Source organism: Streptomyces antarcticus, from assembly GCF_026627255.1.
GTDB classification, from domain to species: Bacteria; Actinomycetota; Actinomycetes; order Streptomycetales; family Streptomycetaceae; genus Streptomyces; species Streptomyces antarcticus.
In genome coordinates, this window is sequence record NZ_JAPNLM010000012.1 from 170,630 (window position 1) to 227,024 (window position 56,395).

Below are 56,395 nucleotides of genomic sequence, written 5' to 3' on the forward strand. Positions count from 1 at the left end.
AGGGCATCGGCGGACTGTCCACGGTGACCGCCGGAGTGATCCTGCGGGCGCTTACGGCCTTCGAGCAGCAGGGCGCCTCGGAGTTCTTCGGTGAGCCCGAGTTCGACACCGGCGAGTTTCTCCGTACGGCCGCCGACGGGCGCGGGGTGGTCTCCGTACTGGAGCTTCCGGCCGTCCAGGACAAGCCGCAGCTCTTCTCCACCTTCCTGATGTGGCTGCTGGCCGACCTGTTCAACGACCTGCCGGAGGTCGGCGACCTGGAGCAGCCCAAGCTCGTCTTCTTCTTCGACGAGGCCCACCTGCTGTTCAACGGGGCCTCGAAGGCCTTCCTCGACTCCATCACCCAGACCGTCCGCCTGATCCGCTCCAAGGGCGTCGGCGTCTTCTTCGTGACGCAGACCCCCAAGGACGTACCGGCGGACGTGCTCGCCCAGCTCGGCAACCGCGTGCAGCACGCACTGCGGGCCTTCACCCCCGACGACGCGAAGGCGCTGAAGGCGACGGTGAAGACCTTCCCCCACTCCGCGTACGACCTGGAGGAGCTGCTCACCGGACTCGGCACCGGCGAGGCGGTCGTCACCGTGCTCAGCGAGAACGGCGCGCCCACCCCCGTCGCGGCGACCCGGCTGCGCGCCCCGCAGTCGCTGATGGGGCCGATCGACGCGGCGGCCCTGGACGCGGCGGTGAAGGGCTCGCTGCTGTACTCGCGCTACGCGGAGCCGGTCGACCGCGAGTCCGCGTACGAGAAGATCAGCGCCGAGCAGGCCGCTGCAGAGGCGGCGGCGGAGGCGGCTGCGGCCGCCGCGGAGGCCGCAGCGGAGGCCGAGAAACAGGCCAAGGCGGAGGCCAAGGAGGCCAAGGAGGCCGAGAAACAGGCCAAGGCGGAGGCCAAGGAGGCCAAGGAGGCCGAGAAGGCGGCGCGCGGCGCCCCCGAGCCCGACCCCTCGCTCGCCGAACAGGTGGTGGGCAGCGGGCTGTTCCGCTCGCTGGCCCGGTCGATCGGGACGCAGCTGGGCCGGGAGATCTCGCGGTCGATCTTCGGTACGGCGCGCAAGCGCCGGTGACTCCGGCCGCGGGCCCCGGCCCCGCTCCGGGCGGATTCGAGCGAACCTGGTGCCGGCACCGGACCGGTCGCTGACAGACTCGGTCCATGCGGACCGAACTCACCGACACCACGTCCAGCAAGGTCAACCGGGCGCTGCTCGAAGCCCGCAGGGCGATAGGCAGCCCCACGATGGGGCTGGTCCTGACGCTCCTCGTCGTCACCGACGAGGAGAACGCCTACGACGCCGTACGGGCGGCCTCGGAGGCCTCGCACGAGCACCCGTGCCGCATCATCGCGGTGATCAACCGGACCTCCCGGGGGCCCCACAAGCTGCGCGCGACCCGGCTGGACGCCGAGCTGAAGGTCGGAACGGACGCCGGTACGGGCGAGATCGTGATGCTGCGCCTGCACGGCGAGCTGACCGGGCAGGCCGGCTCGGTGGTGCTGCCGCTGCTGCTGCCGGACGCGCCCGTGGTCGCGTGGTGGCCGGCCGGCGCACCCGCCGACCCCGCCCGGGACTCCCTCGGCGCCCTCGCACAGCGCCGGATCACCGACGCCCAGGCCGCCTCCGACCCGGTCGCCGAGCTGGACGTGCGCGCCGCGGCGTACCAGCCCGGGGACACCGACCTGGCCTGGACCCGGCTGACGCCGTGGCGGGCCCTGCTGGCCGCCGCGCTGGACCAGAAGCCGCTGCCGGTGACCGGCGCGCGGGTGGAGAGCGAGCCCGACAACCCCAGCTCCGAGCTGCTGGCGCGGTGGCTGGAGGACCGGCTCGGGGTGCCCGCGGCCCGGGTGGCGAGCGAGGGCCCGGTGATCACCCGGGTGGTGCTGGAGACCGCCGCCGGGGAGATCAGCGTGGACCGGCCCGGGGGCGTACTGGCGACCCTGGCCCTGCCGGGGAGCCCCGACCGCAAGGTGGCCCTGAAGATCCGCAGCGGCGCCGAACTGATGGCGGAGGAGCTGCGCCGTCTGGACGCGGACGAGATCTACGGCGCCGCGCTGCGGCGGCGGCCGCTCCAGACCGGGCTCTGCGCGTAGTGGTTGTCGTACGTCGCTGAGCTGTCCTTGATGTCCTGCACGGTGGCCTCGCCCGCGTGGACCCGGCCGAGGAGCCGGTAGTAGTCGAAGCGGCCCATGCCGGGCGTGAATCCGACGAAGACGGAGGCGGTGTGGCCGGCGGCGGGCGCGAAGGCGTGCTTGACGCCGGGCGGGACCGCGATGAAGTCACCGGCGCCGAGGGTGTGGAGTTCGTCGCCGACGAGCACGTCGAGGCGGCCGGCGGTGACGTGGAAGAACTCGGTGGCCCTGGTGTGGAAGTGCACCGGGGCGCCGGCCGCGCCCTCGTCGAAGGTGGCCGTGTTGCAGGTGAGCTCGGCGGTGTCCGTGAGCAGCGTGATGAGGCTGCCGGGTGCGTCCTGGATGGCTTCGGCGGTGGCGGCGCGGACCGCGATCTCTGTCATGCCCTCCAATCTAGTGACCGGATAGACCGGCCACAGGGGGCAATCAGGAGCCTTCCCGACCGGTCAATCGCGCTCCCCGAAACACCTGATCAGGCCCTCTCCGCCTTCGTGGGCTTGCCGGCCTTCTCCGCCTTCGCCGCGGCCTTCATCTCCTGCTTGTGGGCGCGCACCTTGGCCAGGGACTCCGGGCCCGTGATGTCGGCCGCCGAGCGGTAGACGCCGTCCGGCCCGTACCCGCCCGCGGCCTCCCGCCAGCCCTTCGGCCGTACCCCGAACCGCTTGCCCAGCAGGGCGAGGAAGATCTGGGCCTTCTGCTCGCCGAAGCCGGGCAGCTCCTTGAGCCGCTCCAGCAGCTCCGCGCCCGTCCCGGCGTCGGCCCAGACGGCCGCGGCGTCCCCGCCGTAGTGCTCCACCAGGTACGCGCACAGCTGCTGCACGCGCGTGGCCATCGACCCCGGATAGCGGTGCACGGCCGGCTTCTCCGAGAGGAGGGCGGCGAAGGCCTCCGGGTCGTAGGCGGCGATGGCGTGCGCGTCCAGGTCCTCGGCGCCGAGCCGCCCGGCGATCGTCCAGGGCCCGGAGAACGCCCACTCCATCGGCACCTGCTGGTCGAGCAGCATCCCGACGAGGGCGGCGAGCGGGCTCCGGCCGAGCAGGGCGTCGGCCTCCGGCTGCTGGGCCAGCCGGATGACGGGGGTGTCCTTGTGCTCCATGGCTCCAGCCTGCCCCCGGGCGGCGCTCCCCGCGCGGCCGCCGCACCGCGCGCCTAGCGTGAGAACGGCACGTGCGAGACGTACGGCACGTGCGAGAACGCGCGACGGGCATGGGCACACGACACAGGAGTCGATCGATCATGGCTGAGTTCCCGGAAGGCGCCCCGTGCTGGGCGGACGCGATGTTCACCGACGTGGAGGCCGCCAAGACCTTCTACGCCGACGTGCTGGGCTGGACCTTCGGCGAGTCCAGCAGCGAGTACGGCAACTACACGCAGGCCTACTCCGACGGAAAGGCCGTCGCGGCCGTCGTCCCGCCGATGCCGGGGGCGGACGCCCCGTCGCAGTGGTGCCTGTACCTGGCCTCGCGCGACGCGGCGGCCACCGCCGAAAAGGTGAAGGCGGCCGGCGGCGAGCTGCTGATGGAGCCGATGCAGGTCGGCACCTTCGGCACGATGCTGATCGCGAAGGAGCCGAGCGGGGCGGTGTTCGGCGTCTGGCAGCCGGGCGAGCACAAGGGCTTCGAGAAGACCGGCGAGCCGGGCTCCTACGCCTGGGCGGAGGTCTTCACCCGGGAGCCGGACAAGGCGGACGGGTTCCTGCCGAAGGTCTTCCCGTACGGGGTCCGGCGCATCGAGCCGGGGAAGGACCCGGAGGCGGACGCCATGGACTTCAAGCTGTTCACCCTGGGCGGCTCCGCCCACGAGAACGCGGTACTGGGCCGGATGAGCATGGGCGAGGAGTTCCCGCCCGAGATCCCCTCCTACGTCCAGGTCTACTTCGCGGTCCCGGACTGCGACGAGGCGGTCGCGAAGACCAGGAAGCACGGCGGGACGCTGCACTTCGGGCCGATGGACAGCCCGTTCGGCCGCTTCGCCGCGGTGACGGACCCGCAGGGGGCCGCCTTCGCCGTCATCGACGTGACGACGACCGTCGGGGAGATGCCGGAACTGTCGGACGCGTGACGACGCCCGCCGCGCGCCCGGAGCGGCCCGAACGGTTCCGCTCCGGGCCGCCGCGGCCGCAGGCGCCAGCCGGTCGGGTGGTTCGGGATCGCGGGTGCGACGGGCTGACCACACGTCACGCCGAAGGGGCCTACGGTCGGTTCCGCGCGGCTCTCCCGAACCGTGCGAAACGCAGCGACCCCCTACGGCAAGAGGTCGAACCACCCATGTCCCTGAGCATCCGCAACCAGATCGCAGGCACCGTCGTCGGTGTCGCCATGGGCGGCGCCATGGCCTCCGTCACGGTGGACGTGAACGGCGGCGGGCTGACCGCGGCCATCACCAAGGACGCCGTCGAGACGCTCGGCCTGGCCGCCGGGATCCCCGTCGTCGCCCTGGTCAAGTCGACCGAGGTCTCCCTCCAGGCCCTCTGAGCCCCGCCCCGGCTGCCACCGCCGCCCTTGCCGCTACCGCCGCCGTGCCGCCACCGGCCCGGCCCTCGGCTTCTGACCGGCTCCCGCGCGGCTCACCGCCGCAGCAGGACGATCACCGACCCCCACATGGTCAGCAGCACGTTCCCCAGGGCGTACGGGACCGTCGTCCCCAGGGCGGGGATCTGGCTCCGCGCCCGTTCCGTGAGGGCGCCGAGCGCGGCGGTGGTGGTCTGGGCCCCGGCGAGGGCCCCGAGCAGGATCGGCAGGTGCAGGCGCTGCACGAAGTGCCCGTACAGGAAGCCGGCCAGCAGGGGCAGGGTGGTCACGGCCGTGCCCCACAGCAGCAGCGGCCAGCCGGCCTCCCGCAGGCCGGGGACGAAGGTGGGGCCGGCGTTGAGGCCGGCGTTGAGGCCGACGACGGTGACGAAGACGCAGAGCCCGAGCGTGCCCATGAGCCACTGGGCGGCGGAGGGCAGGTTGCCGTACGTCGGGTACTTGCTCCGGATCCAGCCGAAGACCGGGCCCATCAGCAGGGCCCCGGTCGAGGTGGACAGCGAGAGCGGCGCCCCGGCGGCGTGCAGCGCCGGGATGCCGAGGCAGCCGCCGAGGAACAGCCCGAGGGCGATCCACACCATCTCGGTGGCGAAACTGGTCGGCACCGGCTTGCCCAGGACCGCCGCGGCCGCGTCGACGCGGTGACGGGGCCCGGTCAGCCCGAGGGTGTCGCCGCGCTCGACGGTGCTGTCGAGGCGGACCCGCAGGTCGGCGCCGCGCCGCCAGTGGCCCTCGATGAACACCCCCGGCATGAACTCCTCGTGGCGCAGGGTGCCGATGGTGCGTACGGTCCGGTCCCCGCGCGCGGCGTCCCGGTCCCCGCGCGCGGCGTCCCGCCGCCGGCCCGTGACGACCACGTGCAGGGTCTCGGTGCGGTAGCCGAGCAGCTCGCTGTCATCGGTCTCCACGCCGATGTGGCTGCGGGCGTCGTACGCGACCAGGTCGCCCCGGACCGCGCTGACCGCGAGGGTGTCGCCCAGCTCGATCCGGGTGCCGGGGTCGTGTTCGAGGATCTCCCCCGCGCGGCGCAGCCGGGTGATGTACAGCCGTCGTCCGGCCGCCTTCTGCTCGGCCTCGAAGTCACCGATCGTGCGGCCGGCGAAGCGGGGCACGTCCAAGGGGTACGCGCGCAGCACGTGCTTGTAGTAGCCCTCCCCGGCGTCGGGGTCCTGGTCCACCGCCTCCAGGTCGGCGGCGAGCACGGCGCTCTCCTCCGCGAGGTCCTTGCGCACGAGGCGGGGGAGCACCCCCGCGAGCATCAGCGCGGGCAGGACGCGCTCGTCGTCTGCGTCACCGGGCTCGGCGCCGCCTGGCTGTTCGCCTCCCTCGCCGGCTACGGCCCCGGGCTCTCGGCCGGGCTGCTCGGCGGCGGGCTCACCCAGTCCGCCGTCATCGGCGTCGGCGCCGACGCCATCGCGCACCTGCCCGGGCTGAGCCCCGCCGAGGCCAAGGACGAGTCCCACCTCGTGGCCGTCGCGTACGCCGTCACCTACCCCCTCGGCACGAGGAACACCTGGGGCAGGCCGTCCTTGCGCAGGGCCCGGAAGAACTGCGGGCCGACGTCGTAGCCGAGGGCGAACAGGAACATCGGGAAGAACACGGACTTGATCGGCCCGTCGATCTCCACCTTGGCCTGGGAGCCGATGACCAGCCCGGCGACCAGGCAGCCGGTGACGGCGCCGAGCGCGAGCGACCGGTAGCGGAGCCGGCCGAGGAGGAAGCCGGCGGCGATGGTCAGGAAGATCAGCAGCTCCGGGTACGGCCGGAAGACGTTGTCCCTGAGCCACTCCATCCGCCCTCCCGCCTCCCGCCTCCCGCCGCGCGCCGCCTCGCGAGAACGCTAGGCGCGTTCACGGCGCCCCGCACGCGCGGAAGGGCCGCCCGAGTTGCCCTGGTCACCGGTACGTCCGGACGTCAGGTACGTCCGGTCCGCAGGTCGCGCGTTCCCATCCGGACCGGACGCGGGGCCGCGAAGTACGACGCGTGGCCCTACGTCGGCATGACGCCCTGGACGCGGGAGAGCGCGGAGACACGTTCGGCGTCACGCAGATGGCACCAGGCATCGAGGTACGGCGGGTCGAGTTCGAGGCGGCTGAGGGCCGGTCCGCGGTCGCGTCCAGGAACTCCGTGAGGCGGGCCGAGGGCATGCCGGTGACGAGACCGCGGACCGGGAGACCGGGACCTGGGGAACGCCGAAGGGCCCCGCTGCAAGCAGCGGGGCCCTTCAACGTATTGCCCGGTGAGAGCAATGGCGGAGGATACGAGATTCGAACTCGTGAGGGGTTGCCCCCAACACGCTTTCCAAATGTTCGTACGCCCGTCCGGCTGGGCTCGTACCCGTCCTGACCTGCGTCGGAGTGCTTTCATGGCCTCAGTCCGAACGCGCCCGGACGGAGGCGAATGCAACCAGAACTGCAACCACAGGCCCTACTTGCCGCCCTCCGGGCCGTACCACTGGAGGGGCTGCCCGGTCACTGCGGCGATGCATTCGAAGTCGTGGTCGCGGTGCAGGAGGGTGAGGCCCTGGAGCTCCGCTGTTGCGGCGACCACGAGATCCACCGCGCCGGCACTGCGGTGCTTGCCCTGTTTGGTGAGCGCCTCCTGAACCTGCCAGGCACGGTCGTAGGCGCGGTCATCGACAGGGACCCAGCCGAAGATCAACCGGATGTCCTCGATCCCGCGCGCCCGGTCAGCGGAAGACCGGGCGCTGTAGAAGAATTCCAGCTCCGTGATGGGGCAGGTGGCGATGAGTCCGGCAGCTGCCGCCTGGTCCCAGCCGTACTGTTCCGCGTCTCCCCGCAGGAAGCGGGCGAGGGCGCTGGTGTCGATCAGGAACTGTGCCGCGTTCACCGCCGGTAGTTCCTCTTGTCCTCGAACAGCTCCAGGTCGAAGGCACCCTGATCGGCGGCGGCCCGGAGCCGAGTGAGGGCCAGCGCGCGGCGCCGGTTCTCCAGCACTTCGCGCAGCGCTGTGTTGACCGTTTCCTTCTTGGTGCTGGTCCCCAGGGCTTTCGCCACATCGGCGACCAATTCGTCGTCCAGGTCGATGACGGTCCGGCTCATGTGCACCTCCTGATATCAACTGTGGAGGCAAGTATATCTCACCCTGTGTCGGGCGCGGGTGATCTCGTCCTACGCGGGCAGACGCCGCGGATGCGGGAGAGCGTGAAGACGCGCTCGTCTTCTCGCACGATGGGGCGGTGCGCAGGCGGGCGGCAAGGGCGCCCGGGTCGACGGTGGTCGGTGTCCTCGCGGTGTGGCAGACGCGTTGCGGCGACCGCCCCCCGCGCCGGCCCCGTCGCGGGGTTCGGTACGGGGGCGGCGGCCCTCTGCGGTCGGGTCCTCTCGATGCCCGTCCTCAGCTGCGGCTCGGCTGGATCATCTTCCGGCCGGCGGTGCTTCCGCCGTCCACCGCGACCGAAGCGCCCGTCATGTAGGGGAAGTCGTCGGACGCGAGCCCGAGCACGGCGCGCGCGATCTCCTCGGCCTCGGCCATCCGCTCCAGGCCATCGATGTTGAGCGGGCCGAACGCCTTCTTGTACGCCGCCCAGGCCTCGTCCGGGATGCCGGGCGGGCGGACGAAGGGGGTGTCGGTGGTGCCGGGCAGCAGGGCGTTGACCCTGATGCCCCGGGGTCCGTAGGCGAGCGCGGCGGCCTTCACGATGCCCTGCACCGCCCGCTTGCTCGCGGTGTACGCGGCGCTGGTCGGCCGGGCCTGTTCGGCCGCCGAGGAGGAGGTGCAGACGATGACGCCGTGCCCGGCCTTGAGCATGTACGGGATCTCGTACTTGATGGCGAGGAAGACGCCCCGGGCGTTGGTGGCTTGGACGTCGTCCCACTCCTCGACGCTCAGCTCGTGCGGCAGCTTGCCGCTGCCGATCCCCGCATTGTTGAAGGCCACGTCGATGCCGCTGTACCGGCTCGCGACCCGGTCCGCGAAGTTCTGCATCTGGTCGGCCACCCGCACATCGGCCTGGATGTACGTGGCTTCGCCGCCCGCGTCCCGGATCTCCCGTTCCACCTGACGCCCCAGCTCGGCCCGCCTGCCGCAGAATCCGACGTGGGCGCCGGCCGCCGCGAAGGCCTGGGCGGTGGCCCTGCCGATACCCGAGGTACCGCCCGTGATGAGCACCGACTTCCCCTGGAACCGCCCGTCCTTGGCGCGCGACCCGGCCTGAGCGGCGCTCGCCGTGTGTGCGCCCGCGCCGAGGGCCGAGCCCGCCACTCCGAGGGCGGCCGCGCCACCGAGCAGGGACCGCCGCCCCAGGGGGCCGGCCTTCGCGTTCCCGCTCGCGTTCCCGCTCGCGCTGCCGCTCGTGTTCCCGTTCCCGTTGCCGCTCGTGTTCGTATCCATGGCGGTCACACTCGCAGTCCGGGCCGGGTGTCCGGCTCCGCCCGCGGGCCGGTCATGGCGGCCGGTGGGAGGAGGAGCCCTCCTCCCACGGCAGGACCCGGGGACACCGGCACCCGCCTATCGTGAAGCGCGTGAATCGATCAAGGATTGAACTCGTGTTCGACCAAAGGTTCGCCGCCTTAAGGGCGTTGGTTCTCGTCGGCGTTCTCGTCGGCGATCTCCTGCTGGTGCACCGGCCGTCCGGGGTCCGGGACTGGGGCCTCGCCGCGGCCGGGCTTGCGCTGTGTGCGGTCGCAGGCCGGTGGGCGTTCGGCGCGCTGCTCACACTGTCCGGCCTTCTCGTTGCCGCGCACGCGCTCGGCTCGGACATCGTCCCCGCGTTGAAGGTGCTGGCCGCCGTCACCCTCTTCGAGCTGGCCGTACGGGAGTATGGTCGCCGCCCGGTGGCCGGGGCGACGGTACTGGCGCTCGCCGTCGCCGTGAACCGCCTCGCCGACCTGCCAGGCGAACTCCCCTCGGTGCTGTACAAGATGGGCATCGTGGCCGGCCTGCCGCTGCTCATGGGCGCGTACGTACGGGTCACCCGCGACGCCGCCCGCACCGCACGCGCGCACGCGGAACAGGAGGAGGCCCGCGCCGGTCAGCGGTTGCTGGCCGCCCGCGCTGTGGAACGCACGGCCATCGCACGCGAGTTGCATGACCTGGTGGCCCACCACGTCTCGTCGATGGTGCTGCGCGTCGGTATCGCCCGGCACGTCATCCCCGCCACCGTCGATGCGCGGGTCACCGAGGTCTTCGACGACCTGCACTCCAGCGGCAGCGAGGCCCTGGCCGATCTGCGCCGCCTGGTGTCTGTGCTGCGTGACCCGGACAGCGTCGCGGGAGCCGGGACGGCCTCCGCCCTGGTCACGCCCGGGGCGCTGCCGGTCGCGCTGGAGTCGGTGCTGGAGGGCAGCCGCCGCACTGGTCTGGCCGTCACCGCGGCCGTGGATCCGGCCCTCGCGCGCCTCGACGCGGTGCGCGGCCTCGCCGTGCTCCGTCTGGCCCAGGAGGGCCTGGCGAACGCGGCCAAGCACGCCGGCCCCGGTACACGGGCCGAGTTGACCGTACGGGTGGCCGACGACGACGCCGTGCACCTGACGCTCCAGGACGACGGTGCGGGTCGTCCCAGACCGTCGGCCCCGGGCCCGTCGGGGCACGGGCTGATCGGCATGCGCGAACGCGTGGACCTGTTCGGCGGCCGCCTGGACGCGGGCCCGACGCCCCGGGGCTGGCGGCTCACGGCCGCACTCCCCGCCCCGCCCGCCTCCGTACGACTCCCGGAGCAGACACCGTGATCCGCATTCTCGTGGCCGACGACCAGCAGCTCGTCCGAATGGGCCTGCGCATGCTCTTCGAGCAGGCCCCTGACATCGACATCCTCGGCGAGGCGGAGAACGGCGCAGAGGCGGTGCGGCTGGCCGAGCGCCTCCTTCCGGATGTCGTCCTCATGGACCTGCGGATGCCCGTCATGGACGGCATCACCGCCACCCGCCGCATCCTGGCCGCCTGCCCCGCCACCCGCGTCGTCGCGCTCACCACCTTCGACGACGACGATCATCTCTACCCGGCGCTGGCAGCCGGAGCCTGTGGCTTCCTGGTCAAGGACACCCCACCGGCCGAGCTGATCGACGCCGCACGCCGGGCTGCGGACGGCGAGGCCCCGTTCAGCCGGGACGCTCTCGACCGGCTCGTCAGCCACGCCGTCGACGCCCGCGCCGGGGCGTCTCCCGGCACCCGCGCCCATGTCCCAGTGGCGCCCGCCATCACCCCGCGCGAGCGGGAGGTGCTCGGCCTGATTGGCAGTGGCCTGTCCAACAAGGAGATCGCCGACCGCCTGCACCTGGGGGTGACCACGGTCAAGACGCATGTGGCGAACCTGATGGCGAAGACGGGCCGGGACAACCGCATCCGCCTCGCCGTCCTCGCCGTCGCCACGGGCATCACGGCGGACCAGGAGCCGTCGACCACGCCCTAGTGTCCTGAGGCAACCACGGAATGCCGTGCTTGCGGCTGCCGGACACAGCGGGTGGAGACTCGGCGGATGGGTCCCACCAGAGCTCGGATTCGGGTCGTTTTCGGCCTCCAGGGCCGCCCTGCCTAGGGTGGTCTTCAGGCATGAGTCCGTGGACCACAGCGTGGAGGAGCCGATCATGAGCACTGCCCCGAATCTGCCTCTCCCGCCGCGCAGACCCGAGGAGCCTCATCCACTGAGGACCATCCGGGAGATCCGGGAGTCCCTGCCCGAGCATCAGCTCGGGCACTTCGATGCCGAGCTCGCCGACACCGACATCGATGCCCTGCCCGACATGCTTCACCGCTGGGCGACGCTGGGCAGCGACGGGTTTCTTGAGCGGCTTGCGGGGGCCCCGTTCGAGGGGCTGGAATTCGGGCAGCGGTCCCACGACGACGCGGCGGACGGCGAGTGATCTATCTACTCGACACCAACCTCGTCGCTGAGATCACCACCCGGCCGAAGCCTGCCCCGGCCGTCATGTAGCGAAACGTCCGGTTACGCATCGAATGCATGAGACTCGAACTGAGACCACGGCACGCAGAAGGCCCCGGCCGGTTTCCCGGTCGGGGCCTTCAAGTGCCCGGTGAGAGCAATGGCGGAGGATACGAGATTCGAACTCGTGAGGGGTTGCCCCCAACACGCTTTCCAAGCGTGCGCCCTAGGCCACTAGGCGAATCCTCCGCGGCAAACAATACAAGACGTTGAGGGGTGCTCGCGAACGTGATCGTCCGCGAACGTCCGCGAACGATCGGGCCGGAGTTCCGGCCGGAGTCCGGCTCGATTCCGGGGCCATTCATCCGCTAGGGTGGGGCCAGCCCCTCACGTGGCGCTATCTCACCCAATTCCCCCAGGGCCGGAAGGCAGCAAGGGTAAGTGGGCTCTGGCGGGTGCGTGGGGGGCGCTTTGCGTTCCGGGGCGGGTCCCGTGGCGTCCGGGGCGGGTGCCCGCGGCGTTCGCCGGTGGGTGCCCGGGGCGGGATCCGCGGCGGCTGCGGGCCGCCGTTGTCGGTGCGCCCGGATAACCTCGTAGACGTGTCGTCCCTTGCGCTGTACCGCCGCTATCGCCCCGAGTCGTTCGCCGAGGTCATCGGGCAGGAGCATGTCACTGCACCGCTGATGCAGGCCCTGCGGAACAACCGGGTCAATCACGCGTACCTGTTCAGCGGGCCGCGGGGCTGTGGAAAGACGACCAGCGCGCGCATCCTCGCCCGCTGTCTGAACTGCGAGCAGGGCCCCACCCCGACCCCGTGCGGGGAGTGCCAGTCCTGCCAGGACCTCGCCAGGAACGGGCGGGGCTCCATCGACGTCATCGAGATCGACGCCGCCTCGCACGGTGGCGTGGACGATGCCCGCGACCTGCGCGAGAAGGCCTTCTTCGGGCCGGCCTCCAGCCGCTACAAGATCTACATCATCGACGAGGCCCACATGGTCACCTCGGCGGGCTTCAACGCCCTGCTGAAGGTCGTCGAGGAGCCGCCGGAGCACCTGAAGTTCATCTTCGCCACCACCGAGCCGGAGAAGGTGATCGGGACCATCCGGTCCAGGACGCACCACTACCCGTTCCGGCTGGTGCCGCCCGGCACCCTGCGGGACTACCTGGGCGAGGTCTGCGGGCGCGAGGGCGCCACGATCGAGGACGGCGTGCTGCCGCTCGTCGTGCGCGCCGGCGCCGGATCCGTGCGCGACTCGATGTCCGTCATGGACCAACTGCTCGCCGGCGCCACCGACGCCGGTGTGACGTACGCCATGGCGACCTCGCTGCTCGGCTACACCGAGGCCTCGCTCCTCGACTCCGTCATCGACGCCTTCGCCGCCGGGGACGGGGCCGCCGCCTTCGAGGTCGTGGACCGCGTCGTCGAGGGCGGCAACGACCCGCGCCGCTTCGTCGCCGACCTGCTGGAGCGGCTGCGCGACCTGGTCATCCTGGCCGCCGTGCCCGACGCCGGGGAGAAGGGGCTGATCGACGCCCCCGCCGACGTCGTGGAGCGGATGCAGGCCCAGGCCTCCGTCTTCGGCGCCGCCGAGCTGTCGCGCGCCGCCGACCTGGTCAACACCGGCCTCACCGAGATGCGGGGCGCTAACGCGCCGCGGCTGCAGCTGGAGCTGATCTGCGCCCGCGTGCTGCTCCCCGCCGCCTTCGACGACGAGCGGTCCTTCCAGGCCCGGCTCGACCGGCTGGAGCGCGGCGGGGCCGGTCTGGCGATGGCCGCCGCCGCTGCCGCCGCACCCGCCGTTCCGCAGCCCGCCATGGGGTACGTCCCCGGGCCCGAGGCGCACGCCATGGCCCCCGCCGGACCCGGCGGGGGAGCCGCCGCCGCACGCGCCGCCGCGCGGGCCCCCGAGCCGGAAGCGGCCCCCGTCCCGCCGGTACGGGCTCCCGCGCCGCCGGAGCCGTCCTCCCAGGCCGCCCCCGCCGCTCCCCAGGCCGCCCCCGCCCCCGCGCCGGCCGCCTCCGCCCCGGGGGCCTGGCCCGGTGCGGCGCAGCCCGGCGGCGGCACCCCCGGTGCCTGGCCCGGAGCCGCGGCCCCGGGGGCCGCCGCACCGTCCGCCGCCGCCCAGCCCGCACCCGCCCCGACTGCCCCGTCCGGCTCGTCAGCCCCGGCCGCGGGGGCGTGGCCCAGCGCGGCCGCCCCCGGGCAGGGCATGCCCGCCGCCCAGGCCCAGCCCCCGGCGCCCGCCGCCCAGGCTCCCGCCGGGCCCGCGGCCCCCGCGCCGTCCCCGGGCATGGCCGCCGGCGCCGGGCAGATCCAGGCCATGTGGCCCTCCGTCCTGGAGGCGGTCAAGAACCGCCGCCGCTTCACGTGGATCCTGCTCAGCCAGAACGCCCAGGTCGCGGGCTTCGACGGCGCCGTCCTGCAACTCGGCTTCCCCAACGCCGGAGCCCGCGACAACTTCGCCAGCAGCGGCAGCGAGGAGGTGCTCAAGGCGGTCCTCGCCGAGCAGTTCCAGGTCAACTGGAAGATCGAGGCCGTGGTGGGCGGCGGTGGCCCGGCCCCGGCCGTCTCCTCCTCGTACGCGGCCCCGGCCCCGCCCGCCTACAGCCCGGCCCCGGCCCAGCAGGCCCCCGCCGCCCCGTACCAGCAGCAGCCCCCGCAGTCCCAGCAGCAGTCCCCCTCCCCGCAGCCCCCGGCACGGCAGGCGCCGCCGCCGGTGGCCCCCGAGGACGACGTCCCCGAGGAGGACGATGCCGACCTGGTCGACAGCGCCCTGACGGGTCACGACCTCATCGTGCGGGAGCTCGGAGCCACGGTTGTGGAGGAATACACGAACGAGTAGGCCCCCGCAGTTGGGTGGCCGCACGAATCCGGCCGCGCCGTCCCGGCTAGGCTGAGCAGCGTGAAGGTCCTCGTCATCGGCGGCGGCGCCCGCGAACATGCCCTGTGCCGCTCTCTGTCCCTCGACCCCGACGTCTCCGCCCTGTACTGCGCTCCCGGCAACGCCGGCATCGCCGAGGTGGCCGAACTGCGCCCCGTCGACGCCCTCAACGGCACCGCCGTGGCCCGGCTGGCGGCCGAGCTAGGCGTCGGCCTCGTCGTCGTCGGCCCGGAGGCGCCACTCGTCGCCGGTGTCGCCGACAGCGTCCGCGCCGCCGGCATCCCCTGCTTCGGCCCGACCGCCGCAGCCGCGCAGCTGGAGGGCTCCAAGGCCTTCGCCAAGGACGTGATGGCCGCCGCCGGGGTCCCGACCGCGCGCAGCTACGTGTGCACCACCCCCGAGGAGGTGGATGCGGCGCTCGACGCCTTCGGTGCCCCGTACGTCGTCAAGGACGACGGCCTCGCCGCCGGCAAGGGCGTGGTGGTCACCTCCGACCGGGCCGCCGCCCGGGCCCACGGAGTGGCCTGCGACCGCGTCGTCATCGAGGAGTACCTCGACGGCCCCGAGGTCTCCCTCTTCGCCATCACCGACGGCGTCACCGTGGTGCCCCTGCAGCCCGCGCAGGACTTCAAGCGCGCGCTCGACGGCGACGAGGGCCCCAACACCGGCGGCATGGGCGCGTACTCCCCGCTGCCCTGGGCCGACCCGAAGCTGGTCGACGAGGTCATGGAGCTGGTCCTCCAGCCGACCGTCGACGAGCTGCGCCACCGCGGCACCCCCTTCTCCGGCCTGCTCTACGCGGGTCTCGCGATCACCAGCCGCGGCACCCGGGTCATCGAGTTCAACGCCCGGTTCGGCGACCCAGAGACCCAGGTGGTTCTGGCCAGGCTGCGCACTCCGCTCGCGGGCGTCCTGCTGCACGCCGCCAACGGCACCCTGGACTCCGAGCCCCCGCTCAGCTGGCGCGACGACGCCGCGGTCACGGTGGTCATCGCCTCGCACAACTACCCGGAGACCCCGCGCACCGGGGACCCCGTCGAGGGCCTCGCGGAGGTCGCCGAGCAGGACGCGCCCGACGCGTACGTGCTCCACGCCGGGACCCGGCAGGAGGGCGGCGCCGTCGTCAGCGCGGGCGGCCGCGTGCTGTCGGTGACGGCGACCGGTTCCGATCTGGCGCAGGCCCGCGAGAAGGCGTATAGGGCCGTCGCACGGATCCGGCTGGACGGCTCCCAGCACCGTACGGACATCGCGGCCAAGGCGGCCGAAGGGCGCTGAGCCGCCTCGAGGTGGGACCGCGGGCCCGGTACGCACGAGGTGCGTCCGGGCCCGCGGGCATGTCCCCGGGCGATTGCATCCAGCCGCGTTCGAACGCACCCACCTTTACCCAAAGCCATTCCATCGGGTGATCGTCACCCGGTCTGCCTGACGTTCGGGCGTGCCCCAACTAGGGTGCGGCGCAAGCATTCCGGCACTTGGCCCACCGGCATTGCGATGTCAGGGGCGGGTGTCACAGTGGGGGAGTGAGCAAAGCCGCCGCAGGGCAGAGGGGGTGAGGTCCGGCCGTGTCCGGAACCGTTTCGATCATGGAAGTGGGCGTGCCGTCCGCGCGTTCCCGCGCCCTGGCCGTGCTGCGGGTACGCAGCAGGGCCCTGGCCGTCGGGCTGCTGCCCGCCGCCCTCGCGGTGGTGCTGGTCGCCGCCCGGATGACGGGCCGGCTGGCCGGTGACCCCTGGCCCGCGGTGACCCTGGCCGTCTGCGTGGCCGCCGTGCTGGTCCTGCTCGTCTGGGGGGCCTTCGCCGCGGTGGTGCTGCGGGCGAGCCCCGCCGTGACCCCGACGGTCCCGCTGTCGGAGACCGCCGCTCCCGACCTCTACCGGCTGGTGCGCGACCTGGCCGACCGGATGGACGTACCGGCGCCCTCGGCGATAGCCCTGACTCCGGACTGCGACAGCTGGCTCGAGGACCGCACCCACGCCGCCCACCGCCGCGGCGGCAGGTCCGCCGGGCCGCAATCGCAGCCCGGGGCGGCCCCGGTGCTGGTGATCGGCTCGCCGTTCCTGTGGTGGATGCGGGTCGCGGAGCTCCGGGCCGTCCTCGCCCCGGTCGTCGCCGGTACGGGCCCCTCCGCGCACCCCGACATAGCCGACGCGCGCGGCTTCGTACGCGGGCTGGACGCCGCCGTGGACGTGGGCGGCCGGCCCGGCCTCGGCTGGATCGCCGGGCCCGCGCGGCTGCTGCTGCGGCTGTGCCGGGTGGACGCCGCCGAGATGGAGCGCGGCGTGGCCGCGGCCGCCTCGGACCGTGCACAGGGTGTGGACTACGGGCTGCGCATCGTCGCCCAGGAGCAGGTCGGCCTCGCCTACGCGGGCTGGGACCGGCTGCTGACCCGGGTCGCGCTGCCCGCCTGGCGGATGGGCCGCTGGCCGGCGCACCTCGACGCCGGGGTGGTCTCCGCGCTGACCGAGCTGTCCCGGCGGGACCGGCTGGCCGAGGGGTTCACCTCGCGCCTCGGCGAGCGGCCCGCCTGCGATCTGCTGGACCAGCCCGGGGTGATCGACGAGGCGACGTCCCTGCTGGCCGCGCGCCTCTTCCACGGCGGCCCGGCCGAGCCCGGGCCCGACTGGTCCCCCGTGGACTGGACGGCGTACCCGGAGGAGGTCGTGGACCGCAAGTGGCGCACCGAGGCGGCCCGCCTGCACACGGCCCTGGACATCCTGTCCGCCCCCACGGGCACCGGGGCCCCGGCCGCTTCCGCCCCGGCCGTTCCCGCGGGCGCCCCCGGCAAGACCGCCCCCGGCAATACAGCACCCGGCAAGACCGCCGCACCCAAGACCGCGCCCGGCGAGCCGGCCCCCGGTACGGCCGCCCCCGCGGACACCGCCCCGGCCCCCTCGGACGCCTTCACCGGGCCCACGCTGGAACGGGTGCTCGGCTACCTCACGGATCCCGCCGGCGACGGCGCGCCCGGCGAGGCGCTGGCCGGCCGCCTCAGCGGGGACCTGGCCCGCGAGGAGCGCGCCTCGGGCCCGGCAGACGGGGCCGGGAAGGCCCGCGGCGCGGACGCCGTACCGCTGTTCCCGCTGCAGCCGCCCCGCAGCGGCCGGGACCTGCTGGCCGATCACGTGACCGCGATGGTGTGCTGCGCGGCGGTGGACTCGGCCGGCGCCGCCCCCGGGCTGGACTGGCTCGACGGGCCGGTCCTGCTGGTCGGCGGAGCCCGCCGCTCCGATCTGGCGCCGCGCGTGCTGTCGCTGGTCGAGGAGGGCGACCCGGGGCCGCTGCGGGACTGGCTCGCCGACCTGGGCGTGCGCCCGGAGAAGCCGGTCCGCCTGGTCTGACGCATGACGCCTGACGCATGACGCATGACGCCTGACGCCTGACGCCTGACGCGTACGCCGGATGTCCGACGCCCGAACCGCCCCCGTGCGGTCGACGGCTCGTACAGGCAAACGGACGGGAATGTTCCGGTCACGTCAATTCGCGACGAACGGTGACGGAGTGCGTGCGTTATGTGATGTGCTGGGACCGGTCGCGGCCCGGTGACCGGAAACGGTGACCGGAAACAGTGCCGCGCAACGGCTGGGTGAATGCCCGTTCGGGGGAGCGAGGGAGGGGAGAGGTCATGGGTGCGGACCAGATCCGGCGTTGGGAGTCAGGTGCGCTCGCGCACGCGGTGACCGACCCCTTCGGGCAGGGGCCCCTGCCCTGGTTCCGGGGCAGCGAGCTCTACTTCGACGACACCGGCCAGGTCGTGCCCTGGTACGTGGACCCGGCCACCGCGGCCGCCGGCACCGGCCGGATCCCCCGCGCCCGGAGCAACGGCGGCCCCCGCACGGCCGACGACGTGCACCGCCAGATCAAGGGCTTCGCCTCCACCGGCGCCGTCACCCCTGGCGAGGCCATCGACTTCCACGTCACCGTCGACCCGCCCCAGCAGTTCTCCGTCGACGTCTACCGGATCGGCCACTACGGCGGTGACGGGGCCTCCAAGATCACCACCAGCCCCCGCCTCTCCGGCATCGTCCAGCCGGCCCCCCTCACCGCCGACCGCACCGTCTCCTGCCACCACTGGTGGATGTCCTGGCGCCTCCAGGTACCGAGCTACTGGAGCGTCGGGGCGTACGTGGCCGTCCTGACCACCGTCGACGGCTACCGCTCCCACGTCCCCTTCACGGTCCGCGACGACCACCCCGCCGACCTGCTGCTCCTGCTCCCCGACATCACCTGGCAGGCCTACAACCTCTACCCGGAGGACGGCCGCACCGGCGCCAGCCTCTACCACGCCTGGGACGAGGAGGGGCGGCTGCTCGGCGAGCGGGACGCCGCCATCACCGTCTCCTTCGACCGCCCCTACGCGGGCGCCGGTCTGCCCCTGCACGTCGGCCACGCCTACGACTTCATCCGCTGGGCCGAGCGCTACGGCTACGACCTCGCCTACGCCGACACCCGCGACCTGCACTCCGGCCGCGTCGACCCGACCCGCTACCGGGGACTGGTCTTCCCCGGCCACGACGAGTACTGGTCGGCCCCGATGCGCCGCACCGCCGAGCGCGCCCGCGAGCACGGCACCTCGCTCGTCTTCCTCTCCGCGAACACCATGTACTGGCAGGTGGAACTGGGGCCGTCCCCCTCCGGGGTCGACGACCGGCTCCTCACCTGCCGAAAACGCCGCGGCCCCGGACGCTCCAGCCTCTGGCGCGAGGTCGACCGCCCCGAGCAGCAGCTCCTCGGCATCCAGTACGCGGGGCGGGTCCCCGAGCCCGAGCCCCTCATCGTGCGTAACGCGACGCACTGGATCTGGGACTCCACCGGCGCCGGCGAGAACGACGAACTGCCCGGCCTGGTCGCGGGCGAGGCCGACCGGTACTTCCCGCGCACGCAGCTCCCCGAGCACCTGGACCGCATCCTGCTCGCGCACTCCCCGTACCTCGACGGCGAGGGCCACCGGCGCCACCAGGAGACCTCGCTCTACCGCGCCCCCAGCGGCGCGCTCGTCTTCGCCTCCGGCACCTTCGCCTGGTCCCCGGCGCTCGACCGGCCCGGCCACGTCGACGAGCGGGTCCAGCGGGCCACCGCCAACCTCCTCGACCGGATCTGCAAGCACGACTGACCCCCCGGGCGGTGCGGGGGCCTCCGTGCGGGAGAATGGGGGTGCGCTCGTACAGAACCACAGGGAGACCCCGTGTCCGGATTCGTCGAAAAGCCCGAGCCGGTCCAGGTGCCGGGCCTCGTCCACCTCCACACCGGCAAGGTCCGCGACCTCTACCGCGACGGGGACGGCCACCTCGTCATGGTCGCCAGCGACCGGATGTCCGCCTTCGACTGGGTGCTCCCCACCGAGATCCCGGACAAGGGCCGCGTCCTCACCCAGCTGTCCCTCTGGTGGTTCGACCAGCTGGCCGAGCTGGTCCCCAACCACGTCGTCTCCACCGAACTGCCCGCCGGCGCCCCGGCCGACTGGGCCGGCCGCACGCTGATCTGCCGGAACCTCGACATGGTCCCGGTCGAGTGCGTGGCCCGCGGCTACCTCACCGGCTCCGGCCTCGCCGAGTACGAGAAGACCCGTACGGTCTGCGGACTCGCCCTCCCCGAGGGGCTCGTGGACGGCTCCGAGCTGCCCGCCCCGATCTTCACCCCGGCCGCCAAGGCCGCCGTCGGCGAGCACGACGAGAACGTCTCGTACGAGGAGGTCGCGCGCACCGCCGGCGCCGAGACCGCCGCCCTGCTGCGCCAGGCGACCCTCGCCGTGTACGGCCGTGCCCGGGACATCGCCCGCGAGCGGGGGATCATCCTGGCCGACACCAAGTTCGAGTTCGGCTTCGCGGACGGCACCCTGGTCGCCGCCGACGAGGTGCTGACCCCGGACTCCTCGCGCTTCTGGCCCGCCGACCAGTGGGAGCCGGGCCACAGCCAGCCGTCCTTCGACAAGCAGTACGTCCGCGACTGGCTGGCCTCCCCGGCCTCCGGCTGGGACCCGAAGGGCGAACTCCCGCCGCCCGCGCTGCCGCAGGAGGTCGTCGAGCGGACCCGCGCCAAGTACGTCGAGGCGTACGAGCGGCTCACCGGCCTGTCGTGGACCGCGGCCACCGGGACCTGAGACACGAAGAAGCCCCCGGCCAGTGGCCGGGGGCTTCTTCCGCTGAGCGGACAACGCGACTCGAACGCGCGACATCCACCTTGGCAAGGTGGTGCTCTACCAACTGAGCTATGTCCGCATGCGCCGTAGCGCGGTACCCACTATACCCAACCCCGCTCCCGTGCGAGACGCACCGCCGTGTGCCGGTTCTCGGCCCCCAGCTTCGTCGCCGCCGAGGACAGGTAGTTCCGTACGGTCCCCTGCGTCAGCGAGGCCCGCTCCGCGATCTCCGCGACCGGCGCCCCGTCCGCCGCGAGTTCGAGCACCTCCGCCTCCCGGGCGGTCAGTGGCGAGTCCCCCGCGCTGATCGCGTCGGCCGCCAACTCCGGGTCCACGTACCGCCCTCCGGCGTGCACGGTGCGGATCAGCTCCGCAAGCCGCTGCGCCGAGACGGTCTTGGGGGCGAAGGCCCGCACCCCGGCCGCCAGGGCCCGCTTCAGGTGGCCGGGACGCCCGTGACTCGTCACGATCATGGTCTTGCAGCCGGGGAGTTCGGCCCGCAGCGATGTGGCCACGCTCACACCGTCCGCCCCCGGCATCTGGAGGTCCAGCACCGCCACGTCCGGCCGGTGGGCCCGGGCCATCGCCAGGGCCTCGGGGCCCGACGCGGCCTCGGCGACCACCAACAGGTCGTCCTCCAGCGCGAGCAGGGCGGCCAGCGCCCCGCGGATCAGGTGCTCGTCGTCGGCGAGCAGCACGCGTACGGGGTTCACACCCGCACCTCCTCTTCCTTGTCCTCCACGCCGCCGTTCTCCACGCCGCCGTTCTCCACGCCACCGTCCTGCGCGTCGCCGCGCAGCCGCCGCGCGGGGATCTCGGCCCGGACCCGGAAGCGCCCGCCGGGCGCGGGGCCGGCCTCCAGGGTGCCGTCCAGCGCGGCCAGCCGTTCCCGCAGCCCGGCCAGCCCCGAGCCGGGCTTGCCGTCGCCGGGCGGGGCCACGGCGGGCGCCCCGTCGTTCTCCACGACGAGGACCAGGTCCTCCCCGGCGTCCACCGCCGCGAGCCGGATCACGCAGTGCCGCGGCTCCCCGTGCCGGAGCACGTTCGTGGTGGCCTCGCGCACCACCCAGCCCAGCGCCGACTGCACCGCCGGGGGCAGCGGCCGGCGTTCCCGCAGCTCCACCCGGCAGTCGATCCCGGCGGCGCTCAGCACGCCCCGCGCGCCCTCCAGCTCCACCGCCAGGTCGGCCTCGCGGTAGCCGCGCACGACGTCCCGCACCTCCCGCTGGGAGTCGCGGGCGATCTGCTGCACCTCGATCATCTGGTCCACCGCCTCCGGGCGTTCGCGCCGGGCCAGCTGGACGGCCAGCTCGCTCTTGAGGGCGATCACCGCGAGGTTGCGCCCCATCACGTCGTGCAGGTCCCGGCCGAAGCGCAGCCGCTCCTCGGCGACCGCCAGCTGGGCCTGGAGCTCCCGCGAATGGTCCAGCTCCCGTACGGCCCGCACCAGCCAGGCCGAGAACCCGCAGGCCGCGACGAGGAAGAGGCCGCTCAGCAGGATCCCGACGCCGTACCCGACGGCCTCCCCGGCCGGCAGGCCCATGGCGAGCATCACCAGCGCGGTGCCCGCGGCCATGGCGGGGGCCGTCAGCAGCATGTGGCGGACCTTGCGCATGCACAGCACCACCGAGCCGCAGGTGAAGCAGGCCAGGCCCAGGACCAGCGTCGGAGCCACCTCCGGGGGCCCGGTCAGCCCGGCCCGGCGCATGAGGAGTACGGCCAGGCACGCCGCGGCGGTCACGGCGGCCGTGGCCACGGCGAGCCGCGTCGGCCGCTCGCGCCGCTCCACGTGCCAGTCCAACGCCCTGGAGGAGAGCACCCCGCACAGGACGGAGTGGGCGCAGACGGCCAGGAAGAGCGAGAGCGGCAGCGCCGCCGAGGAGGTGGCGGTCATGGATCCCAGCGCGCCGACGCCGATCGTCGCGATCTCTATGAGCACGAAGAAGTGGAACGACCACCGCGTGTACAGCTCGACCTTCCCCGCGCTGCTGCGGTTCCTCCACCACCCGGTCAGCTTCGACACGGCGCCTCCCCCCGGTTCGTCCTGCGTCCTAGCGGCGCGGTTCCCAGCGGAACCACCGCTGAACAGCAAACACGCTGATCGCCATCCAGGCCAGCGTGGTCAGCGCGGCCGCCGTCAGGTCCCCGTCCCCGGCGTCCCCGGACCAGCCGGCCCGCACCAGGGCCATCACACCGCTGAGCGGCAGCAGTTCGCAGAACGAGGCCAGCGCGTCCGGCAGCACGTCCGTCGGCAGGAACAGTCCCGAGCCGAGCGACGTCAGCAGGAACAGCGGCAGCGTGGTGATGCCCGCGCTCTCCACGTTCCGGGTGACGGCGCTGGTCAGCGCGGACATCCCGGCCAGCAGGACGATTCCGGCGGGGACGGCGGCGGCGATCGGCAGCGGGTCGCGCGGCAGGGGCACGTCGAGCGCGAGGGACCCCGCGACGACGAGGACGGCGATCTGGCCGAGGGCCAGGACGGCGGCGGGCAGCGCGGTCCCGGCCAGGATCTCCAGGTCGCCCGCCTCGCCGGTCCGCAGCCGCTTGAGTACGAGCTCCTCGCGCCGGGCGACGTACGCGGAGACGAGGTTCATGTAGACGACGAGCATCAGCACCATGCCGATCCCGCCGGTCAGGGTGGCCTCCCCGACGGCCGCCGCGCCGTCCAGGCCGGTCACCGACGTGCGCAGGACGAACACCATCACCAGCGGCATCAGCAGCGCCACGCTCAGCGCGGCCCGGTTGCGCACCAGCAGTGTGAGCTCGGAGCGGCCGAGCGCCGCGAGGCGCCCGGGGTTCAGGGTCATCGTGTTCACCGGGTCCCCGCCATCGTGTCCTCGGTACGGCCGCCGGCGCTCCCGCGGTTCCGCGCGATCTCCAGGAAGGCCTCCTCCAGGGAGGCGGAGCGGGCGTCGAGCCCGCCGAGTTCCACGCCGTGGTCGTGGGCCCAGCGCAGCAGCTCGGTGAGGTCGGCCTGGAGCCGTCCGGTACGGACCTCCACGTCCCGGCCGTGCGCGGCCGCGCGCAGCGTCAGCGGCAGCCAGGCCGGAGGCACGTCCGCCGGCAGGGTGAAGCGGATCCGGGCCGGCCGGGTCGCCGTCACCTCGGCCGGTGTGCCGGTCAGGACGAGCTCGCCCTCGTGCAGGATCGCGAGGCGGTCCGCGAGCTCCTCGGCCTCCTCCAGGTAGTGCGTGGTGAGCAGCACCGTGGTGCCCTGCGCCCGCAGTTCCCGTACCAACGCCCAGGTGTCCCGGCGCCCTTCCGGGTCCATGCCGGTGGTCGGCTCGTCCAGGAACAGCACCTCGGGCCGCCCCAGCAGGGCCATCGCCAGGTCCAGGCGCCGCCGTTCGCCGCCGGACAGCTGCTTGACCCGTACGGAGGAGCGCGCGCCCAGTCCCACCAGCTCCAGCGCCTCCCCCGCCGGCCGGGCGCCGGAGGTGACACCGCCCCACATCCGTACGGTCTCGGCGACGGACAGGTCGGAGGGGAATCCGCCCTCCTGGAGCATGACGCCGGTGCGGGGGCGCACCTCGGCCCGCCGCGTGTACGGGTCCAGCCCGAAGACCCGCGCCCGCCCGCCGCTCGGTGCGGCCAGCCCCTCCAGCAGCTCCACGGTGGAGGTCTTTCCGGCGCCGTTGGTGCCGAGCAGGGCGAAGATCTCGCCGCGCCGCACGGAGAAGGAGACGCCCCGGACGGCCTCGAAGCCCCCCGAGTAGCCGCGGCGCAGGCCCTCGACTTCGATCACGGTGTCAGTCATGACTCCAGCCTCGGGGTGCCCGGAGGGGTCGGGCAGTGCGTGCTGTCATGGCCACCGATGACATTTGTCAGGGGCACCGCCGACGGTCGGGTCGGGCGGCCCGTCCCGAAAGGACGGACACACGAAGAAGGCCCCGGTCGCGATGACCGGGGCCTTCTCACTCTGAGCGGACGACGAGACTCGAACTCGCGACATCCACCTTGGCAAGGTGGTGCTCTACCAACTGAGCTACGTCCGCATACATCGCGCGGGACTACGCGCTCGGCAATGCGTGCATCACTCTACCTGATCCACTGTGGTGGCCGGTAAAGCGATGCAGAGCGGGTGACAGGGATCGCACACTGCGCCTTCCCTCTGGAAGAGGGATGTTCTACTACTGAACTACACCCGCACGACCTGGGGGGCTTTGACCTGCGGCCTCGCCCCTCGGCGTGATCCACACACTAGCCGACACAGGGGGGTGGATGGCAAATCGGCTCTCAGTGGGCCGCGTTGTAGGCCTCGTAGATCCGCTTGGGGATGCGGCCACGCGGCGGCACCTCGTGCTGGTTGGACCGGGCCCAGGCCCGGACGACCGCCGGGTCCGGTGCGACGGCCGTGTGCTTGAAGGCCTTCCCGGAGCGGGACTGCCGCCGGCCGGCGGCCACGAAGGGGGCGAGGCCCTTCCGCAGTTTCTTTGCGTTGGCCGGATTGAGGTCGATCTCGTACGACTTACCGTCCAGAGCGAACACGACCGTTTCCGCCGCATCTCCGCCGTCGATGTCGTCGGAGAGCGTGACTACTACGCGCTGCGCCACGGATATCGGTCCCTTCGCGCGACACCGCCGCCTACTGACGTGCGGTGATGTCGCCTGTGTGGATGTTTCGGAGCAATGCATCTTTCCGTCCCCGTTGCGAAGCGGTATAAGTCACTCGCGCCGGGTGATTCCTTTGTACCTTGATTCCCATTGCATTGCGAAGCCCAGTTAATTATCTCCGCGTGTCCCGCCGCAATGCCGAGGGCGTGGTTTTCCGGGGGATTTTGCGAAGCGTTGGTGAAGTCGAATCCCTCCGGTGATCACGGTCGCAGGATATCTACCCGCGTAGAAATTTTCGCCGGGTACGCTGAGGGAACCGCCTTCGCACCAACCACCACACGGGAGTGCCAGTGGCACGCGTCGTAGTCGACGTCATGCTCAAGCCGGAGATCCTCGACCCCCAGGGCCAGGCGGTGCAGCGTGCACTGCCGCGTCTGGGCTTCGACGGGATCGCCGACGTCCGCCAGGGGAAGCGTTTCGAACTGGAGGTGGAGGGACCGGTCGACCAGGCCGCCCTAGACCGCATCCACAAGATGGCCGAAACGTTCCTCGCCAACACCGTCATCGAAGACTTCACCGTGAAGGTCGAGGCCTGACGGTGACCACTCGCATCGGAGTCGTCACGTTCCCCGGAACGCTCGACGACCGTGACTCGCTGCGCGCCATCCGCCTCGCGGGGGCCGAGCCGGTCTCGCTCTGGCACCGCGACAAGGACCTGCACCAGGTCGACGCGGTCGTCCTCGCGGGCGGCTTCTCCTACGGGGACTACCTGCGCGCCGGGGCCATCTCCCGCTTCTCGCCGGTGATGGAGACCATCATCGAGCAGGCCAGGGGCGGCATGCCCGTCCTCGGCATCTGCAACGGCTTCCAGATCCTCACCGAGGCGCACCTGCTGCCGGGGGCGATGCTCCGGAACAACCACCTGCACTTCATCTGCCGCGACCAGAAGCTGCGGGTGGAGAACGCGGAGACCGCGTGGACCGGCGACTACACCGCCGGCCAGGAGATCTCCATCCCGCTCAAGAACGTGGACGGCCGCTACACCGCCGACGAGCGCACGCTCGACGAACTGGAGGCCGAGGGCCGCGTGGCCTTCCGCTACGTCGTCGACGGCGACGCCGCCGACGGAGCGGGCAACCCCAACGGGTCGCTGCGCGACATCGCCGGCATCAGCAACGCCGGGGGCAACATCGTCGGCCTCATGCCGCACCCCGAGCACGCGGTGGAGCCGCTGGTCGGCACCGGCCGCACCGACGGCATCCCGTTCTTCACGTCGGTCCTGAAGAAGCTGGTCAACGCATGAGCCTGGACACGGTCAAGAACGCCGCCGAGACCCCGGACGCGGCCCAGCCCTGGAAGGAACTCGGCCTCAAGGAGGACGAGTACGCCCGCATCCGGGAGATCCTCGGCCGCCGCCCCACGGGCGCCGAGCTCGCCATGTACTCGGTCATGTGGTCCGAGCACTGCTCGTACAAGAGCAGCAAGGTCCACCTGAAGCAGTTCGGCGAGAAGATCCCCGAGAACGACGCGATGCTCGTCGGGATCGGCGAGAACGCCGGCGTCGTCGACGTCGGCCAGGGTTACGCGGTCACCTTCAAGGTCGAGTCGCACAACCACCCCTCGTACATCGAGCCCTACCAGGGCGCGGCCACCGGCATCGGCGGCATCGTCCGCGACATCCTGGCCATGGGCGCCCGCCCGGTCGCCGTCGTCGACCCGCTGCGCTTCGGCGCGGCCGACCACCCCGACACCAAGCGCGTCCTGCCGGGCGTGGTCGCGGGCATCGGCGGCTACGGCAACTGCCTGGGCCTGGCGAACATCGGCGGCGAGGTCGTCTTCGACGCCTGCTACCAGGGCAACCCGCTGGTCAACGCCGGCTGCATCGGCGTGATGAAGCACGAGGACATCCACCTCGCCAAGGCCTCCGGCCCCGGCAACAAGGTCATCCTCTACGGCGCCCGCACCGGCGGCGACGGCATCGGCGGCGTCTCGGTCCTCGCGTCCGAGACCTTCACGGACCCCTCAGCGGCTGACGCCGCGGGCACGAAGCCGACCAAGCGCCCCGCCGTCCAGGTCGGCGACCCCTTCCAGGAGAAACTCCTCATCGAGTGCACCCTGGAGATCTTCAAGGAGAAGCTGGTCGCGGGCATCCAGGACCTCGGCGGCGCCGGGCTCTCCTGCGCCACGAGCGAGCTGGCCTCCGCCGGTTCCGGCGGCATGCGGGTCGAGCTGGACACCGTCCCGCTGCGCGACGCGACGCTCTCGCCCGAGGAGATCCTCATGAGCGAGTCGCAGGAGCGCATGTGCGCGATCGTCGAGCCGCGTCACGTCGACCGGTTCATGGAGATCTGCGAGAAGTGGGACGTCATCGCCACTGTCATCGGTGAGGTGACCGAGGGCGAGCGCCTGGAGATCTTCTGGCACGGCGAGCAGATCGTGGACGTGCCCCCGGGCACCGTCGCCCACGAGGGACCCGTCTACCACCGCCCGTACGCCCGCCCCGAGTGGCAGGACGCGCTCCAGGCGGACGACGCGAACCGGCTTCCGCGCCCGGCCACTTCGGCCGAGCTGCGCGCGCAGGTGCTCGCGCTGGTCTCCTCCCCGAACCAGGCCTCGAAGTCCTGGGTCACCGACCAGTACGACCGCTTCGTGCAGGGCAACACCGTGCTGGCGCAGCCCGAGGACGCGGGCATGATCCGCATCGACGAGGAGACCAACCTCGGCGTCGCCATGGCCACCGACGGCAACGGTCGCTTCGCCAAGCTCGACCCGTACACCGGCGCGCAACTCGCGCTGGCGGAGTCGTACCGCAACGTCGCCGCGACCGGTGCCAAGCCCCTCGCGATCTCGAACTGCCTGAACTTCGGCTCGCCCGAGGACCCGGACGTCATGTGGCAGTTCGCCGAGGCCACCCGCGGTCTCGCGGACGGCTGCCTGGAGCTGGGCACCCCGGTCACCGGCGGCAACGTCTCGCTCTACAACCAGACGGGCGCCACCGCGATCCACCCGACCCCGGTCGTGGCGGTCCTCGGTGTGATCGACGACGTCAACCGCCGGACGCCGATGGCGTTCGCGGAGCCCGGCCAGCTGCTCTACCTGCTGGGTGACACGGCCGAGGAGTTCGGCGGCTCGGCCTGGTCCCAGGTCGTCCACGACCACCTCGGCGGCATGCCGCCGAAGGTGGACCTGGGCCGCGAGAAGCTGCTCGGCGAGATCCTGATCTCCGCCTCCCGCGACGGCATGGTCGACGCCGCGCACGACCTGTCCGACGGCGGCGTGATCCAGGCGCTCACCGAGTCCTGTCTGCGCGGCCGCAACGGTGCGCGGATCGTGGTCCCCGAGGGCCTGGACGCCTTCACCTTCCTGTTCTCCGAGTCCGCGGGCCGGGCCATCGTGGCCGTTCCGCGCAGCGAGGAGCTCCGCTTCACCGACATGTGCGGTGCGCGGGGTCTGCCGGCCGCCCGCATCGGCGTGGTGGACGGCGACGAGATCGAGGTCCAGGGCGAGTTCACGCTCCCGCTGGCCGAGCTCCGCGAGGCCCACGAGGCGACGATCCCGGCACTCCTCGCCTGATCCCGCTCCGTCGCGAGCCCCCGTCCGGACGTGTTCCGGGCGGGGGCTCGTTCGTGTCCGGAGGGCCCGTACCGGCCCTGTGTGCGATTACGTAATGACGTAATCTCGGGTCATGGAGCTCGAGGAACGTGTCGCGGAGCTGGAACGTCGCCTGGCCGCAGTGGAGTCGCAGCGGCAAGCCACCGTCCGGCCGGAGCCCGCCGAGGGGGACTTCTGGGCCCTGGAGGGCTGGAAGGAGCAGCTCGCCGCGCTCGGCGCCGACGAGGGCGGGGTCCTGTTCACGGGCGCCGTCACCCTGCCCACCGGAGAGCGGTACGAGTGGCAGCAAGCCGCGGTCACCGGCTCCCTCCTCGGGGAAGGGGCCCACGACGCCCCCGGGAAGGGAGCGCCCGACGGGCCCGACGGCGCGCGCACCGCCGAGTCGCTGGCCGCCCTCGGCAGCCCCGTACGGCTGCGGCTGCTGCGCGAGATCCTGGCCGGCCGGCGCACCGCCGCCGAGCTGACCGCCCTCGACGGTGTCGGCACGAGCGGGCAGGTCTACCACCACCTGCGCCAGCTGACCGCCGCCGGCTGGCTGCACCCGGTCGGCCGGGGCCGCCACGAGGTCCCCGGCGCGCGCGTGGTCCCGCTCCTCGTCCTGCTGTCCGCCGCGACCCCGTGAGGTGAACCCGCTGTGCCCAAGCCCTTCCACGTCCTCTACCGGATCCTGCTGGTCCTCGCGTTCGCCATGATCGCGGCCGACCTCGCCGTCGGACTGCCCTTCGGCATGCTCTGGTTCCTGCTGTGCGCCGGAGCCGGTGCCCTGCTCCACGCGGCCGTCGGGGCGGGGGCGGCGCGCGGTGCCCGCACCGGCGAGCCGCCGATCGAGGTCGAGCCGCCCGTCTCGGGGCGCTGGTCGGCCCTCAACAGTCCTGCCGACCGGATGCCCAGCCACGGCACCCACCGCTACGGACAGGCCTGCGCCATCGACCTCGTGGCCGAGGGGGAGCCGGGCTCCGGCCGGGAGCGGCCCGCCTTCGCCACCTTCCGGCCGCTGGTCCGCCGCCCCGCCGACTTCCCCGCATTCGGCGCCCCGGTGCTCGCCGTCGCGGATGCCACCGTGGTCCGTACGAGCGACCGGGCGCGCGACCACCTGAGCCGCAACTCCGGACCGGCCGCGCTCTACCAGATGCTCCTCGCCGGCGGTTTCCGCGACCTCGGGGGCGTCGGCCCGGTCCTCGGCAACCACGTGGTCCTGGACCTCGGCGGGGGCAGGTACGCCCTCTACGCCCACCTGCGCCGCGGCTCCCTCACGGTGCGCCCTGGGGACCGCGTCGTGGCGGGCCGGCGCCTCGCCGACTGCGGCAACTCGGGCAACTCCACCGAACCGCACCTGCACTTTCAGCTGATGGACGGCCCGGACCCGGACACGGCCCGCGGACTGCCCTTCACCTGGCGGGGCGTGGGCGTCCCGGCAGCCGGTGTCGCCTTCGACAGCGGCGCCCCGGTGCGGCCGTCCTGGCCGTCATGACGGTCCGGCCCGGTTGGCGGTGTCGCCCGCGTCGTGAGCGCCAGGGGGGATTCCGGGGGTCTTCGCGCCTGTGCTGTTCACGGCCCGCGCCACCGGCACCGCCCGGCGCCGCGGCTGTACCGGCCTGGTGCTGACCGGGCCGGAGAAGGCCGCCGAGTAGGGTCGGGGCATGCCGCCCGCCAGGAAGAAGCAGCGCGCCTACGACCCCGCCAAGGTCCGCGCGGCCGTCACCGCGCAGTTCGGCCACGTCGCGCGCGCCGTACGGGAGTTGACCCCCGGGCAGCTGGCGCGGCCCAGCGGGCTCGGGGACTGGACCGTCGCCGACCTCGCCGCGCACGTCGCGTGGATCGCGGACTCCCTGGCGGCGGGCCTGGACCGGCCGCCGGCCGCCGTCGCCGAGCTGCCGGCCGTCGAGTGGCCCTTCGCCACCGCCTCCCTCGCCGGGAAGATCTCGGAGGCGGCCCGCGAGACCCTGGGCGGCGCCCCGCTGCCCGAGCTGTACGAGCGGGCGGCCGTCCGGCTGGCCGAGGCCCTCGACGCCCACCCCGGCCACCGCGTGCTCGACCTGTGGATCGGGAACATGACCCTCGCCGACTTCATGGTCACCCGGACCGTGGAGCTGGTGGTCCACACCGACGACCTGAACCGGGCCGCCGGGCTGGAGATCCCCGTCGAACGCCAGGCCCTGGCCGCCTGCACCCGGCTGCTCGCGGACGCCCTCGCGGTGCGGGCGCCGGGCGGGTCGGTCGAGGTACGGATCCCCCCGTTCGCGGTGGTCCAGTGCATCGAGGGGCCCCGCCACACCCGCGGTACCCCGCCGAACGTGGTGGAGACCGACCCGCTGACGTGGATCCGGCTCGCGACGGGCCGTACGCGCTGGCCGGACGCGCTCGACGGGGCCCTGGTACGGGCCAGCGGGGAGCGGGCCGACCTGTCGGCGCTGCTCCCGCTGATGAGCTGAGCGGAACCGGGCGGTCCCGCCGACGCGCTGAGCGGAACCGCTCCGGCGGCCGTTCCGTCACAGGGGCATGCGTACTCTCCGCAACCTCACGCCCGGCCTGGCCCTCGTCCTCGCCCTCGCCGCCTGCGGCGGCGGAGCGGGGGAGGAGCCGGCCGATCCGTCGCCCGGCGGCCAGGGCTCCTGGCGCGTCGAGTCCCTGACGACCGGAGGCCGGACGCTCCACGCGCCCGCCGCGGCCCGCCTCGACCTCGCCGAGGACGAGGCCAAGGGCAACTACGGCTGCAACGGCTTCACGGCCAAGGTGGTCCCCGAGGGCGGCGCCGCCCTGACCGTCACCCCCGGCATGTCGACCACCATGGCCTGCGAGAACCAGGCGTTCGAGATCGAGTTCGCCAAGCTGTTCCGGGGCCGGCTCACCCTCGACCGCGGCCCCGACCGGCTCACCCTGAAGACCGCCGACGGGAGCACTCTCGCCATGACCTCCGAACCCGCCGCCCCGGACGCCCCGCTCACCGTCACCGAGTGGACCGTCGAGTCCCTGATCAGCGGCGAGAGCGTGTCGTCCGTCCCGGCCGCGGCGGCCGGCCGGGCCCGCTTCACGCTCGCCGCCGACGGCACGGCGAGCGGCAGCCTCGGCTGCAACCGGTTCAGTTCCAAGGCCACCGTCGACGGGGCCACCGTCGTCTTCGGGCCGCTCACCACGACCCGGATGGCCTGCCAGGGTCCGCAGGGCGAGGTCGAGCGCACGCTGACCGGCCTGCTGGGCAGCGGCCCGCTCACGTGGAAGGTCCAGGGCGGCAGGCTGACCCTGACCGCCCCCGACGGCGCGGGCCTGGGCGCGAAGGCGGGCTCCGCCGCGGAGTGACCCGCCCCGGCGGGCGGCGGGGACACCCGCGCCACGGCCACCGCGCGGGCGACGGGGACCCGCGCGCCGCGGCCAGGGCGCCCCCTGTCCGGGGGCGCCGCCCGCGCACCGCCGCCCGGCTCAGACCGGGTACGGCAGCAGCCCCGCGTCGGTCTTCTCCCAGGCCGCCCGCAGCTCCGCCAGCCGGGCCGGCTCCACGGCCGCCTTGTCGGCCTGCTCGCGGACGTCACCGGCCAGGTTGAACAGCTGGTCCCTGCCCGCCTTGCCGCGGTAGTACTTCCAGTCGCCCCGGCGCAGCGCCCGCTCCCCGCGCACCCGCCAGAACAGGTCCCGCTGGGCGGGATCGTCGCCGCGCAGGAGGTATCCGGCCAGGCTCACGCCGTCCAGCGGGTACGCGCGGTGCGGCCGGGTCCCGGCCACCTCCAGCAGCGTCGCCGTCCAGTCCGGGCTGAACAGCGGGACGTGGCTGACCTGGCCGCCTTCCAGACGGGCGGGCCAGCGGGCGATGTTCGGGACCCGGATGCCGCCCTCCTGGAGGGACGCCTTGTTCCCCGACAGCGGCCAGTTGTACGAGAACCGCTCGCCGCCGTTGTCGCTGGAGAACACCACCAGGGTGTCGTCCTCCTGGCCGGAGCGCTTCAGCGCCTTCAGCACCTCGCCGACCGACCGGTCGAGGTCCTCGACCAGCTGCTTGTACTTCTCGACCGAGCCGCCGTCCTGGTGCCACAGCGCCCGCCCGTCGCCCGCCTTGATCCGGCGGACGATCTCGGCGCTCTCCTTCGTGTCGCCCTCGGCGATCCACGGCCAGTGCGGGGTCGTGTAGTTGAGGTTCAGCAGCCACGGCTTGCCGTGGTGCTCGCGGCCCACGAACTCGCTCGCCCGCTCGGTGATGATCCGCGTGTAGTAGCGCAGGTCCTCGTACTCGGTGTCGCCCTCGTACAGGTCGTACTCGCCGCCCGGGCCGAGCTTGGAGTAGTACTCCAGGGCCCCGCCGAAGTTGCCGAAGAACTCGTCCCAGCCGGACTTCGTCGGGCTGTAGTCGGGCAGGTGGCCCGCGTGCCACTTCCCGATCAGCGCGGTGGAGTACCCCGCCTCCTTCAGCAGCGAGGCCAGCGTCGGGTGTGTGGGCTCCAGGCCCACCGACCTGTCGGCGATCGGCTCGGCGAGACCGCCCTTGGTACGGGCCGGGTAGCGGCCCGTGTACAGGCTGAACCGGGTCGGGGAGCAGGTCGCCGAGCCCGAGTAGGCGTCGGTGAACCGGACGCCCTGGCGGGCCAGCCGGTCCAGGTTCGGGGTCTTGATGTGCGGGGACCCGTACGAGGACAGGTCGGCCCAGCCCAGGTCGTCGCCGAGCATGAACAGGATGTTCGGACGGCGGGACCGGCGGCCCCGCGCGGCGCGGAACTCCCGCTCCCCGTAGGCCGCGTGGCGCTCCTCGGCGGCCTGCGCCGGCGAGGCGCCCAGCCCCACCGCGGCGGCGGCCGCGGTCACGCCGACCGCACCCCCGAAGGCACGCCGGGACAGGGAGGATTCGTTCGAGCTCACGGAGGTACTCCAGGGCACGGCCCGCCGGCCCGCCCGGGGGCGGCGCGCAGCGGCGCACGGCACGGCGGGGCGGGCTCGAACGGGGAGTGGGAAAAAGAAAAGGAAATGCGAAAGGGAAAAGGCGGATGCCTACGCGCAGCGACGACAGATGGCGCTCGCGACACGGACCAGGTCCACGTGCCGGCGCTCGACGAGGGTGACGGTGCGGTCACCGAGAGGCTGCATGGGGCGGAGCTTGTACGAACCGACAGGCACCTGTCAACCGGGGCATTCCGGATTTCGAGACGGTCACCCTCCGCATGGACGGACCGACTGTCCGCACTGTGACTTTTTCCTGGCCGTCCCCAATTCGGACCAGTGGTCGATCTCGCCTACACTCGGTTCTGTGCCTCGTGGTGATGGACGACTCAACCACGACCTGCTCCCCGGAGAGAAAGGCCCCCAGGACGCTTGCGGCGTCTTCGGTGTCTGGGCTCCGGGTGAAGAGGTCGCCAAGCTCACCTACTTCGGACTGTATGCACTACAGCACCGCGGACAAGAGTCCGCGGGAATCGCTGTGAGCAACGGTTCCCAGATCCTCGTCTTCAAGGACATGGGCCTCGTTTCCCAGGTCTTCGACGAAACCTCTCTCGGCTCGCTCCAAGGTCATATCGCGGTCGGTCACGCCCGCTACTCGACCACCGGGGCCTCCGTCTGGGAGAACGCCCAGCCGACCTTCCGCGCGACCGCCCACGGCTCCATTGCCCTGGGTCACAACGGCAACCTGGTGAACACCGCCGAGCTCGCCGAGATGGTCGCCGACCTCCCCCGTCAGGACGGCCGTGCCACCCAGGTGGCCGCCACGAATGACACCGACCTCGTGACCGCCCTCCTCGCCGGACAGACCGACGACGACGGCAAGCCCCTGACCATCGAGGAGTCGGCCACCAAGGTCCTCCCGAAGGTCAAGGGCGCCTTCTCGCTCGTCTTCATGGACGAGGGGACCCTCTACACCGCCCGTGACCCGCAGGGCATCCGCCCGCTGGTCCTCGGCCGCCTGGACCGCGGCTGGGTGGTCGCGAGCGAGACCGCCGCCCTCGACATCTGCGGCGCCAGCTTCGTCCGCGAGGTCGAGCCGGGCGAACTCATCGCGATCGACGAGAACGGGCTGCGCACCTCGCGCTTCGCGGAAGCAAAGCCCAAGGGCTGTGTCTTCGAGTACGTCTACCTGGCGCGCCCGGACACCGACATCGCCGGCCGGAACGTCTACCTCTCGCGCGTCGAGATGGGCCGCCGCCTGGCGAAGGAAGCCCCGGTCGACGCCGACCTGGTGATAGCGACGCCGGAATCCGGCACGCCCGCCGCCGTCGGATACGCCGAGGCCAGCGGGATCCCGTACGGAGTCGGCCTGGTCAAGAACGCCTACGTCGGCCGGACCTTCATCCAGCCCTCGCAGACGATCCGCCAGCTCGGCATCCGGCTGAAGCTCAACCCCCTCAAGGAAGTCATCCGGGGCAAGCGCCTGGTGGTCGTGGACGACTCGATCGTCCGCGGCAACACCCAGCGCGCCCTGGTCAAGATGCTCCGCGAGGCCGGCGCGGCGGAGGTCCACATCCGGATCTCCTCGCCGCCCGTGAAGTGGCCGTGCTTCTTCGGCATCGACTTCGCGACCCGGGCCGAGCTCATCGCCAACGGCATGACGGTCGACGAGATCGCCACCTCCATGGGCGCGGACTCCCTCTCGTACATCTCGCTCGACGCGATGATCGAGGCGACCACCATCCAGAAGCCCAACCTCTGCCGTGCCTGCTTCGACGGCGAGTACCCGATGGAGCTGCCCGACCCGCAGCTCCTGGGCAAGCAGCTCCTGGAGACCGAGCTCGCCGGCGGCACGGACGCCGCCGACGCGCTCCGCCGCCCGTAGGCCGGATTCCCCTCCGGCCCGCTCCACCTGCGCCGGGCCCTGTCTTTGAGGCTTCTCCCAGGGCCCGGCACCACCCGCAGTAACGACACGAAAGCTCTCTCCTGTCATGACAGAGAAGACCACCGGTGCCAGCTACGCAGCCGCAGGCGTGGACATCGAAGCGGGCGACCGCGCCGTCGAGCTGATGAAGGAGTGGGTGAAGAAGACGCAGCGCCCCGAGGTCCTCGGCGGCCTCGGCGGCTTCGCCGGCCTCTTCGACGCCTCCGCCCTCAAGCGCTACGAGCGCCCGCTGCTGGCCTCCGCCACCGACGGCGTCGGCACCAAGGTCGACATCGCCCGCCAGCTCGGCGTGTACGACACCATCGGCCACGACCTGGTCGCGATGGTCATGGACGACATCGTCGTCTGCGGCGCCGAGCCCCTCTTCATGACCGACTACATCTGCGTCGGCAAGGTGCATCCCGAGCGTGTCGCGGCCATCGTCAAGGGCATCGCCGAGGGCTGCGTCCTCGCCGGCTGCGCCCTGGTCGGCGGCGAGACCGCCGAGCACCCGGGCCTGCTGGGCCCGGACGACTTCGACGTCGCGGGCGCCGGCACCGGTGTCGTGGAATACGACCGCCTCCTGGGAGCCGATCGCATCCGTACGGGGGACGCCGTCATCGCGATGGCCTCGTCCGGCCTTCACTCGAACGGGTACTCGCTGGTCCGGCACGTGCTCTTCGACCGGGCCGGAATGTCCCTGGACCAGGAGATCGCCGAGCTCGGCCGCACCCTCGGCGAGGAGCTGCTGGAGCCCACGAAGATCTACTCGCTGGACTGCCTGGCCCTCACCCGTACGGCCGAGGTGCACGCGTACTCGCACATCACCGGCGGCGGCCTCGCCGCCAACCTGGCCCGGGTCATCCCGGACCACCTGCACGCCACGGTCGACCGTACGACCTGGGCCCCCGGCGCGATCTTCGACCTGGTCGGCAAGGCCGGGCAGGTGGAGCAGCTGGAGCTGGAGAAGACGCTGAACATGGGCGTCGGCATGATGGCCGTCGTACCCGCCGAGTCGGTGGACGTGGCGCTGACCGCGCTGTCCGACCGGGGTGTGGACGCCTGGGTCGCGGGCGAGATCCTGGACCGCGGCGACCGTACCGAGGGCGCGACCCTGACCGGTACCTACGCGAGCTGAGCAGCACCGAAACCCGGCCCGGGGCTACGCCCTGGACCGGGTTTCGGTTTTCTGACCTGCTGTGCCGACGCCGTGGGCGTCAAGCGCCGCGGCGGTGTGCCGACGGACCGGACTCTTCGTCCTCGTCGTCGTCATCGCCGTTGTACCGAGCCGCGTACTGCGCGTACGGGTCGTCTTCGTCATCGTCCTGATCGTCATCGACCTCGACCGGCTCGCTGATAGGCAGCGGCTCCGTCGGCGATGCGCCCAGCTCGTTGGCCAGACGCGAGAGATCAGTCCCGCCGCTGTTGTACTTCAGCTGGCGGGCGACCTTTGTCTGCTTGGCCTTGGCCCGGCCGCGCCCCATGGCTCGACCCCCTCGGTGACGGGGCTCGACGGCCCCAGAGTCTGACACGCGTTCATGGTTCGGAGCGGGCTCTCCGTGGAGAGACCGTCCGTAGGGGTTTAACGGTACCTGCTTCCGCGGCCATACGGTACGCCGCCCGCATGACGCGCCCCGGTGCAGAACCAACGGGGCACCCCGTCCTCGCTGGTCAGCTGCGATTTTAACCCTTTCCTGGCGGGCGACCCGCCGAAGCGCAGTGAGTTCCGTCTCGCCGCGCCCCCGGCGGGCGCCCCCAGGGGTCCCCGGAGGGGTCAGACCGCGCGCGCGGCGCGGGCGTCGGACATCCGCTGCTCGGCGATCCGGTCGGCCGCGGCGGCCGGCGGGATACCGTCCGCCTTCGCACGTGCGAATATGGCGAGGGTGGTGTCGAAGATCTTCGTCGCCTGGGCCTTGCAGCGGTCGAAGTCGAAGCCGCGCAGCTCGTCGGCGACCTGGATCACGCCGCCCGCGTTGACCACGTAGTCCGGGGCGTAGAGGATGCCGCGGTCCGAGAGGTCCTTCTCGATGCCCGTGTGCGCGAGCTGGTTGTTCGCCGCACCGCAGACGATCTTCGCGGTCAGCGCCGGTACCGTCTCGTCGCTCAGGGCCCCGCCGAGCGCGCAGGGGGCGTAGACGTCCAGGCCCGGAACGCGGATCAGCGCGTTCGTGTCCAGGACCGCCGTGACCTTCCCGGGGTGCTTCTCCAGGATCCGGTGCACGGACTCTTCCCGTACGTCCGTGATGACGACCTCGGCGCCGTCCTCCAGCAGGTGCTCCACCAGGTAGTGGCCGACCTTGCCCACACCCGCCACGGCGATCTTGCGGCCGCGCAGGGTCGGGTCGCCCCACAGGTGCTGCGCGCTGGCGCGCATGCCCTGGAAGACACCGAAGGCGGTGAGCACGGAGGAGTCGCCCGCGCCGCCGTTCTCGGGGGAGCGGCCGGTCGCCCAGCGGGTCTCGCGGGCCACGACGTCCATGTCGGCCACGTAGGTGCCGACGTCGCAGGCGGTCACGTAGCGGCCGCCGAGGGACTCCACGAACCGGCCGTAGGCCAGCAGCAGTTCCTCGCTCTTGATACCGCCTTGATCCCTGCCGGCCGGGTCACCGATGATCACGGCCTTGCCGCCGCCGAGGTCGAGACCGGCGAGGGCGTTCTTGTACGACATGCCGCGCGAGAGGTTCAGCGCGTCCTGGACGGCTTCCTCGTCGGAGGCGTACGCGTGGAAGCGCGTACCGCCGAGGGCGGGGCCCAGGGCGGTGGAGTGGATCGCGATGACGGCCTTGAGGCCCGTGGCTCGGTCCTGGCACAGCACGACTTGCTCGTGGCCGCCCTGTTCCGTACGGAACAGGGTGTGCAGGACGCCGTCGGTCATTTCGGTCACGGTGGTGACTCCCATGGAAGAGATGCGGCGGAATGACGCCCGCCCTGCGGGTGGGGGAGGGCGTGCTGGGAGCAGCGTAAGACCTGCGGGGCCCGCTGAGGCGACCTGTCCGGGGATCGGAACCCTCCCGTGGTACGGACCCCCGGCGCGGGGGTTCCGGAGGCCCCCGCGCACCCGTCCGCCACGCCACCGGCGCCCGGGAGGTGAACCCGGCCCCCAAAGGGGGGAGGTAGGAGGGCGTGAGTGAATCCCCCGAGCCCCAGCTGCCCGCCGCCCGCACGGCGCCGACCGTCCCTTACGCCTCCTACCTGCGCGTCTACGAGCCCTTGGCCGCCTTCCCCGAGCCGGAGCGCGCGCACTGGGCCGACTACGCCCGGCGCGGGGTGAGCCCGACGGCCCAGGACGAACTGCGCCGGTCGCTGGCCGACTTGGTACGGGTGCCCGTGGTGGGGGTCCCGGCGCAGGAGAGCGCCGACGCCTTCACGGCGGAGGTCGGCGGGGTGCTGCTGGTCTGCCCGTGGCGCACCCGGCTCCGGGGCTGGCTGGCGCTCCAGGAGCTGGTGGAGTGGTTCCCGCTCCCGGTGCTGGACGCGGCGCTCCCGCCGGACGCGCGCCGCCGGGCGACCGACGACTACGAGCGCTGGCGCGAGCGGAACCCGGACGCGCGCCCGTGGATCCGTACGGGGGTGTGGCAGGTACCGCTGCGCTGGTTCGTACTGGTGGCGGACGAGGAGCGGGAGTACGTGCCGGGCGAGCGGCTGCGCTACCGGACGCCGATGGTGCAGGCGCGCCGGCGGCTCGCGCGGGCCCTGCGGGTCCTGCGGGAGGCGGAGGGGTACGGGATGCTCGCCGACGGCCTGGTGGAGGTCGGCAGCTGGCTGGAGGAGTTCCACCCGGGCTCGATGGTCGAGCTGGACTACGGCGGGCTGCTGCACGCGCTGCCCGCGGACCGGCTGGCGGGAGACCGCTCGGCCCGGGACCTGGCGTCGGGCCTCGACGCGCTGCGGACGGGCGACACCGAGGGCGCGGTCGAGAGGTACGAGGAGCTCGCGGAGCGCTGGAGGGCGGTGCGGGAGAGGCTGTTCGCGAATTAGGCCAGAAATCGCCGGAACGGCTGGATACGACCCCTGGAGGAGGTGCACGTACCGCTGTCTATCGGTCGATCGACCATAAGTGCCTGATCAGGGCCCTGATCGTAAGATTTGGGACGTAGTGCCAGGACCTTCGTCCCGATACGGGCCATTGGCCCAAGCGTGACGGACCGCACTATCTACACCCTTGCGCCCTTCCCCTACCCTCGTGCCAAAATAGGACAAGGAGTCCGGGGAGGGTTCCTTCCGTCCAACTAAGGGTGGAATGCTCGGCATTGCGCTCTACGGGGGGTCTGACGACTCCTGATCGCTCTGTGACTGATCGTCACAGTGGGGTGACTGTCCGTTATGGGACGGTCCATCGGCTTCCGCCGCTGATGAACACCTCGGAGGGCAATTCCGTCGGTTTGGCCCTTGGGGCTGGACGGATGGTGTAGTTGTAGTGCCGAGGACAAGCCGTTCGTCCTATAACCGACTCGGCCCGCGTATGTCCATTTCGGGCACCGCGGGCCAAGGTGCAGAATTTAGAGGAAAGAACCGAGATGGTTCGGTTCTCCCGAGGAGGCCGCTCATGACCGCTCGCACCCCTGATGCCGAGCCGCTGCTGACCCCGGCTGAGGTTGCCACGATGTTCCGCGTGGACCCGAAGACGGTCACCCGCTGGGCCAAGGCTGGCAAGCTCACGTCCATCCGCACCCTGGGTGGACACCGCCGTTACCGCGAGGCTGAGGTCCGCGCACTGCTTGCGGGAATTCCGCAGCAGCGCAGCGAGGCCTGAGGTTCCGCAGCACCCCTGTTTTAACGGGTCGTATTCGGGTCCCCCAATCCGATGAAACCCACTTTGCTTCATGCGACCGAACCTGCCCCAACAGGTTCACCGGTCGTTGATCGCGCTGGACTCCGCCGGGTCCAGCGCGATTTTTTCATGCCCAGTTCAGGGCGGTATCGGGCCGGATCGGGAGCCGCGGAGCAGTAGGTGCCATTGCACATATTAAATCGAGAGCGCGTAGGGGTGCGATAAAAGTACACGTCTCAAAAACCCATACGGTGACTCCCGTCACAGATGATCACTCTTGTACATCCGGCAATGCACCCCGTAAGGGGAGGTCCCGCGCGAAGCGCGTCATGCGAACGGGGGATCCTGCGGCCCGGCCCGGCGCCCCCGGGAGCCGGACGGCGGATGCGCCGCGCGGGACGCCCGGTCCGGGTCCCGCTCCCGGCGGAGCGCGTCCAGCCCGCGGCCGACCGGCCAGGCGCGCGCCTGGGCCGTCGGGGCGCGCGTCCGGGGTGTTGTGGCGCCGGCGGCCGCCGGAGGGCCCCAGGCGGCCGCCCAAGGCCTGCCGCCGGGGTTGCCCCCGCCAACGCGTCAGGGCCCGTATCCCCTGGGGGATACGGGCCCTGACGTCTACTGCGAACCTGACGGGACTTGAACCCGCGACCTCCACCTTGACAGGGTGGCGAGCTAACCAACTGCTCCACAGGTCCTTGCTTTGCCGCCGATCACCTGGCTGCGAAACAGACTGTACAGCAGCTCAAGGGGTGCAGTCGAACCCGATCAGGGGGCCGCGGCGTCCACCGCCTTCACGATCCGCTTGTCGGAGATCGGGTACGCCGTCCCGAGAGCGTGGGCGAAGTAGCTGACCCGCAGTTCCTCGATCATCCAGCGGATGTCGGTGACCGCGGCCGGCACCGGACGGCCCTTCGGCAACTGCTCCAGCAGCCAGGCGTACTCGTCCTGCATCTCGTGGACCTTCTGCATCCGCGTGGTGTCCCGCTGGACGCCCGTCGGCATCTGCTGGAGCCGCCGGTCCACCGCCACCAGGTAGCGCATGAGGTCGCCGAGGCGGCGCAGGCCGGTGAGCGTCACGAAACCGGCCGGCATCAGGCCCGCCAGCTGCGTCTTCACGTCCTGCAGGTTCGCCACGAGGGTCAGGCTGTTCGTGGCCTTGAGCCGGCGCTCGCAGGCCTGCCAGGCGGCCAGCACCTGCTGCACCTGCGCGACCGTGCGGACGGTCGTGTCCACCAGGTCGGCCCGGACGGCCTCGTAGAGCTTGCGGAAGGCCGCCTCGTCCCACGCCGGGCCGCCGTGGTCGGCGATGAGCCGGTCGGTCGCCGCGGTCGCGCAGTCGTCGAACAGCGCCTGGATGGAGCCGTGCGGGTTCCGGGACAGGGCCAGCTTCTGCTGGTTGGTCAGGTGGTCCGAGGCGAACTTCGCCGGGTTCACCGGAATGTTCAGCAGGATCAGCCGCCGGGTCCCCCGCCACATCGCCCGCTGCTGCTCCGCCTCGGTGTCGAAGAGCCGTACGGAGACGGATCCGCCCTCGTCCACCAGCGCCGGGTACGCCTTCACCGGCTGGCCCGCGCGCCGGGTCTCGAAGACCTTGGCCAGCGTGCCGATGGTCCAGTCGGTCAGCCCGGAGCGCTCCACCGACTCCCCGCCCGCGCGCTCGGCGGTCGCCGCGGCGACCTGGGAGAGCGCCTGGCGGGCCTTGGGCCTCAGGCGCAGCCGCAGGGCCTCCAGGTCCTTGTCCTCGGCGAGGTTCTTGCGGCGCTCGTCGACGATCCGGAAGGTGATCTTGAGGTGGTCCGGGATGCGGGTCAGGTCGAAGTCCTCGGCCGCGACCGGCACTCCGACCATCCGATGGAGCTCGCGCGCCAGCGTCACGTGCAGGGGCTCCTGCAGGGGCACGGCGGTGGCCAGGAAGCGGCCCGCGAAGTTGGGCGCGGGCACGTAGTGGCGGCGGACCGGCTTCGGCAGCGAGCGGATCAGCTCGGTGACGACCTCCTCGCGCAGCCCGGGGATCTGCCAGTCGAAGCCCGCGTCGGTGACCTGGTTGAGCACGTGGAGCGGCACGTGCACGGTCACGCCGTCCGCGTCCGCCCCCGGCTCGAACTGGTAGGTCACCCGGAACTTCAGCTGCCCCTGGTGCCAGGAGTCCGGGTAGTCGGCCTTGGTGACCCCGGCGGCCTTCTCCGTCAGCAGCATCTCGCGCTCGAAGTCGAGGAGTTCGGGCTCCTCGTGCTTCTTGTGCTTCCACCACGAGTCGAAGTGCGCGCCCGACACCACGTGGTCGGGGATCTTCTGGTCGTAGAAGTCGAAGAGGGTCTCGTCGTCCACGACGATGTCGCGGCGCCGGGCCCGGTTCTCCAGCTCCTCCACCTCGGTGAGGAGGCGGCGGTTGTCGGCGTAGAACTTGTGGTGGGTCTTCCAGTCGCCCTCGACCAGCGCGTTGCGGATGAACAGCTCGCGCGAGACCTCGGGGTCGATCCGGCCGTAGTTGATCTTCCGCTGGGCGACGATCGGCACGCCGTACAGCGTGACCTTCTCGTACGCCATGACGGCCGCCTGGTCCTTCTCCCAGTGCGGTTCGCTGTACGTGCGCTTGACCAGGTGCTGCGCGAGCGGCTCCACCCACTCCGGCTCCACCTTGGCGTTGACCCGGGCCCACAGCCGCGAGGTCTCCACCAGCTCGGCGGACATCAGGAACTTGGGCTGCTTCTTGAACAGCGCCGAACCGGGGAAGATCGCGAACTTCGCCGACCGCGCACCCAGGTACTCGTTCTTGTCCGTGTCCTTCAGGCCGATGTGCGAGAGCAGCCCGGCCAGCAGCGAGACGTGGACGCTGTGCTCGGGGGCATCGGCCTCGTTGACGTGGATGCCCATGGATCTGGCGACCGTGCGCAGCTGCGAGTAGATGTCCTGCCACTCGCGGATCCGCAGGAAGTTCAGGTACTCCTGCTTGCACATCCGGCGGAACGAGGAGGAGCCGCGCTCCTTCTGCTGCTCGCGGACGTAGCGCCACATGTTCAGGAACGCCAGGAAGTCGCTGGTCTCGTCCTTGAAGCGGGCGTGGTTCTGGTCGGCCTGGGTCTGCTTGTCCGAGGGCCGCTCCCGCGGGTCCTGGATGGACAGGGCGGCCGCGATGACCATGACCTCGCGGACGCAGTTGTTCTTGTCGGCCTCCACCACCATGCGGGCCAGGCGCGGGTCCACGGGCAGCTGGGACAGCTGGCGGCCCATCGGCGTGAGCCGCTGCCCCCTCCCGCCTTCTGCGGAGGACTTCTCGCCCTGCTCCAGCGCGCCGAGCTCCTGGAGCAGCTGGACGCCGTCGCGGATGTTGCGGTGGTCCGGCGGGTCGATGAAGGGGAACTTCTCGATCTCGCCGAGGCCGGCCGCGGTCATCTGCAGGATGACGGAGGCCAGGTTGGTCCGCAGGATCTCGGCGTCCGTGAACTCCGGACGGGAGAGGAAGTCGTCCTCGGAGTAGAGCCGGACGCAGATGCCGTCCGAGGTACGGCCGCAGCGGCCCTTGCGCTGGTTGGCACTGGCCTGCGACACCCGCTCGATGGGGAGGCGCTGCACCTTGGTGCGGTGGCTGTAGCGGGAGATCCGGGCGGTGCCCGGGTCGATCACGTACTTGATGCCCGGGACGGTCAGCGAGGTCTCGGCGACGTTCGTGGCCAGAACGATCCTGCGGCCCGTGTGCTGCTGGAACACCCGGTGCTGCTCGGCGTGCGAGAGGCGCGCGTAGAGGGGGAGGACCTCGGTCAGGCGCAGCTTGCGCTTCTCCAGCGCGTCCGCGGTGTCGCGGATCTCCCGCTCGCCGGAGAGGAAGACCAGGACGTCGCCCGGCCCCTCGGCCTGCAGCTCTTCCACGGCCTCGCAGATCGCGGTGATCTGGTCCCGGTCGCTGTCGTCGCCCTCCTCCTCCAGGAGCGGGCGGTAACGGACCTCCACGGGATACGTGCGACCGCTGACCTCCACGACCGGAGCGTCCCCGAAGTGCCGGGAGAACCGCTGCGGGTCGATGGTCGCCGAGGTGATGATCACCTTGAGGTCGGGACGCTTGGGCAGCAGCGTGGCGAGGTAGCCGAGCAGGAAGTCGATGTTCAGCGACCGCTCGTGCGCCTCGTCGATGATGATCGTGTCGTAGGCGCGCAGCTCGCGGTCTGTCTGGATCTCGGCGAGCAGGATGCCGTCCGTCATCAGCTTCACGAAGGTCGCGTCCTGGTCCACCTGGTCGGTGAACCGGACCTTCCAGCCGACCGTCTGGCCGATCTCGGACTTCAGCTCCTCGGCGATGCGCTCCGCGACCGTGCGGGCCGCGATCCGGCGGGGCTGGGTGTGCCCGATCATGCCCCGGACGCCGCGGCCCAGCTCCATGCAGATCTTGGGGATCTGCGTGGTCTTGCCGGAGCCGGTCTCGCCCGCGACGATCACGACCTGGTGGTCGCGTATCGCCTCGGCGATCTCGTCCTTCTTCTGGCTGACGGGCAGGTTCTCGGGATACGTGACCTCCGGCATCCGCGAGGCGCGCCCGGCGAGCCGCTCGGCGGCCTTCGAGGCCTCCGCGGCGATCTCGTCGAGCACGGCCTGCCGGGCCTCGGGCTTGCGGATACGGCGGGCGCCCTCGAGGCGGCGGCCGAGGCGGTGCGCGTCACGGAGGGAGATCTCACCGAGAAGCGTCTGCAGGGCGGCGAAGGAAGTAGACATACCTGGTCGAGGATCTCACCCGGGGCGGCCGGGTGGCGAACGCATTTGTGCCCCTCCCCGTACCATTTCGGGACGAGTACCCCAGTTGTGTGAGTGAGAGGCAGCCCACCTTGTCCCGCCGTCGCCGTGTGTGGTGCCTCGCGGCAGCCGCGCTCGCGATGCTGCTGGGGGTGCTGGCGGGTCCGCCGGCTGCTGCGGCGCCCGGCCCGGGACCGGCTCCGCTCTCCACCGCGGTCCTCGCGGTGGCTCCGGCTTCCGGCGCGGTCCAGGCGGCCTTCGCGGCGGCCCCCGGCGACCGGGGCCCCGTCTGCGATCCGGGGGCGCCCGGCCACGGCGGCGCCCCCGCCGTCCCGGCGCGCGCCGGGGCCGACCACGCGCAGGCCCCGGCGGCCCGGCCGGCGCCCGAGGAGGCCCGGCCGCACGGCACGGCGCCCGTACGGGTCCCCGTACGCGGGCCCGACCGGCCCGCACCCGGCCCGGTGGAGCTCTCCGTACTGCGGGTCTAGGACCGGTCCCACCGGCCCGCCCCACCACCCCACCCGCAGTCCTGGAGCACCCGCATGTCCTCTTCCGCGTCCTCTTCCTCCCGCAAGCCCCTGCTGTACGCCGCCGGGGTCGCGCTCGCCGCGATCACCCTCGGCCTGGTCTCCTGGCAGGCCACCGCCCCCGCGGACAAGCCCTCCGGCGGGCCCGCGGCAGCCGCCTCCTCGGCGCCCGCGGCCGACTCCGCTGCCGACCCCGCCGCCGCACTGAAGGCGCTCGCCCGCCGCGAGTCCGGCGACGGGCTGGCCGTGGGCCGCGCCGACGCGCCCGTCGTCCTGATCGAGTACTCCGACTTCAAGTGCGGCTACTGCGGCAAGTTCGCCCGCGACGTCGAGCCCGCCCTGGTGAAGAAGTACGTCGAAGACGGCACCCTGCGCATCGAGTGGCGCAACTTCCCGATCTTCGGCGCCGAGTCCGAGACGGCCGCCAGGGCCGCCTGGGCGGCCGGACAGCAGGACCGGTTCGCAGCCTTCCACGCCGCCGCGTACGCAGACGGCTCGAAGGAGAAGGGATTCGGCGAGGCCCGCCTCCTGGAGCTGGCCCGCCAGGCCGGCGTCCCGGACCTGGAGCGCTTCGCACGGGACGCGGCCGGCGAGCAGGCCGCGGCCGCCCTGGCCAAGGACCGGGAGGAGGGGTACTCCATCGGAGTCACCTCCACCCCGTCCTTCCTCGTCAACGGGCAGCCGATCGCGGGCGCCCAGCCGCTGGCCGCCTTCGACGCCGCCATCGCCAAGGCCGGGGCGGCGGCCCGCAAGTGACCGGCATCGGATACCTGGCCGCCCTGCTCGGCGGCCTCCTCGCCCTGCTCAGCCCGTGCAGCGCGCTGCTGCTGCCCGCCTTCTTCGCGTACTCGATCGACTCGGCCTCCCGGCTGCTGGCCCGGACGGGGATCTTCTACGCGGGCCTGGCCAGCACCCTCGTACCCCTGGGCGCGGCCGGCTCGTACGCGGGCCGGTTCTTCCACGGCAACCGCGACGCGCTGGTCCTCGCCGGCGGCTGGCTGATCATCGCCCTCGGCCTCGCCCAGATCCTCGGCCTCGGCTTCGCCTCCCGGCGCGTTTCCGAGCTGTCCGGGAGGATCCGGCCGACCACCGCCCTGTCGGTGTACGCGCTCGGCGCGGTGTACGGACTGGCCGGCTTCTGCGCCGGGCCGATCCTCGGCAGCGTCCTGACGGTGGCGGCGGTCAGCGGCAGCCCCGTCTACGGCGGCCTGCTGCTGGCGGTCTACGCCCTGGGGATGGCCGTACCGCTGTTCGTGCTGGCCCTGCTCTGGGAGCGGTTCGACCTCGGCCGGCGGCGCTGGCTGCGCGGGCGGGCCTTCACGGCGGGCCGCTTCGAACTGCACACGTCCTCGCTGCTGTCCGGGCTGTTCTTCATCACCCTGGGCGCGCTGTTCCTCGCCTACGACGGGGCGGGCGCGCTGCCGGGGCTGCTGGACGTCGACGACTCGTTCGCGGTGGAGCAGCGGGTCCGCTCGCTGGCCGGCGCGGTCCCGGACCGGGTGCTGCTCGGGCTGGTCGCGGTCGGGGCGGTCGCCGTGGGCCTGACCCGGTGGCGCCGCCGGGCGCGGCCGGCGGCCGGTACCGCCGGAGCGGTCGGGGCCGCCGAGGGGGAGTAACGGCGAAGGCCCCGTCCGATGGACGGGGCCTTCTTGTGGTGGCTGGGGCCGGGGTCGAACCGGCGACCTATCGCTTTTCAGGCGATCGCTCGTACCAACTGAGCTACCCAGCCACGAAACCGTTTCCGGCTTCAGCGAACCTGACGGGACTTGAACCCGCGACCTCCACCTTGACAGGGTGGCGAGCTAACCAACTGCTCCACAGGTCCTTGCATTGTGCGAGAACAAGTCTCGCACATGGTGTTGCGTACCCCCAACGGGATTCGAACCCGTGCTACCGCCTTGAAAGGGCGGCGTCCTGGGCCACTAGACGATGAGGGCTAAAGGCCCGCCGGGCGCTTCTCAGCGCGTCGGGGACGTGAGAAGCATATGGGATCCGGGGAGCTATCGCCAAAACGGTTTCCTCCGGAGGGACAATGGGCCGGTGCTGGAGATGACGCGCGAGGAGTTCGAAGAGCTCGTCGCAGAGGCCCTGGACCGCATCCCGCCGGAGCTCACGCGGCTGATGGACAACGTGGCGGTGTTCGTCGAGGACGAACCTCCCGCCGACGACCCCGAACTGCTGGGGCTCTACGAGGGGACCCCGCTCACGGACCGCGGCGAGTGGTACGCCGGGGTGCTGCCCGACCGGATCACCATCTACCGCAACCCCACGTTGCGGATGTGCGAGGACCGGGAGAGCGTGGTGGCCGAGACGGAGGTCACCGTGGTGCACGAGATCGCCCACCACTTCGGGATCGACGACGACCGCCTGCACGAGCTGGGCTACGGGTGACCCGGCCGGTCCCCGGCGGTGACGGCGGCCCGGTCGACCCCGACGTCGACCTGCACGTGCCGGCCCAGCGCACCGAGCCGCAGGGCCGGGTCCTCGCGGCCGTGGCGGCGGGCGGGGCGGCCGGGGCGTCGGCGCGGTACGGGATCGGACTGCTGTGGCCGTCCGGGCCCGGGGCCTTCCCGTGGGCGACCTTCTGGGTCAACGCGGCCGGCTGCGCGCTGATCGGCGTACTGATGGTGCTGATCGGCGAGGACCGCGAGGACCGCGAGGACCGCGAGGACGACGAGGGCAGCCGTACGGGGCGCCCGCTGGTGCGGGCCTTCGCCGGGGTCGGGGTGCTCGGCGGCTTCACCACCTTCTCCGCGTACGCCCTGGACTTCTCGCGGCTGCTGGACGAGGGGGAGGCGGGGACCGCGCTGGCGTACGCCGGGCTCACCGTCGTGGCCGCGCTCGGCGCCGTGTGGGGGGCGGCCGCGCTGACCCGGCGCGCGGTCGGGGGGCGCGGGTGAACTGGCTGCTGGTGGTGGCGGGCGCGGTCGTCGGTGCGCCGCTGCGGTACCTGACCGACCGCGCGGTGCAGGCGCGGCACGGCACGCTCTTCCCCTGGGGCACCTTCACGGTCAACGCGGCCGCCTGCCTGGTGCTCGGCGCGCTGGCCGGGGCGGCGTTGGCCGGGGCCTCCTCCTCGCGGCTGGACCTGCTGCTGGGGACCGGGCTGTGCGGGGCGCTGAGCACGTACTCGACGTTCTCGTACGAGACGCTGCGGCTGGCCGAGCGCGGCCGGACCTTCCTGGCCGCGGCGAACGTGGGCGCTTCGGTGCTGGTGGGGCTGGGCGCCGTGCACCTCGGGTCGCAGGTGGCGCGGCAGCTGTTCGCCTGACGGCGCGGCGGTTCGCGCGCAGCGGGTGCGCGCGGGGGCGTGTCCCTCGCGGGTCAAAGGGAGTTGGGCACATTGACCCGCACATGCGGACTGCTCATCACCTCATCACCCATGCTCCGGAGGTGCCCCGTGCGCCAGTTGTCCGCATCCCTCCGCCTGGCCGCCGCCGCGCTCGCGGTCGCGGCCTCGGCGGGCTGCATGAGCGTCGGCGAGGACGCCGCCGAACCCGGTCCCTCCTCCTCGGCCGACCGCGGCGGCGCCGCGTCGGGCGGCTCCTCCGGCACCGGACGCGGTGCGGGGATCCACGGCAACGGGCAGGGCGTCAAGGACGGTACGGGGACCCGCGACGGCAAGGCCAAGGAGGACGGCAAGGCCTCCGGCGCGACCGGGGCCACCCCGAGTCCGGGCGCCCCGAGCGGCCCGCCGGGGGCGCCCTCGCCGTCGGCGGGACCCGGAGGCGGCGCGGGCGGCCAGGGCCCCCAGGAGCCCCCGCCGGGCGGCTCGGGCGGAACCGTCGGCGGCGGCTCGGGCGGCGGCTCGGGCGGCGGCCAGCCGCCGGCCAGCCCGCCGCCGGAGCCCCCGCCGCCGACGCCCCCTGTGACGGAACCCACTCCGTCGCCGCCGCCCCAGCCGACCCCGGAACCGGAGCCCAGCACCCAGCCCCAGCCGCAGGTGTAGTCGGCGCGGACCCCCTGCCGACGTGTCGGCAGGGGGTCCGGGGAGCGGGGATCGTCGCAGGTCAGGGCGGTGTTTGGTGGAGTGACTTGCCAGACCCGGGGGAGGGTGCGTATGGTTATAGATCGTTTGATCCCATTGCCCGGCGCCGACTCCGAAGAGCGCCGTGTGGCGCGTACTCTCCCCAACCGTGGCTGACCGCATTGAGGCGGTCGATTTGCGATTCACGGAGTTTGGGCGCGTGCCGAGACTCCGGAAGGTTTCGCATTTCGTATGTCCATTTCCAGTTCTGACCGTTCCGTCATGCCCGAGAACGACTCCAACGAGATCGTCGACGCCGAGGCCCTCGTGGTCACCGAAGCCATTGAGGCCATCGAGGCGGACGAGATCATCGAGGCCCTCGAGGCCGACGTGAGCAACGCCGACGTCAACACCAACGACGAGTCCGACGAGTCCGACGAGTCCCTCGAGGATTCCGCCGCCGACTTCGACGACGACAGCGACGACGACGCTGACGCCGAGCCCACGCTCACCTTCAGCGACCTCGGTCTGCCGGACGGCATCGTGCGCAAGCTCGCCCAGAACGGCGTCACCGCGCCCTTCCCGATCCAGGTCGCGACCATCCCGGACGCCCTGGCCGGCAAGGACATCCTCGGCCGCGGCCGCACCGGCTCCGGCAAGACCCTCTCCTTCGGTCTGCCGACCCTGGCCTCGCTGGCCGGCGGCCACACCGAGAAGAAGAAGCCCCGCGCGATCATCCTCACGCCGACGCGTGAGCTGGCGATGCAGGTGGCGGACGCCCTCCAGCCGTACGGCGACGTGCTCGGCCTGAAGATGAAGGTCGTCTGCGGCGGTACCTCCATGAGCAACCAGATCTTCGCTCTGGAGCGCGGTGTCGACGTCCTCGTCGCCACCCCGGGCCGTCTGCGCGACATCATCAACCGCGGTGCCTGCTCCCTGGCGAACGTCCAGGTCGCGGTCCTCGACGAGGCCGACCAGATGGCCGACCTGGGCTTCCTGCCCGAGGTCACCGAGCTGCTCGACCAGATCCCCGGCGGCGGCCAGCGCATGCTCTTCTCCGCCACCATGGAGAACGAGATCGGCACCCTGGTCAAGCGCTACCTGACCAACCCCGTCACGCACGAGGTCGACAGCGCCCAGGGCAACGTCACGACCATGACGCACCACGTCCTCGTCGTGAAGCCGAAGGACAAGGCGCCGGTCACGGCCGCCATCGCCGCCCGCAAGGGCCGCACGATCATCTTCGTCCGTACCCAGCTGGGCGCCGACCGCATCGCCGAGCAGCTCGTCGAGTCCGGCGTGAAGGCCGACGCGCTGCACGGCGGCATGACGCAGGGTGCCCGTACCCGCGTCCTCGCCGACTTCAAGGACGGCTACGTCAACGCGCTCGTCGCCACCGACGTCGCCGCCCGCGGCATCCACGTCGACGGCATCGACCTGGTCCTGAACGTGGACCCGGCCGGCGACCACAAGGACTACCTGCACCGCTCGGGCCGTACCGCCCGCGCCGGCAAGTCCGGTGTCGTCGTGTCGCTGGCGCTTCCGCACCAGCGCCGCCAGATCTTCCGCCTGATGGAGGACGCGGGCGTCGACGCCACGCGCCACATCGTCCAGGGCGTCGGCGCCTTCGACCCGGAGGTCGCCGAGATCACCGGTGCGCGTTCGCTCACCGAGGTCCAGGCCGACTCCGCGAACAACGCCGCCAAGCAGGCCGAGCGCGAGGTCGCCGAGCTCACCAAGCAGCTCGAGCGCCTGACCCGCCGTGCCGGCGAGCTGCGCGAGGAGGCCGACCGCCTGGTCGCCCGCTCCGCCCGTGAGCGCGGCGAGGACCCGGAGGCCGCTGTCGCCGAGGTGGCCGAGGCCGCCGAGGCCGAGGTCGCGGCTGCCGCCGCTGCCGCCGCCGCCGAACTGGCCGCGCAGGAGCGCCGCGAGGAGCAGCGCGCCCAGCGTGACGACCGCGGCAACTTCGAGCGCCGTGACAACCGCGGTGGCGACCGCGGTGGTGACCGTGGCGGCTTCCGCGGCGGTGACCGTGACAACCGTGGCGGCGACCGCGGTGGTGACCGTGGCGGCTTCCGCCGCGACGACCGCGGTGGTGACCGCGGCGGCCGTCCGTCCGGTGGCTTCAACCGTGACGACCGTGGTGGCGACCGTCCGTCCGGCGGCTTCCGCCGCGACGACCGTCCGTCCGGTGGCTTCCGTTCCGGCGGCGACCGTCCGACCGGTGGTGGCTTCCGCCGTGACGACCGCCCCTCGGGTGGCTTCAACCGCGATGACCGTGGTGGCGACCGTCCGTCCGGTGGCTTCCGTTCCGGCGGCGACCGTCCGTCCGGTGGCTTCCGTCGCGACGACCGCCCCTCGGGTGGCTTCAACCGTGACGACCGTGGTGGCGACCGTCCGTCCGGTGGCTTCCGCCGTGACGACCGCCCCTCGGGTGGCTTCAACCGCGATGACCGTGGTGGCGACCGTCCGTCCGGTGGCTTCCGTTCCGGCGGCGACCGTCCGACCGGCAACGGCACCTTCCGCCGCGACGACCGTCCGACCGGTGGCAGCTTCCGCCGCGACGACCGTCCGTCCTCCGGTGGCTTCCGCGCCGGTGGCGCCGGCGACCGTCCGTACGGCCGCCGCGACGACAACCGCCCGTCCGGCTCCGGCTCGACCGGTTCCACGGGTTCCTTCGGTGGCCGCCGCGACGACAAGCCGCGCTGGAAGCGCAACGGCTGATCCCGGCCCCCGCTCGGCCTACCGGCTGAACTGAGCGCCTGACAGGGCCCCTACGACATCGTCGTAGGGGCCCTGTCGCGTCCGCGGCCCCTGCCCCGGCCGACGGCCGACAGGCCGGGCACCCGATACCCGATCGGCTGACCGGCGCTGTCCGGCTATGCTCTGGGGTGAGCGCGTGGAGGGCCATTAGCTCAATTGGCAGAGCAGCGGACTTTTAATCCGTTGGTTGTCGGTTCGAGTCCGACATGGCCTACTTGTCGCAGCGTCAGCTGGGACGTTCTGACGTGCTCGTTCTGTGGCCCGCCCGGGATCCTCCGGGCGGGCCACAGCGCTGTGTACGGGCCCGCGACGCGGCGATGCCGCGGGGGAGTTCCCGACAGCCGTGCTTTTCAACGCTGTTCGGGCGAGGCCCAGGGGCGCGAAAGCGTCTGCGCATTCCCTGGAAAGGCCGGCCTTTGGGGCAGTTGCAGGGCTCTGACCTGCGGTGATGGCTCTCTTTGGGGCTGCCGGGAGGTTAATTGGCCGGGGCTTCCCCCCTGATGGCGTAGAGTTGTGTTTACCGACGCGGGGTGGAGCAGCTCGGTAGCTCGCTGGGCTCATAACCCAGAGGTCGTAGGTTCAAATCCTGCCCCCGCTACTCAGTACGAAGGCCCGGTTCCCCTTGGGGAGCCGGGCCTTCGTCGTGTCCCCCGGCCTGTCGTGCCGTCACCCGGTCGGCCGCCGCCGGGTCGCCCAGGAGGTAACCGGGCGCCAGCCTTGAGGGGGAGGCGGCGGCGGTCCGCACCCGTGCGAGGACCGGGCGGCAGGAGAGCGGCGTGGCGGGGCTGGGCCAGCGGGTCGGCGGGGAGCGCGCGGGCGGTGCCGGGAACGGCGCGGGCGGTGCCGGGAACGGCGTGGCGCGCCGGGTCGTCCGGGTCCTGCCGGGTGCGCTGATCGCGCTCGGGCTCTTCTTCGACGTGATGACCCCGCCCAGCTTCACCGGGTCCCCCTTCTTCACGGCGGCTCCGCTGATCGCGGCGCCGCTGTTCAGTTTCCGGGCCACGGCGCTGACCGGGGCCCTGGCCTCGCTCGCGGTGATCCTGCTGCACATCCACAACGGCACCACCTGGAAGGTGGAGGCGATGACCGAGCTGGCCACCGTCCTGACCGTGTCCGGGCTGGCGCTCCTGATCAACCGGGTGGTGCGGCGCAGCGGGGAGCGGCTCGCCTCTGCCCGCGAGATCGCCGAGGCCGCGCAGCGGGCGGTGCTGCCGACGCCCGCCGAGCGGATCGGCGGCCTGCACGTCAGCGCCGCGTACGAGGCCGCGCAGGCCGACGCCTTCATCGGCGGGGACCTGTACGCCGTCCAGGACACCCCGTACGGGGTGCGGCTGGCGGTGGGGGACGTACGGGGGAAGGGGCTGGGGGCGGTGGAGGCCGTCGCCGTGGTGCTGGGCGCCTTCAGGGAGGCGGCGGAGAGCGAGCCGACGCTGGAGGGCGTCGCGCAGCGGCTCGAGCGGGCGCTGGCCCGGGAGGGCACCCGGCGGGACAGCCTGGACGCGGTGGAGGGGTTCACGACGTGCGTGCTCGGTGAGATCCCCCCGGGGGCGGAAGTGCTGCGGCTGGTGAACCGGGGCCACCCCGAGCCGCTGCTGCTGCACGCGGACGGGAGGCTGGCCGTCCTCGCCCCGGCGGTCCCGGCCCTGCCGCTCGGCATGGGCGAACTCGGGGGATGGCCGGACCAGGCGCAGGAGTGGGCCTTCCCGGCGGGAACCACGCTGCTGCTGTTCACGGACGGCCTGACCGAGGCCCGGGACGGCGCGGGGGTCTTCTACGAACCGGCGGAGCGGCTGCGGGGGCGGGTCTTTCCCGGGCCCGACGCGTTGCTCAGCGCACTCGGCAGCGATGTGCGCCGGCATACGGGCGGCGGGGCGACGGACGACATGGCCCTGCTCGCGGTGGGACGCCCGGCGCAGGGGCAGCCGGAGCGGCGGCGGACCGTCCAGGTGGTGCCGCGGGACGACTGGGTGTGACCGTCTGTGTTCGAAGAGGAGCTCTCCGCAAGTTGCGTGACGAACCGTCATGTCGCGTCTGTGGCTGGAGGGGTGCCGGAATCGGTAGGTTTTTGCGGCTGTTGATCCGCTTCTGTGGCCAAAAGGGCTGGCCAAAGCTACTCGGTGAGTGGCTGATTGGTGCGAACGATCAATCGCAACAGCTTGGAATCACTCCCCTTCGTCTATTACCGTTCGATAACGCAGCGCGGTCGTCGCGGCCGTCGCAAGAGACGGCGCCGTGCGTGTGTTCGCCATGAGGAGTGTGCCCCGGTGGCCTCCAACCTGCCTGCTCCCGAAGGCACCGAGATCCAGGAGCAGCCCACCGCGGGTGCCTGGGGCGAGTGGAATCCCACCGAGGACTCGGTCCGGCCGGTCCGCGGCAAGCACCGGGTGGCCAGGCAGCGCGGCGGACTCGCCCGCAGCTCCACCGTGCTGGGCGTCGGCGTCATAGCGGCGGTCGGCGCGGGCGGCATCGCCACGGCGCAGGACCGGCCCCAGGTCGCGATATCCCTGCCCTCGCTGTCGGACGTGATGGAGACGGGATCCTCCGGCGACAACGCGCGCCGGGCGGACGGCGGTTCCAGTGAGGCGGCCGCCGCGGCCGCCGGCAGCGGGATCATCCCGCGTCAGGCGGACCGGGGCACCGACGCCGGAGAGGTGCTGCGCAACCGCATCCTCCAGCAGGCCGAGTCCCAGCAGGACGCCGCCGAGGCGCAAGTCCGGGCCGAGGCCGAGCGGATCGCCCAGGAGGCCGCCGCCCAGGAGGCCAAGGACAAGCGCGAGGACGCCCGCAAGGTCGCGGAGGAGGCGGCCGCCGAGGCCGAGGCGAAGACCGCCCGGGAAGCGGCGCAGGCCCGCGAAGCCGCGGAGGCCAAGGCCGAGCAGGCGGCGCAGGCCGAGCGGGAGCGCGTCGCCAAACCGTCCGGCGCCTACTCCCTGCCCACGTCCGCGTACACCCTCACCTCGCGCTACGGGGCCTCCGGCTCGATGTGGTCCTCCGGGCACCACACCGGTCTCGACTTCGCCGCCCCGACCGGCACTCCGGCCAAGGCCGTGGCCGCGGGGAAGATCGTCTCGGCCGGCTGGTCGGGCGCGTACGGCTACCGGATCGTGCTGGAGCTGGAGGACGGTACGGAGGTCTGGTACTGCCACCTGTCCTCGATGTCCGTGACCTCGGGCTCCGTCGCCGCCGGCGAGACCATCGGCCGTGTCGGCGCCACCGGCAACGTGACCGGCCCCCACCTCCACCTGGAAGTGCGTACGGGCGGATCGACGGTGGACCCGATGGCGTGGCTGAACTCCAAGGGCCTGAAGGTCTAGAGCCTCCCTGGCCCTACGGCCCCGGGACGGGCCTGGTCCGTCCCTCCGCGAAGGGCGGCCTCGGACCCGGTACGCCCGCCCCGCCTGTCGTGCCCGGTACGCCCGTCACGCCGGCCCGTGCGGGCGTACCCGCGGCGGCCGTCGGTCCGGGCCGGTGCGCCGCGTCGTACGAGGGCGGCAGCAGCTCCTCCATGAGCGCCGCCCGGGCCAGCGCGGGTCCCGCCGTCGCCCGGCGCTGCCAGAGCCGGTGCAGCAGTTCCCGCTCCCGTCCGGCGAAGTCCGCGTGCCCCGGCGGGCCCCCGCGGCGGGCCCGGTTGCGGAGCAGTGCCAGAGCGGCCGCGTCCGCCTCGTACCGGGCGACCGCCCGTCCGGCGGCCCGGCCCCCACTGCGCCGGGCCAGGGAGCGGGCCAACGCCCGGGCGGGCATGGAGGCCAGGGCCGGGACCTCGGCGGGAGCGAGCCAGCCCGCGGCCGCGTACACGGCGAGCTCCCCGGCGACGGCGCGGAGCCGGCGCCGCCGTATCCGTACGGCCAACCACACCAGCAGCCCGAACACCGGGGCCATCACGCAGCCGTAGATCACGTAGAACCCGTACTCCCCGAACCGCGAGGAGCCGTTCCACAGCGCGTGCAGGCCCATGGCGGACGCCAGCCCGAGGAGCGGCAGAACCACCCGGGACGCGCGGCGGGAGGCGAGGGCGGCGGCGCCGAAGCCGAGGCCGGTCAGCACGGTGAACAGCGGGTGCGCGAACGGCGACAGCACCACGCGGACGAAGAAGGTCGCCGCGGTGACCGAGTCGAGCACGGGGGTGCCGTGGGCGAGGTCCTCGTCGAAGGCGTTGCCGAGGTAGAGGATGTTCTCGGTGAAGGCGAAGCCG

General features: G+C 72.5%; 52 protein-coding genes, 10 tRNA genes and 1 other RNA gene (2 of these 63 cut by a window edge). 37 read left to right on the forward strand and 26 right to left on the reverse strand.

All coding sequences use genetic code 11. The features are described from left to right. A protein-coding gene (locus OTB16_RS19895) for a helicase HerA-like domain-containing protein (RefSeq protein WP_267721606.1) crosses the window boundary here: on the forward strand, positions 1-1,064 show its 3' portion. It extends 616 nt beyond the left edge of the window; only the last 1,064 of its 1,680 coding nucleotides appear in the window; the start codon falls outside the window, past its left edge; it ends in the stop codon at positions 1,062-1,064. A gap of 86 nt (positions 1,065-1,150) precedes the next feature. Continuing rightward, on the forward strand, positions 1,151-2,083 hold the full coding sequence (gene opcA, locus OTB16_RS19900; protein WP_267721607.1) for a glucose-6-phosphate dehydrogenase assembly protein OpcA: 933 nt from the start codon (positions 1,151-1,153) through the stop codon (positions 2,081-2,083). On the opposite strand, the gene OTB16_RS19905 is transcribed toward opcA, so the two are convergent. Further along, positions 2,032-2,505: a cupin domain-containing protein gene (locus OTB16_RS19905; RefSeq protein WP_267721608.1), complete on the reverse strand. Its 474-nt coding sequence runs from the start codon at positions 2,503-2,505 to the stop codon at positions 2,032-2,034. The two genes, opcA and OTB16_RS19905, sit on opposite strands and share 52 nt — an antisense overlap. Positions 2,506-2,594: 89 nt before the next feature. Continuing rightward, complete coding sequence (locus OTB16_RS19910) at positions 2,595-3,218, reverse strand: HhH-GPD-type base excision DNA repair protein (RefSeq protein ID WP_267721609.1); 624 nt, start codon at positions 3,216-3,218, stop codon at positions 2,595-2,597. A gap of 140 nt (positions 3,219-3,358) precedes the next feature. Between OTB16_RS19910 and OTB16_RS19915 the strand changes: the two genes are divergently transcribed. Together OTB16_RS19915 and OTB16_RS39650 are read left to right on the forward strand one after the other, a co-directional pair. After that, positions 3,359-4,183, forward strand: coding sequence for a VOC family protein (locus tag OTB16_RS19915; protein ID WP_267721610.1), 825 nt, complete (start codon positions 3,359-3,361; stop codon positions 4,181-4,183). Then, complete coding sequence (locus OTB16_RS39650; RefSeq protein ID WP_420717750.1) at positions 4,180-4,596, forward strand: TOBE domain-containing protein; 417 nt, start codon at positions 4,180-4,182, stop codon at positions 4,594-4,596. Before OTB16_RS19915 ends, OTB16_RS39650 begins: the two co-directional genes overlap by 4 nt. 92 nt (positions 4,597-4,688) lie before the next feature. On the opposite strand, the gene OTB16_RS19925 is transcribed toward OTB16_RS39650, so the two are convergent. After that, positions 4,689-5,852 carry an aspartate-alanine antiporter-like transporter gene (locus OTB16_RS19925; protein ID WP_267721611.1) on the reverse strand — a complete coding sequence of 388 codons (1,164 nt, stop codon included), beginning with the start codon at positions 5,850-5,852 and terminating at the stop codon, positions 4,689-4,691. Between OTB16_RS19925 and OTB16_RS39655 the strand changes: the two genes are divergently transcribed. After that, on the forward strand, positions 5,787-6,218 hold the full coding sequence (locus OTB16_RS39655; RefSeq protein ID WP_420717751.1) for an aspartate-alanine antiporter-like transporter: 432 nt from the start codon (positions 5,787-5,789) through the stop codon (positions 6,216-6,218). The two genes, OTB16_RS19925 and OTB16_RS39655, sit on opposite strands and share 66 nt — an antisense overlap. On the opposite strand, the gene OTB16_RS19935 is transcribed toward OTB16_RS39655, so the two are convergent. The 4 genes from OTB16_RS19935 to OTB16_RS19950 form a co-directional block, all read right to left on the reverse strand. Next, entirely contained in the window at positions 6,140-6,442 is a 303-nt protein-coding gene (locus tag OTB16_RS19935; RefSeq protein ID WP_267721612.1) for an aspartate-alanine antiporter-like transporter, read from the reverse strand. The two genes, OTB16_RS39655 and OTB16_RS19935, sit on opposite strands and share 79 nt — an antisense overlap. Before the next feature lie 635 nt (positions 6,443-7,077). Beyond that, positions 7,078-7,500, reverse strand: coding sequence for a PIN domain nuclease (locus OTB16_RS19940; RefSeq protein ID WP_267721613.1), 423 nt, complete (start codon positions 7,498-7,500; stop codon positions 7,078-7,080). Further along, positions 7,497-7,712: a type II toxin-antitoxin system VapB family antitoxin gene (locus tag OTB16_RS19945; protein ID WP_100202944.1), complete on the reverse strand. Its 216-nt coding sequence runs from the start codon at positions 7,710-7,712 to the stop codon at positions 7,497-7,499. Before OTB16_RS19945 ends, OTB16_RS19940 begins: the two co-directional genes overlap by 4 nt. Before the next feature lie 295 nt (positions 7,713-8,007). Next, positions 8,008-9,003: an SDR family NAD(P)-dependent oxidoreductase gene (locus OTB16_RS19950; RefSeq protein WP_267721614.1), complete on the reverse strand. Its 996-nt coding sequence runs from the start codon at positions 9,001-9,003 to the stop codon at positions 8,008-8,010. A 155-nt stretch (positions 9,004-9,158) separates the two neighbouring features. On the opposite strand from OTB16_RS19950, the gene OTB16_RS19955 reads away from it, so the two are divergent. The 3 genes from OTB16_RS19955 (at position 9,159) to OTB16_RS19965 (ending at position 11,471) form a co-directional block, all read left to right on the forward strand. Then, on the forward strand, positions 9,159-10,340 hold the full coding sequence (locus OTB16_RS19955) for a sensor histidine kinase (RefSeq protein ID WP_267721615.1): 1,182 nt from the start codon (positions 9,159-9,161) through the stop codon (positions 10,338-10,340). Beyond that, positions 10,337-11,020, forward strand: a complete 684-nt coding sequence (locus OTB16_RS19960; protein ID WP_267721616.1) for a response regulator transcription factor — start codon at positions 10,337-10,339, stop codon at positions 11,018-11,020. The genes OTB16_RS19955 and OTB16_RS19960 overlap by 4 nt, the downstream gene beginning before the upstream one ends. A gap of 175 nt (positions 11,021-11,195) precedes the next feature. Further along, positions 11,196-11,471 carry a hypothetical protein gene (locus OTB16_RS19965; protein WP_267721618.1) on the forward strand — a complete coding sequence of 92 codons (276 nt, stop codon included), beginning with the start codon at positions 11,196-11,198 and terminating at the stop codon, positions 11,469-11,471. A gap of 181 nt (positions 11,472-11,652) precedes the next feature. On the opposite strand, the gene OTB16_RS19970 is transcribed toward OTB16_RS19965, so the two are convergent. Then, positions 11,653-11,740: transfer RNA gene (locus OTB16_RS19970), tRNA-Ser, on the reverse strand. 129 nt (positions 11,741-11,869) lie between these two features. Here OTB16_RS19970 and ffs point away from each other — a divergent pair. The 6 genes from ffs (at position 11,870) to OTB16_RS20000 (ending at position 20,470) form a co-directional block, all read left to right on the forward strand. Next, positions 11,870-11,968, forward strand: an RNA gene (ffs, locus tag OTB16_RS19975) — signal recognition particle sRNA small type. A gap of 122 nt (positions 11,969-12,090) precedes the next feature. After that, on the forward strand, positions 12,091-14,334 hold the full coding sequence (locus OTB16_RS19980) for a DNA polymerase III subunit gamma and tau (protein WP_267721619.1): 2,244 nt from the start codon (positions 12,091-12,093) through the stop codon (positions 14,332-14,334). A gap of 60 nt (positions 14,335-14,394) precedes the next feature. Further along, positions 14,395-15,648 carry a phosphoribosylamine--glycine ligase gene (purD, locus tag OTB16_RS19985; protein ID WP_267721620.1) on the forward strand — a complete coding sequence of 418 codons (1,254 nt, stop codon included), beginning with the start codon at positions 14,395-14,397 and terminating at the stop codon, positions 15,646-15,648. 308 nt (positions 15,649-15,956) lie between these two features. After that, entirely contained in the window at positions 15,957-17,711 is a 1,755-nt protein-coding gene (locus OTB16_RS19990; protein ID WP_267721621.1) for a M48 family metalloprotease, read from the forward strand. A gap of 284 nt (positions 17,712-17,995) precedes the next feature. Then, entirely contained in the window at positions 17,996-19,483 is a 1,488-nt protein-coding gene (locus OTB16_RS19995) for a N,N-dimethylformamidase beta subunit family domain-containing protein (protein WP_267721622.1), read from the forward strand. A 72-nt stretch (positions 19,484-19,555) separates the two neighbouring features. After that, the gene (locus OTB16_RS20000; protein WP_267721623.1) at positions 19,556-20,470 is read left to right on the forward strand and encodes a phosphoribosylaminoimidazolesuccinocarboxamide synthase; all 915 of its coding nucleotides are present in this window, start codon (positions 19,556-19,558) and stop codon (positions 20,468-20,470) included. Positions 20,471-20,515: 45 nt separating this feature from the next. On the opposite strand, the gene OTB16_RS20005 is transcribed toward OTB16_RS20000, so the two are convergent. The 8 genes from OTB16_RS20005 to OTB16_RS20040 form a co-directional block, all read right to left on the reverse strand. After that, positions 20,516-20,588 (reverse strand) — tRNA-Gly (locus OTB16_RS20005). A gap of 22 nt (positions 20,589-20,610) precedes the next feature. After that, entirely contained in the window at positions 20,611-21,222 is a 612-nt protein-coding gene (locus OTB16_RS20010) for a response regulator transcription factor (RefSeq protein WP_267721624.1), read from the reverse strand. Then, positions 21,219-22,532, reverse strand: coding sequence for a sensor histidine kinase (locus OTB16_RS20015; RefSeq protein WP_267721625.1), 1,314 nt, complete (start codon positions 22,530-22,532; stop codon positions 21,219-21,221). Before OTB16_RS20015 ends, OTB16_RS20010 begins: the two co-directional genes overlap by 4 nt. Before the next feature lie 28 nt (positions 22,533-22,560). Beyond that, on the reverse strand, positions 22,561-23,325 hold the full coding sequence (locus OTB16_RS20020; RefSeq protein ID WP_420717752.1) for an ABC transporter permease: 765 nt from the start codon (positions 23,323-23,325) through the stop codon (positions 22,561-22,563). Next, positions 23,322-24,266 carry an ABC transporter ATP-binding protein gene (locus OTB16_RS20025; protein ID WP_267721626.1) on the reverse strand — a complete coding sequence of 315 codons (945 nt, stop codon included), beginning with the start codon at positions 24,264-24,266 and terminating at the stop codon, positions 23,322-23,324. Before OTB16_RS20025 ends, OTB16_RS20020 begins: the two co-directional genes overlap by 4 nt. A gap of 165 nt (positions 24,267-24,431) precedes the next feature. Next, positions 24,432-24,504 (reverse strand) — tRNA-Gly (locus OTB16_RS20030). Positions 24,505-24,585: 81 nt separating this feature from the next. Next, positions 24,586-24,657 (reverse strand) — tRNA-Gly (locus OTB16_RS20035). An 88-nt stretch (positions 24,658-24,745) separates the two neighbouring features. Beyond that, complete coding sequence (locus OTB16_RS20040; RefSeq protein WP_267721628.1) at positions 24,746-25,063, reverse strand: histone-like nucleoid-structuring protein Lsr2; 318 nt, start codon at positions 25,061-25,063, stop codon at positions 24,746-24,748. A gap of 350 nt (positions 25,064-25,413) precedes the next feature. Between OTB16_RS20040 and purS the strand changes: the two genes are divergently transcribed. The 7 genes from purS to OTB16_RS20075 all read left to right on the forward strand — a co-directional run bounded on the left by purS (position 25,414) and on the right by OTB16_RS20075 (position 31,972). Further along, positions 25,414-25,659, forward strand: a complete 246-nt coding sequence (gene purS, locus OTB16_RS20045; protein WP_042801325.1) for a phosphoribosylformylglycinamidine synthase subunit PurS — start codon at positions 25,414-25,416, stop codon at positions 25,657-25,659. A gap of 2 nt (positions 25,660-25,661) precedes the next feature. Further along, on the forward strand, positions 25,662-26,366 hold the full coding sequence (gene purQ / locus OTB16_RS20050; protein ID WP_267721629.1) for a phosphoribosylformylglycinamidine synthase subunit PurQ: 705 nt from the start codon (positions 25,662-25,664) through the stop codon (positions 26,364-26,366). After that, positions 26,363-28,636 carry a phosphoribosylformylglycinamidine synthase subunit PurL gene (gene purL / locus OTB16_RS20055; protein ID WP_267721630.1) on the forward strand — a complete coding sequence of 758 codons (2,274 nt, stop codon included), beginning with the start codon at positions 26,363-26,365 and terminating at the stop codon, positions 28,634-28,636. Before purQ ends, purL begins: the two co-directional genes overlap by 4 nt. A gap of 112 nt (positions 28,637-28,748) precedes the next feature. Beyond that, on the forward strand, positions 28,749-29,297 hold the full coding sequence (locus tag OTB16_RS20060; RefSeq protein WP_267721632.1) for an ArsR/SmtB family transcription factor: 549 nt from the start codon (positions 28,749-28,751) through the stop codon (positions 29,295-29,297). A 66-nt stretch (positions 29,298-29,363) separates the two neighbouring features. Continuing rightward, positions 29,364-30,146, forward strand: coding sequence for a M23 family metallopeptidase (locus OTB16_RS20065; RefSeq protein ID WP_420717755.1), 783 nt, complete (start codon positions 29,364-29,366; stop codon positions 30,144-30,146). Between the two features lie 169 nt (positions 30,147-30,315). Beyond that, positions 30,316-31,107, forward strand: coding sequence for a maleylpyruvate isomerase family mycothiol-dependent enzyme (locus OTB16_RS20070; protein WP_267721634.1), 792 nt, complete (start codon positions 30,316-30,318; stop codon positions 31,105-31,107). Between the two features lie 67 nt (positions 31,108-31,174). Next, positions 31,175-31,972 (forward strand): META domain-containing protein, encoded by a 798-nt coding sequence (locus OTB16_RS20075; protein WP_267721636.1) that lies wholly within the window; start codon positions 31,175-31,177, stop codon positions 31,970-31,972. A 120-nt stretch (positions 31,973-32,092) separates the two neighbouring features. Here the strand turns inward: OTB16_RS20075 and OTB16_RS20080 are convergent, their stop codons facing one another. Both OTB16_RS20080 and OTB16_RS39335 read right to left on the reverse strand, forming a co-directional pair. Continuing rightward, positions 32,093-33,517 carry a sulfatase-like hydrolase/transferase gene (locus tag OTB16_RS20080; protein WP_267721638.1) on the reverse strand — a complete coding sequence of 475 codons (1,425 nt, stop codon included), beginning with the start codon at positions 33,515-33,517 and terminating at the stop codon, positions 32,093-32,095. A gap of 129 nt (positions 33,518-33,646) precedes the next feature. Next, on the reverse strand, positions 33,647-33,742 hold the full coding sequence (locus OTB16_RS39335) for a putative leader peptide (protein ID WP_312847264.1): 96 nt from the start codon (positions 33,740-33,742) through the stop codon (positions 33,647-33,649). A 160-nt stretch (positions 33,743-33,902) separates the two neighbouring features. On the opposite strand from OTB16_RS39335, the gene purF reads away from it, so the two are divergent. Continuing rightward, a complete protein-coding gene (gene purF / locus OTB16_RS20085; RefSeq protein ID WP_267721639.1) occupies positions 33,903-35,420 on the forward strand; it encodes an amidophosphoribosyltransferase in 1,518 nt (505 codons plus the stop codon). A 106-nt stretch (positions 35,421-35,526) separates the two neighbouring features. Further along, positions 35,527-36,597, forward strand: a complete 1,071-nt coding sequence (gene purM / locus OTB16_RS20090) for a phosphoribosylformylglycinamidine cyclo-ligase (RefSeq protein WP_267721641.1) — start codon at positions 35,527-35,529, stop codon at positions 36,595-36,597. A 79-nt stretch (positions 36,598-36,676) separates the two neighbouring features. Here the strand turns inward: purM and OTB16_RS20095 are convergent, their stop codons facing one another. Further along, positions 36,677-36,943, reverse strand: coding sequence for a DUF3073 domain-containing protein (locus OTB16_RS20095; protein ID WP_267721643.1), 267 nt, complete (start codon positions 36,941-36,943; stop codon positions 36,677-36,679). Between the two features lie 290 nt (positions 36,944-37,233). Then, entirely contained in the window at positions 37,234-38,343 is a 1,110-nt protein-coding gene (locus OTB16_RS20100; RefSeq protein WP_324290860.1) for a Leu/Phe/Val dehydrogenase, read from the reverse strand. 239 nt (positions 38,344-38,582) lie between these two features. Between OTB16_RS20100 and OTB16_RS20105 the strand changes: the two genes are divergently transcribed. Together OTB16_RS20105 and bldC are read left to right on the forward strand one after the other, a co-directional pair. Continuing rightward, the gene (locus OTB16_RS20105) at positions 38,583-39,437 is read left to right on the forward strand and encodes a DUF8083 family protein (protein WP_267721644.1); all 855 of its coding nucleotides are present in this window, start codon (positions 38,583-38,585) and stop codon (positions 39,435-39,437) included. A gap of 568 nt (positions 39,438-40,005) precedes the next feature. Next, entirely contained in the window at positions 40,006-40,212 is a 207-nt protein-coding gene (bldC, locus tag OTB16_RS20110; RefSeq protein WP_003949541.1) for a developmental transcriptional regulator BldC, read from the forward strand. A gap of 633 nt (positions 40,213-40,845) precedes the next feature. Here the strand turns inward: bldC and OTB16_RS20115 are convergent. Together OTB16_RS20115 and hrpA are read right to left on the reverse strand one after the other, a co-directional pair. Further along, positions 40,846-40,919 (reverse strand) — tRNA-Asp (locus OTB16_RS20115). 70 nt (positions 40,920-40,989) lie between these two features. Beyond that, a complete protein-coding gene (gene hrpA / locus OTB16_RS20120; protein ID WP_267721645.1) occupies positions 40,990-44,928 on the reverse strand; it encodes an ATP-dependent RNA helicase HrpA in 3,939 nt (1,312 codons plus the stop codon). Between the two features lie 89 nt (positions 44,929-45,017). On the opposite strand from hrpA, the gene OTB16_RS20125 reads away from it, so the two are divergent. Genes OTB16_RS20125 through OTB16_RS20135 form a run of 3 tightly spaced genes read left to right on the forward strand, consistent with a single transcriptional unit; the run spans position 45,018 to position 47,089 of the window. After that, positions 45,018-45,434 carry a hypothetical protein gene (locus tag OTB16_RS20125; protein ID WP_267721646.1) on the forward strand — a complete coding sequence of 139 codons (417 nt, stop codon included), beginning with the start codon at positions 45,018-45,020 and terminating at the stop codon, positions 45,432-45,434. Between the two features lie 54 nt (positions 45,435-45,488). Continuing rightward, positions 45,489-46,229 carry a DsbA family protein gene (locus OTB16_RS20130; RefSeq protein WP_267721647.1) on the forward strand — a complete coding sequence of 247 codons (741 nt, stop codon included), beginning with the start codon at positions 45,489-45,491 and terminating at the stop codon, positions 46,227-46,229. Beyond that, positions 46,226-47,089: a cytochrome c biogenesis CcdA family protein gene (locus OTB16_RS20135; RefSeq protein WP_267721648.1), complete on the forward strand. Its 864-nt coding sequence runs from the start codon at positions 46,226-46,228 to the stop codon at positions 47,087-47,089. The genes OTB16_RS20130 and OTB16_RS20135 overlap by 4 nt, the downstream gene beginning before the upstream one ends. A gap of 36 nt (positions 47,090-47,125) precedes the next feature. On the opposite strand, the gene OTB16_RS20140 is transcribed toward OTB16_RS20135, so the two are convergent. The 3 genes from OTB16_RS20140 to OTB16_RS20150 form a co-directional block, all read right to left on the reverse strand. Then, a tRNA-Phe gene (locus OTB16_RS20140) sits at positions 47,126-47,202 on the reverse strand. Positions 47,203-47,224: 22 nt separating this feature from the next. Next, positions 47,225-47,298, reverse strand: a tRNA-Asp gene (locus tag OTB16_RS20145). A 39-nt stretch (positions 47,299-47,337) separates the two neighbouring features. Continuing rightward, positions 47,338-47,410: transfer RNA gene (locus tag OTB16_RS20150), tRNA-Glu, on the reverse strand. A 103-nt stretch (positions 47,411-47,513) separates the two neighbouring features. On the opposite strand from OTB16_RS20150, the gene OTB16_RS20155 reads away from it, so the two are divergent. From OTB16_RS20155 to OTB16_RS20195, 9 genes are all read left to right on the forward strand, one after another. Then, the gene (locus OTB16_RS20155; RefSeq protein ID WP_266935388.1) at positions 47,514-47,864 is read left to right on the forward strand and encodes a metallopeptidase family protein; all 351 of its coding nucleotides are present in this window, start codon (positions 47,514-47,516) and stop codon (positions 47,862-47,864) included. Further along, a complete protein-coding gene (locus tag OTB16_RS20160; RefSeq protein WP_267721649.1) occupies positions 47,861-48,373 on the forward strand; it encodes a fluoride efflux transporter FluC in 513 nt (170 codons plus the stop codon). Before OTB16_RS20155 ends, OTB16_RS20160 begins: the two co-directional genes overlap by 4 nt. After that, positions 48,370-48,744 carry a fluoride efflux transporter CrcB gene (crcB, locus tag OTB16_RS20165; protein ID WP_267721651.1) on the forward strand — a complete coding sequence of 125 codons (375 nt, stop codon included), beginning with the start codon at positions 48,370-48,372 and terminating at the stop codon, positions 48,742-48,744. Before OTB16_RS20160 ends, crcB begins: the two co-directional genes overlap by 4 nt. 138 nt (positions 48,745-48,882) lie before the next feature. After that, the gene (locus OTB16_RS20170; protein WP_420717753.1) at positions 48,883-49,422 is read left to right on the forward strand and encodes a hypothetical protein; all 540 of its coding nucleotides are present in this window, start codon (positions 48,883-48,885) and stop codon (positions 49,420-49,422) included. Positions 49,423-49,692: 270 nt separating this feature from the next. Then, a complete protein-coding gene (locus OTB16_RS20175) occupies positions 49,693-52,164 on the forward strand; it encodes a DEAD/DEAH box helicase (RefSeq protein ID WP_267721653.1) in 2,472 nt (823 codons plus the stop codon). A 180-nt stretch (positions 52,165-52,344) separates the two neighbouring features. Then, positions 52,345-52,417: transfer RNA gene (locus tag OTB16_RS20180), tRNA-Lys, on the forward strand. A gap of 310 nt (positions 52,418-52,727) precedes the next feature. Next, positions 52,728-52,801, forward strand: a tRNA-Met gene (locus OTB16_RS20185). Positions 52,802-52,988: 187 nt separating this feature from the next. Further along, positions 52,989-54,176, forward strand: a complete 1,188-nt coding sequence (locus OTB16_RS20190; protein WP_420717756.1) for a PP2C family protein-serine/threonine phosphatase — start codon at positions 52,989-52,991, stop codon at positions 54,174-54,176. A gap of 291 nt (positions 54,177-54,467) precedes the next feature. Further along, on the forward strand, positions 54,468-55,517 hold the full coding sequence (locus OTB16_RS20195) for a M23 family metallopeptidase (RefSeq protein WP_420717754.1): 1,050 nt from the start codon (positions 54,468-54,470) through the stop codon (positions 55,515-55,517). Between the two features lie 13 nt (positions 55,518-55,530). Here the strand turns inward: OTB16_RS20195 and OTB16_RS20200 are convergent, their stop codons facing one another. Next, a protein-coding gene (locus OTB16_RS20200) for a PrsW family intramembrane metalloprotease (protein ID WP_267721654.1) crosses the window boundary here: on the reverse strand, positions 55,531-56,395 show its 3' portion. Its footprint extends 479 nt past the window's final position; the window shows 865 of its 1,344 coding nt (coding positions 480-1,344); its start codon lies off the right edge, out of view; the stop codon is at positions 55,531-55,533.

Excerpts from the sequence above, each read along its gene's own strand:
- OTB16_RS20095 (WP_267721643.1), bottom strand. The coding sequence starts at position 36,943 with ATGGGGCGCGGCCGGGCCAAGGCCAAGCAGACAAAGGTCGCCCGCCAG.
- OTB16_RS20025 (WP_267721626.1), bottom strand. The coding sequence starts at position 24,266 with ATGACTGACACCGTGATCGAAGTCGAGGGCCTGCGCCGCGGCTACTCG.
- hrpA (WP_267721645.1), bottom strand. The coding sequence starts at position 44,928 with ATGTCTACTTCCTTCGCCGCCCTGCAGACGCTTCTCGGTGAGATCTCC.
- OTB16_RS20175 (WP_267721653.1), top strand. The coding sequence starts at position 49,693 with ATGTCCATTTCCAGTTCTGACCGTTCCGTCATGCCCGAGAACGACTCC.
- OTB16_RS19945 (WP_100202944.1), bottom strand. The coding sequence starts at position 7,712 with ATGAGCCGGACCGTCATCGACCTGGACGACGAATTGGTCGCCGATGTG.
- OTB16_RS20060 (WP_267721632.1), top strand. The coding sequence starts at position 28,749 with ATGGAGCTCGAGGAACGTGTCGCGGAGCTGGAACGTCGCCTGGCCGCA.
- OTB16_RS19935 (WP_267721612.1), bottom strand. The coding sequence starts at position 6,442 with ATGGAGTGGCTCAGGGACAACGTCTTCCGGCCGTACCCGGAGCTGCTG.
- OTB16_RS39335 (WP_312847264.1), bottom strand. The coding sequence starts at position 33,742 with ATGCAGCCTCTCGGTGACCGCACCGTCACCCTCGTCGAGCGCCGGCAC.
- OTB16_RS19905 (WP_267721608.1), bottom strand. The coding sequence starts at position 2,505 with ATGACAGAGATCGCGGTCCGCGCCGCCACCGCCGAAGCCATCCAGGAC.
- OTB16_RS19990 (WP_267721621.1), top strand. The coding sequence starts at position 15,957 with ATGGAAGTGGGCGTGCCGTCCGCGCGTTCCCGCGCCCTGGCCGTGCTG.
- OTB16_RS20075 (WP_267721636.1), top strand. The coding sequence starts at position 31,175 with ATGCGTACTCTCCGCAACCTCACGCCCGGCCTGGCCCTCGTCCTCGCC.
- OTB16_RS19915 (WP_267721610.1), top strand. The coding sequence starts at position 3,359 with ATGGCTGAGTTCCCGGAAGGCGCCCCGTGCTGGGCGGACGCGATGTTC.
- OTB16_RS20065 (WP_420717755.1), top strand. The coding sequence starts at position 29,364 with ATGATCGCGGCCGACCTCGCCGTCGGACTGCCCTTCGGCATGCTCTGG.
- purM (WP_267721641.1), top strand. The coding sequence starts at position 35,527 with ATGACAGAGAAGACCACCGGTGCCAGCTACGCAGCCGCAGGCGTGGAC.
- OTB16_RS19995 (WP_267721622.1), top strand. The coding sequence starts at position 17,996 with ATGGGTGCGGACCAGATCCGGCGTTGGGAGTCAGGTGCGCTCGCGCAC.
- opcA (WP_267721607.1), top strand. The coding sequence starts at position 1,151 with ATGCGGACCGAACTCACCGACACCACGTCCAGCAAGGTCAACCGGGCG.
- OTB16_RS20070 (WP_267721634.1), top strand. The coding sequence starts at position 30,316 with ATGCCGCCCGCCAGGAAGAAGCAGCGCGCCTACGACCCCGCCAAGGTC.
- OTB16_RS20130 (WP_267721647.1), top strand. The coding sequence starts at position 45,489 with ATGTCCTCTTCCGCGTCCTCTTCCTCCCGCAAGCCCCTGCTGTACGCC.
- OTB16_RS19910 (WP_267721609.1), bottom strand. The coding sequence starts at position 3,218 with ATGGAGCACAAGGACACCCCCGTCATCCGGCTGGCCCAGCAGCCGGAG.
- OTB16_RS19965 (WP_267721618.1), top strand. The coding sequence starts at position 11,196 with ATGAGCACTGCCCCGAATCTGCCTCTCCCGCCGCGCAGACCCGAGGAG.
- purL (WP_267721630.1), top strand. The coding sequence starts at position 26,363 with ATGAGCCTGGACACGGTCAAGAACGCCGCCGAGACCCCGGACGCGGCC.
- OTB16_RS19950 (WP_267721614.1), bottom strand. The coding sequence starts at position 9,003 with ATGGATACGAACACGAGCGGCAACGGGAACGGGAACACGAGCGGCAGC.
- bldC (WP_003949541.1), top strand. The coding sequence starts at position 40,006 with ATGACCGCTCGCACCCCTGATGCCGAGCCGCTGCTGACCCCGGCTGAG.